Source organism: Bacillus sp. OTU2372 (assembly GCF_038440275.1).
In the GTDB taxonomy this organism is placed as follows: domain Bacteria; phylum Bacillota; class Bacilli; order Bacillales; family Cytobacillaceae; genus Neobacillus; species Neobacillus bataviensis_B.
Genome location: NZ_JASATK010000015.1, coordinates 1 through 57,671, shown reverse-complemented (window position 1 = coordinate 57,671; position 57,671 = coordinate 1). Strand labels below are relative to the sequence as shown.

Genomic DNA, 57,671 nt, shown 5'->3' with positions numbered 1-57,671 from the left:
ATCAATTAAAAGCTTCGGACGCTAAATCAGGGGACTATTCTCTGCACTTTTATTCAGGTACGGCTGTCGACTTTAAAGTGGAACAAACGATTACCGGCTTAAAGCCTGGATATTATAATTTATCCATGTTTTTGCAGGGCGGAGATGCCCGAAATCCAGAGATGTATCTCTATGCTATATCTGGCGGGCAGGAAAATAAAGCAGTTACCTCTGTAAATGGCTGGGTGAATTGGAACAATCCACAAATAAATAACATTCTCGTAACAGAGGATGGAACGATTACGATTGGAGCACGTATAAAGGCTGATAGCGGTGCCTGGGGAAGTTTAGATGACTTTAATTTATACCAGGTAAGCAATAATTAAGAGGATATGAGAGGTGCATGGAGAAAATATTCATGCGCCTCTTTTTGATAATAAAAATTTTAGTAATTTTTTTAGTAAAAATATTGATAAAATTTACTGTAGTAAGTAAAATGATAATAAAGATAAATGAAAAGGATTACATTAGTGGAGGCGGAAAAATGAACGGTACAGCACTTAACTCGAAATTTAATGAAATTTTTGAAACGGCCCCTGAGAAGTCTTTCTTTGCTCCAGGGCGAATTAATTTAATTGGTGAACATACAGACTATAATGGCGGCCATGTTTTTCCATGTGCGATTACGTACGGGACATATGCAGCTGCTAAGAAGCGTGAAGACAGGAAAGTCCGCTTGTATTCAGCTAACTTCCCGGATAAAGGGATTATTGAGTTTACATTAGACCAGCTTGATTACAATAAAGATCACAATTGGGCTAACTATCCAAAAGGGATGATTCGCTACATTTTAGAGGCAGGATACCCAATCCCAACCGGTTTTGAGTGTGTCATCGAAGGAAATATTCCAAATGGTGCAGGTCTTTCCTCTTCAGCATCAATTGAATTATTAACCGGGGTTTTAGTTACAGGGTTGTATGGCTTAGAAATTCCACGACTTGATCTAATTAAAATTGGTAAGCAGGTTGAAAATCAGTTCATTGGCGTTAACAGTGGAATAATGGACCAATTCGCAATTGGTATGGGCAAGAAAGATGCAGGAATTTTACTTGATTGCCAGACGCTGAAATACGAGTATGCACCGATTCAACTTGAAAATCACAAAATTATTATTATGAATACAAACAAGCGCCGCGAGTTAGCGGATTCCAAATACAATGAGCGCAGAGGCGAATGTGAAAAAGCGTTATCACAGCTACAGCAGAAGCTTCCAATCGAAGCGCTTGGGCAGCTTTCCGAAGCAGAGTTCGATGAAAATCAATATTTGATTACGAATGAAACGGTGCGTAAACGGGCGAAGCATGCGGTATATGAAAATATTAGAACATTGCGTGCACTCGAAGAGCTTAAAGCTGGAAATCTAGAGGCATTCGGGCAATTGATCAACCAATCACACATCTCACTAAGAGACGATTATGAGGTGACCGGGATTGAGCTTGATAGTTTAGTAGAAGCAGCCTGGAAACAGCCAGGGGTGCTTGGGGCACGAATGACTGGCGCAGGCTTTGGCGGCTGTGCGATTGCAATAGTGGAAAATGATGAGGTGGAAAGCTTTATTAACAACGTAGGAGTAGCCTATGCTGACAAGATTGGTTATGAGGCGGATTTTTACGTAGCCAGCATTGGTGACGGAGCGAAACAATTATAAGGAGATGTTGGTATCATGAGTATTCTTGTATTAGGCGGAGCGGGCTATATCGGCTCACATGCCGTATACCAATTAATTGATCAGGGGTATGAAGTGGTTGTTATTGACAATTTGCAAACAGGCCACCGTGATGCACTTCATCCAAAGGCACACTTTTACGAAGGAGATATCCGTAATCGAGAGTTCATGCGGTCTGTTTTTCAAAAAGAAAAGATTAAAGGAATCATCCATTTTGCCGCCAATTCTCTCGTCGGGGAATCGATGGTGGAGCCGTTAAAATACTATGATAACAATGTATTTGGTACACAGGTTGTTCTCGAAATAATGAAGGAATTTGGTGTAAAGCACATCGTCTTTTCTTCAACCGCCGCTGTATATGGTGAACAGAGGGTGATTCCAATTACCGAATCAGCGGAAACAAAGCCGACGAACACATATGGTGAAACGAAACTTGCAATGGAAAAAATGATGGCTTGGTGCGAAAAAAGATTCGGGATTCATTTTGTGGCATTGCGTTACTTTAATGTGGCCGGAGCGCGAGGTGAAGGGGTGATTGGGGATGACCACAACCCTGAGACGCATTTGATTCCGGTTGTTCTCGAAGCTGCACTTGGGAAAAGACCTGCCATTATTGTGTTTGGAGAAGATTATGATACAGCGGATGGTACGTGCGTCCGTGATTATATCCATGTCGAGGACTTGATTGAAGCCCACATTTTAGCGCTTAAGTATTTACAAAATGGCGGGAAAAGTAATTATTTCAATCTTGGCTCAAGCCAAGGGTTTTCAGTAAAAGAGATTATCGAGACGGCTAAAGCTGTAACACAGTTAGATATTCCGGTCCAAATGGGAGAACGTCGCGCAGGCGACCCTAGTACACTGATTGCTTCATCGGATAAAGCAAAGCAAGTACTCGGCTGGAACCCCTCAAGAGCATCAATTGAACAAATTATAACAGATGCTTGGAATTGGCATAAGCATCATCCAAATGGTTATCAAAATAGGTGGCGATCAATATGATTTTTCAACTAGTCCAACAATTAGTTCAACAGGCGCTTGCCACTCAGTTAATTGAGCGGGAAGATGAAATATACGCTAGAAATCAAGTGCTTGCACTGCTGCAATTGGAGGAGTATAAGGAAATAGAGATTGGGGGAAGTATCCCGGAAATTCCTGATCTCCTTGATAGAATCGGTGAGTATGCAGTGGAGAAAGGTATCATCGAAGATATTTTTGATGTAAAGGATATATTTTTCAGTAAAATTATGAATTGCTTTATCGCACGGCCTTCGAGTGTGAACCAGCAGTTTTATGGAAAATATCAACAAAGTCCAGAGCTGGCGACCGAATATTTTTATCAGTTAAGTAAAAACAGCAATTACATCCAGATGAAGCGGATTCGTCAAAATATCGAGTACAAGGCCGCGACCGAATACGGGGAGTTAGATATTACTATTAATCTATCGAAACCGGAAAAAGATCCAAAGAGTATCGAACTAGAGAAGCTCGCAAAGAAATCCAGCTATCCGAAATGTTTACTTTGTATCGAAAATGAAGGATATGCTGGAAGAATCGGCCACCCGGCTCGCTCAAATCACCGGATGATCAGAGTGAATTTAACAGATGAAAATTGGCATTTACAATATTCTCCTTATGTTTATTATAATGAGCATTGCATTGTATTGTCGGAAACACATACGGATATGAAAATCAGTCCAGTCACGTTTGAAAGACTGTTGTCATTCGTGGAGCAATTCCCACATTACTTCTTAGGGTCTAATGCTGATATTCCAATAGTCGGCGGCTCGATTTTATCACATGAGCATTATCAAGGCGGGAATTATCAATTTGCGATGGCAAAGGCCGGGGCTGATTGGAACTTTACCATTGATGGTTTTCCGAATGTGGAATGCTCTGTAGTTAAATGGCCGATGTCGGTGATTCGTTTACGATCATCTGAAACAGGGAATCTGGTGGAAGCAGGAGCCCATATTTTTGAAAGATGGAAAGCTTACAGTGATGAAGCCCTTGGTATATTGGCTCGGACGAGTGAGACACCGCATAACACGGTTACCCCGATCGCCCGAAAAAATGGTGACTTGTTTGAACTAGATTTGGTTCTCCGTAATAACCGGATAAGTGAGGAACATCCACTAGGAATTTTTCATCCACATGCCGATGTCCATCATATTAAGAAAGAAAATATCGGTCTAATTGAGGTAATGGGATTGGCAGTGCTGCCTGCCCGCCTTAAAGGAGAGTTGGAAGAGGTAGAAAACTTCCTGCTCGGTAAAACGGATGCAGTTGCAGATTATCATGCAGACTGGGCCAATGAGTTAAAGAACAACTATGGAACGATTGCGAATGAATCCAATGTGGAAACACTGGTTAGAGAAGAAGTAGGCAGAAAGTTTTTGAGAGTATTAGAAGACGCTGGTGTGTTTAAGCGGAATGAAGAGGGAGAAGCAGGATTCCGCCGCTTTATCGGCGCATTATAAACGTCCCCTAATTGAAAAAGGAAGTGGAAGAGCAATGAAAATGGAAAAACAACTTTTTGGCCGGTATAATGGAGCAGATGTGATCGAATATTCATTTAGCAATGATTCAGGCATGACTGTATCTTGTATAAATTTCGGCTGTGTGATTACGAAAATCATTGTCCCAGACCGTAATGGAAAGCTAGAAAATGTGGTCCTTGGTTTTGAAAGCTTTGAAGACTATCCGAAATATTCGCCGTATTTTGGGGCTGTTTGCGGCCGAGTGGCGGGACGAATTAAGGGTGCAAGTTTTGAACTGGATGGAAAAGAACATGTACTCGCTCAAAATGAGGCACCGAACCATCTGCATGGTGGTGTAAAAGGTTTTGATTCCGTGATTTGGGCAACAGAAAAGGTCGAGGAAGAAAATGCTATTGGATTGAAGTTCCATTATCGTAGTCCAGACGGGGAGGAAGGCTACCCTGGAAATCTGGATACCATAGTAACGTATCTATTAACAAATGATAATGAGTTGAAAGTAACTTATGAAGCTAGAACAGACAAAAAAACAGTAGTGAATTTAACCAATCACTCCTATTTTAATTTAAGCGGAAATATCAAACGCGATTGTTCGGGACACGTCCTTCAATTAGATAGTGACCGCTTTTTAGAATTGGCTCCTGACCTTATGCCAACAGGTAAAATGCTGGAGACGGCCAATACTCCATTTGATTTTACTGCGGGAAGAAAATTGAAAGATGGCATGGAAACTTCCTATCCCCAGAATGTTTTGGTAGGAAAAGGCTACGACCACCCGCTTATTTTTTCAAAAGAAGGAAATAATCGGATTGTGCTAAGTGAGGAAGAGAGCGGACGTGTCCTTCTGATGACGACCGACCAGCCTTGCGTTGTTCTCTATACTTCGAATATGTTAGATGGAGAGTTTGAAATTTCGGGTGTAAAGGCTAGAAATTATCTTGGTGTTTGTTTAGAGACCCAAGGGCTGCCGGATGCCATCCATTATCCAAGCTTTCCATCGGTCACATTAAATCCAGAGGATGTATATCGTGCTAATACCACGTATCGTTTCTTAACCAATACGTTAGGTGATTAATTTATGGCAACAATAAAAGATATTGCTCAGTTAGCAGGGGTTTCGATTGCGACGGTTTCGCGCGTACTGAATTATGATACGACGCTTTCTGTCAGCGATGAAACAAAAAAGAAGATTTTTGAGGCAGCAGAGGAGCTTTCATACAAGAAGAAACCAGCTAAAAAGCAGGACTCCGGCAGGATTGCGGTCCTCCAGTGGTATACCGAAAAGGAAGAACTTGAAGATTTATACTATATGTCGATACGGCTAGGTGTTGAAAACCGTTGTCGTCATCAGGGTCTCCAACTTGTAAAGTATTTTCAGGATAACTATGAAGAATTAAGAGAAGATGATGGGCTTCAAGGACTGATCGCAATTGGTAAGTTTAGCCGCAAACAAGTGAAGGAGCTGCGGTCGGTTACCAAGAACATTGTGTTTGTTGATACCTCTCCAGATGAAGAGCAGTTTGATTCGATTGTGATTGACTTTGAGAAGGCGACGAAAAAGGTGCTTGATCATTTTATTGAAAAGGGTCATAAGCAAATTGGCTATATCGGCGGTAAAGAGGAATTTAAAGATAAGACCTCCGCTATTGAAGATGCAAGAGAAGAAACCTTTAAGCGTTATCTAACTGAAAAGTGCATTTTTGATAAAAGCTATTTGTATAATGGCAAATTTTCGGCGGATGATGGTCATGCCCTGATGAAACAGGCTATCGGGCAACATGGTGATAACTTACCGACAGCTTTCTTTGCGGGAAATGACTCCATTGCTGTCGGGGCCTTAAGAGCATTACTAGAAGAAGGAATCGCAGTGCCTGACCGGGTTAACATTATAGGGGTCAATGATATCAGCATTTCAAAATATGTTTTTCCAACTTTGAGTACAGTCAAAGTTTATACGGAGTTGATGGGTGAGACTGCGGTAGATACACTGCTAGAGCGTATTGAAGGCAGAAAGACAGCCAAAAAGATTCTCATCGCTACTAAACTTATTATTCGAAATAGCAGCTTTTAGAACATAAAAAAAGCCGCTTTGTCCACACTATTTGTGGACAAAGCGGCTTTTTGTTTTTAGTCTGGAAATCCTAACTTAAAGGGGATAGTAAAATATGCTATCAAAATTATTAGCTATAACATTTTCATCTTCATTACTTCTTTCAGGATTCACTTTTGACATGGCATCCGCCAAGACTCAAAATTTACCCAGAGTACACAAAAACCAAACTTCTATCGGACAGACAGAAGTACCTTACCTGTCAGATTCAGCCTCTATTGATAGAGTTATTCGAGCCATGACCTTAGAGGAAAAAGCAAAATTTGTTGTGGGGGTAGGAATGCCTGGTATCACAAGAGCGCCATTTGAAATTACAGGAGCAGTAGGTGGTACATATGGGATTCCACGACTTGGTATTCCTGAATTGCGGATGGCAGATGGCCCAGCAGGACTAAGGATCCGTCCTACAAGACCTGGGCAGACTCAAACCTATTACGCAACCGCCTTCCCAATCGCCACATCATTAGCCTCTACTTGGGATACAGCTGTGGCAAAGGCGGTGGGCAAGGCTCAGGGAAATGAAGTAAAAGAATATGGAATTGATCTGTTTTTGGCACCAGCTCTAAATATTCATAGGAATCCGTTAAACGGAAGAAACTTTGAGTATTATTCAGAGGATCCCTTAATCTCTGGAAAAATAGCAGCTTCCGTTGTGAATGGGATTCAATCCAATGGTGTAGGGGCAACAATTAAACATTTTTCTGCAAACAACCAGGAAACGAACCGGATGATTATCGATACAATTGTATCCCAACGCGCGTTAAGGGAAATCTATTTAAAAGGTTTTGAAATGGCGGTAAAAGAGTCCCGCCCATGGGCTGTAATGAGCTCCTATAATAAAATCAATGGGACATATACGTCGGAAAGCACTGATTTATTAACGACAGTATTAAGAAAAGATTGGGGTTATAAAGGCTTTGTTATGACTGACTGGTTTGCTGGTAAGGACCCAGTGGAACAAATGAAGGCTGGTAATGATTTAATTATGCCTGGGTCGTCAAAAAAATCTTATCTTATTAAGTTAGCTGTAGAAGGCGGAAGATTAGAAGAAAAAATCCTTGATCGTAATATTAAGAACATTCTACAAATCGTCGTTCAAACTCCTGAGTTTAAGAAATATCAAAATTCTGACCAGCCCGATTTAAAGGCACATGCAATGGTGGCAAGAAAAGCTGCTGCAGACGGAATGATCCTATTAAAAAATAAAGAACGAGCTCTGCCTATTAATAAAAATAAAAAGATTGCATTATTCGGAAATACACAGATTGAGACCATTAAGGGCGGGACTGGCAGCGGTGACGTAAACGCAGCCTATACGGTATCGATTGCAGAAGGTTTAAAGAAAGCTGGCTACCAAATTAATCAAGAGTTATTAAGTAAATATAAAACCTATATTGATTCGTTGCGCCGGCAAGAACCATATAAAATTAAACCGAACCCATGGGGTGAAGATTTTGGAAAATTGGTCCCAGTGATCCCAGAGAAACCTTTAGAGGAGAATGAAATTACTTCTGTTACAAAAGAAACGGATTTTGGGATTATCGTTATCGGACGAAATTCTGGGGAAGCTGAAGACCGAAAAGTGGTAAAAGGGGATTACCTTTTAAGTGATGCTGAACAGGATATGATTTCAAGAGTAACAACCGAGTACCATAACCAAGGGAAAAAGGTGGCAGTGATTTTGAACATTGGAGGACCAATAGAAGTAGCAAGCTGGAGGAATCAGGTGGATTCCATTCTCTTAGCATGGCTGCCAGGTCAGGAAGCGGGTAATGCTGTAGCCGATGTAGTTTCCGGTAAAGTGAATCCGTCTGGGAAATTGACCACTACTTTTCCTGTAAAGTACAGTGATGTCCCCTCAGCAGCTAACTTCCCAGGAACACCGGCTGCAAACCCAGCTAAAGTAATTTATCAGGAAGATATTTATGTCGGCTATCGGTATTTTACAACCTTTGGAGTAAAACCTGCTTATGAATTTGGCTATGGTTTATCCTACACAGACTTTGACATTAGAGATGTGGAAGTCAACAAAGGCAAGAAATTTAAGGGCAAACTCACTATTAGTGCGATTGTTGAAAATACTGGGAGCATTCCAGGAAGAGAAGTAGTCCAGGTCTATGTTTCTTCTCCAGATGGAAAGCTTGAAAAGCCTGCAGTAGAATTAAGGGCTTTTGCCAAAACAAAGGTGTTAAAACCTAATCAGCGTCAACTGCTTCATTTCAATCTCAATGCTAAAGATCTAGCTTCATTTGACGAAGAAAAATCCGCTTGGGTTCTTGAAAAAGGTACCTATACAGTAAAAGTAGGCGCATCCTCCGAAAATATAAAAGGGTCTGCAACTTTCACAGTCGACCATGATATGATTGTACAAAAAGTCAGTGATGTCCTAAAATCTAAAGTTGGCTTTAAGCGGCTTACTAAACAATAAATCGAAAAAACCAGCTTGCATTAAAAGAAAATGCAGGCTGGTTTTTTCTAGGTTTCAACCGAGAAGCTCAATTAAAATCAAGAAACAGGCTCCCATAAAAGAAGATTGTCGATATTTGGAATCTTACGTATAATAGATTTATCTATGCTGAGGGATTGGAGTTGTTATATGAGCAGATTATCCATCATAGTGTATGCAGTTGGAGGTTTGTTTTTTTTAATCAGTTGCTCATTTTCAATATTTTATGGTTACAAGGTGATTACACATGATTTACCCAAAGAACAAAAAACAGTAGAAAAGTATAACTACCATTTTGTTCTTGTTCCAGAAGAGTTGGACAACGAATATTGGAAACTCGTAGAAAAAGGCGCAAAGGATGCGGCCAAAAAATATGGTGTTCTGCTTGAATATGCAGGGCCAAAGCAGGCAAACGTAGATGAGCATGTAAGGACGATCGAAATGTCAGCAGCCTCCAAAGTAGACGGCATCATGACCCAAGGGTTGAATGACGAGCAATTCACTCCGCTGATTGACCGGGTCGTTGCCAGCGGCATTCCAGTTGTCACTGTTGATACGGATGCCGCTAATAGCAGGAGACTAGCCTATATTGGAACCGATAATTATTATGCGGGGTATTTAGCGGGCAAAGCTTTGATAGCGGATACATTTGGAAGAGTAAATGTGGCGATTATTACCGGCAGTTTCTATGCTAACCATATGCAGCAGCGGGTCAAGGGGTTTGAAGATGCCGTTAAGCCGGAGAAAAGAATCAATATAATCGACGTGGAAGAATCCGAGATTAGCAGGGTAAAAGCGGCAGAAAAGGCAAATCAAATTCTGCAGGAACACCCAGAGGTAACAGCCTTTTTTGGGACAAGTGCCTTAGATGGAATTGAAATAGCGCATGTCGTAAAAAAATATCATAAACAAAGGCAGATTTATATAATTGGCTTTGATACGCTTCCGGAAACACTTGATTTTATTCGAGAGGGTACGATCAATGCAACCGTCGTTCAGGAACCCTATCAAATGGGATATGGGGCCGTTAAAACGATGATTGAGCTTATCCAAGGAAACAAAGTCTCACCAATTGTTCATACCGATACTCGAATCTTAAGAAAATCAGACTTACCTTTGAGTAATCAGCACCGAAAGGCGGCTGATAACTGATGTTATTCCGGATAAGATCGAAACTGTTATTATATTTTATTGTTCTTGTCGTTTTACTTACCTCAGTCGGGATGTTTTTTTATGACCGAAGTGAAAAACTCGTTTCTGAATACGATGAAAGTTTTGAACGATTTCTTTTGCTTAATGATATTTCACAAAGAAGTAATTTTCTGACGGAAAAGCTTCATGGGTATATTTTAGATAAGGAAAAATCGTATCTTCAAGACTACCGAAGCGAAAAATTGAAATTAATTAAGGACCAAAAGAGACTAGTGAAAGTGATGAACACCAATGATGTGACACTCACGAATTATAAAAATATGATTGATAGCTTTTTAGATGAGGGAGATGCCACGATTGGCGCATTCCAGCAGGATCAGATCAACCTATACTCCAATCACTTTAATGAGGTTTTGAAAGTTAACTCCTTTATCCAGGAAAGTACACTTGCCCTGTTAAATAATAAATTAACAGACTATCAAAAATTCTATGACCAAATGGAGCAGCAAAATCATTACTATAAACTCTTGTCTATATCTCTGTTTGCGGCTGCCTTTTTCCTAAGCACTTTGCTTGCGTTATGGATATCGGGCGGGATTACCAAACCCATCAGTTTGTTATCGAGAGCGGCTAAAGAGATTTCGAAAGGAAACCTTTCCGGTGAGGATATTAAAATAACCACTAAGGATGAGCTCAAACTGCTAACAGAAACATTTAATCAAATGCGCAGCAACCTTAAAGTACTTGTCACCGAAATTAAACAGCAGGGAGAACTCGATAAGCTGTTAAAAGAATTAGAGTTAAGAAGTCTGCAAAACCAAATGAATCCGCACTTTTTATTTAACACTTTAAATACAGTTTCAAAGATGGCCTACTTAGAAGAAGCGGAAGAGACATCGAGACTGATTGAAGCAGTTGCGGCACTATTACGCTACAATCTAAGTGATTTCGATAAAGTTTCAACCTTAAGAGACGAAGTCAGTATTGTGAAAGAATATTTCTTTATTCAAAAAACAAGATTCGGCGATCGTATTCAATTTATCACGGAAATTCAGGAAGAATATCTAGACATTGAGATTCCTAGTCTTATTTTACAGCCTTTAATTGAAAACGCATTCACTCATGGCGTTGAAGAATATGAAGAAAATGGTATTATCGAACTTCATATTTATCGGCTGAATGACCATATTCATGTTGAAGTAATTGATAACGGTGCGGGAATGGACGAACGGACGAAGAGAAAGCTCCTTCATTATGTAGATGGATTGGACAATGAAGAAAATGTGGAACTGGAGAAAACGAAAGAACAATCCAATGGTATTGCAGTGAAAAACGTGATTAAAAGGCTGCAGCTTTTTTACCAACAAAAGAATGTGGTGGAAATTGAATCAGAATTAAACAAAGGAACGATTTTCCGACTGAAGATACCTGTCACGGTTAGAGGGGGAAACAAACTTGTTGAAAATTCTAATAGCAGATGATGAAATACTTGAACGAAAAGCGGTTGCCAAAATCATAAAAGGCTCGAAAGTGGACGTAACGGTTATTGGGGAAGCGCAAAACGGGAGAATCGCCATTGAAATGGCCCAGGAACACCGCCCAGATATAATTTTTATGGATATCAAAATGCCGGGAACCGACGGTGTCCAAGCAGTAAAAGAGATTAAAAAGTTCGAACCAGACATTCGTTTTATCATGGTTTCTGCTTTTAATACGTTTGAGTATGCCAAAGAAGTAATGCAGCAAGGGGTCAAGGAATACATCCTCAAGCCGAGCAGTAAAAAGGATCTTCTTGATAGCTTGCAGAGGGTTGCAGACGAAATCCTTGCAGAACGAAGGGCAAAGGAAGAACAGCAAAGCCTAAGAGAAAACCTCGACCGAGCCGTATCGATTGCTCAGAAAGAGTGGGTATCATCCTTGTTGATGAATCAGGTACAAGATATGACCTTTGACGAGTGGAGCCAACTGCTAGGCGTGGAGATTACATCGGGCTATGCGATGTTATTTACATTAAAGCAAACCTCTAAGACGGAACTAACTTCGTTAGAAAAAGAGAAATGGTATGGCTGGCTTAAAGATACGCTAAAATCTATTGTGGTCAAGCATGAAATTATGGTGGGGGCGATGATGGAGTGCCAAGTTCCAGTCCTATTTCTTTGTAAAAAGTCAGCGGAGAAGACCCATTTTAGAACAAACGCAGAAAGCATAATCGAGAACCTCTATCGTCTCTTTAAACAAGTAAACTTTAGTGCAGAATTAAGGATTGGGATTGGCCACCCTTATAACCATGCCCATGAGCTGAATAAATCCTATCATGAAGCAATACTGGCACTTGAGGAGCTTTTAAAAACGTCTAACCGCAAATATTTATTTTATAACAAGCAGGGGCCTGCCTTCGAATTACCTTCTGATTCTGAGATCATTGAGGTGGAGAAAAGGCTGCTTGATAGTGTCAGACAGGGTGATGTCAATCAGGTGATGCTAATCTTTGATTCCTTTGTGTCAAAGCTAGGGTCAAATAATATAAAAGCCTCCTTTGTAAAAAAATCGTTCGAGGAGCTGTTTATACTCCTTTCGCGTATGCTTCATGATCTTGGGATTACATATGATCGGATTCCTAACATTGATGAGTCAGAGGATATTCGGATGGTTCTAGAAGCGGGAAAAGCTCACTTACTTGCGGTTGTTCAGCATGTTCAGGTATGGCGGAATAATCATGCAAAGGGAATGCTGCAAAAAGCCAAGGATTATATTGAAACGCATTATGCTGATTCGATCACATTGGAATCTGCAGCTGAATACGTAGAACTAAGTCCGTTTTATTTTAGCAAGCTATTTAAAGATCGATTTGGAATGACCTTTATAGATTACTTGACGGAGATTAGAATCAAGAAAGCCAAAGCGGAAATGCTCGACCCGGGAAAGAGCATGAAGGAAATCTGTTATTCTGTCGGCTACCGGGATCCAAACTATTTCAGCAGGGTGTTTAAGAAACTGACAGGATTGTCGCCAAGTGAGTTTCGTAAGGCAACGGTAAATTAGGATTATCTTGTTGGGGCCAATTTCGCGAGAAATTGGCCCCCTTTTTTTTTCAAATAGTTTTATTACATTGATGTTTCAAAGATTGCAAAATAATCTAGATAATCGCAAATATGTGCTATAGGTCGCCCCTACTGTAACCGTTGTCACCATGCTACTATATTTGCAAGGGCTTACATTAGGGCTGAATTAAGCTCCAAGAAAACAGCTTAATAGGGTCTTTATAAAACAGTAAAGGGAGATTGATGAGTGTGAAGAAAAAAGGTTTGATTCTATCTTTAACAGTTGCATCTAGTATTCTATTAGCGGCAGGCTGCAGCAGTTCCACGAGCGGTTCTGGAGATTCTGCAAGCAGCAAAGACAGCAAGCTGCCAGCTGTTGGAGCAACCATCTATAAGTTTGATGATAACTTCATGTCTTACGTACGCCGTGCAATGGAAACTTCAGCAAAAGGAAATATTAACTTAATGCTGAACGACTCACAAAATGACCAAGCCAAACAAATCGAGCAAGTAGATACGTTAATCGCTAAAGGTGCAAAGTCGCTGGCAATCAACCTAGTTGATCCAAAAGCAGCTCAAACCATTGTGGATAAAGCAAAAGCTAAAGATATTCCTGTCATCTTCTTCAACAAAGAGCCAGATGAAAGTGTATTACAAGGCTACGATAAAGCCTACTATGTCGGAACTACTTCATCAGAATCAGGCGTTCTGCAAGGTGAATTAATCGCTAAGGCTTGGGAAGCGAACAAAGATAAGTGGGACAAAAACCATGACGGCAAGCTTCAATATGTTCTATTAAAAGGTGAGCCAGGACATCCAGATGCGGAGGCTCGTACAAAATATGTAGTTGACACTGTGAAATCTAAAGGTATTCAAGTGGAACAATTGGCAATGGATACGGCGATGTGGGATGCAACCAAAGCAACTGAAAAAATGGATGCTTGGGTTTCTAAGTACAGCGATAAGATCGAATTTGTAATTGCTAACAACGATGGTATGGCATTAGGTGCAATTTCCTCACTTGAAAAAGCAGGCTACTTCTCTGGAGATAAGTTCGTCCCAGTTGTAGGTGTGGATGCGATTCCAGAAGCACTTGAAATGATTGAAAAAGGCAAAATGGTTGGTACAGTCTTGAATGACGCGAAGAACCAAGGTAAAGCAACGATTGACCTAGCTACAAATGCTGCAAAAGGCAAGGATGTTCTAGACGGAACAGAGTGGAAGCTTGATGACAAGAAAGCGGTTCGTGTTCCTTACGTTGAAATCACAAAAGACAACATCCAAGTTGGTAAGGATGCCTATAAATAGAAAAGCGGAAGCGCCTTGCCCAGGGGCGACCGGCATAAGACGAGCCGGCGAGAAGGCTGCCCTTTAGCCTTCTTGACGGATTGGCTTATGACCCGAGCCCCTAGGCGCTGGAGCTAGACAATAAGAAAAGCGGAAGCGCCTTCCGGGGGTGGGAGAGCCATCCCCCTTGGCGCTCTTCGAACGAAGGAAAAGATTATGCTTTTCCTTCGTTCGGAGAACTAAGCTTTCATGAGTAAAGCTAGAAACCGTGCAATTTTAAATTCAGATAGTTTTTTATTAAATAGATATGAGCCGGAATAGGAAGGGCCACTCATATTTTTTAAATTGTTAAGTTAGGAGGTTCACTTATGACAGGATCTAGTACTGCCAATCTACTTGAAATGCAAAATATTACAAAACGATTCCCCGGGGTACTTGCTTTAGACAATGTTACCTTGAAAGTGAAACCGGGTTCGGTCCATGCCTTAATGGGTGAAAACGGTGCAGGGAAATCGACCTTAATGAAATGCTTATTTGGAATTTATTCGATGGACGAAGGCAAAATCACCTTTAATGGAAATGAGATCTCATTTGCCAACTCCAAACAAGCCTTAGAAAACGGCGTTTCCATGGTGCACCAGGAGTTGAACCAGGTCCGCCAGCAAAATGTCATGGATAATATATGGCTTGGGCGTTATCCGAAGAAAGGTATTTTCGTAGATGAAAAGAAAATGTACGAGGATACCGCTGCTATTTTTAAAAGTTTAGACATTAATATCGACCCGCGCAGCAAGGTTAGTTCGTTATCTGTTTCAGAGATGCAAATGGTCGAAATCGCAAAAGCTGTGTCCTATCATTCAAAAATTATCGTAATGGATGAGCCGACATCTTCCTTAACAGAGACGGAAGTCAATCATTTATTTAGAATCATTAAAAGGCTTCAAAGTGAAAATGTCGCGATCATCTATATCTCGCACAAAATGGAAGAAATCTTAAAGATTTCTGACGAAGTCACGATTATGCGTGATGGTCAGTACATTGCGACTAGAAGTGCAAAGGACTTAACTACAGACGAGATTATTAAGCTAATGGTAGGCCGCGACTTATCACAGCGCTTTCCTGCTAAGGAAAACAAGCCCGGAGATGTGATCTTAAAGGTTTCGGATTTAACAGCAGAAACTCAGCCTTCTTTTTCAAATGTAAGCTTTGAACTGAAAAAAGGTGAAATTCTTGGAATTGCCGGTTTAGTTGGTTCTAAGCGGACAGAAGTAGTCGAAGCGCTCTTTGGAATCAGGGCATTGAAATCCGGAAAAATTGAGCTGAACGGCAAGGAGGTTAAAAACCATTCTCCACAGCATGCCATCAAAAACGGATTTGCACTTGTAACCGAGGAGAGACGGTCAACAGGAATCTTCTCAGATTTAAGCATCAGCTTTAACTCGATTATTTCTAACATGAGGCAGTACAAAACAAAGAGCGGGTTTCTATCCAATAAGAAAGTAGCGGATGATACTCAATGGGTCATTGATTCGATGAAGGTAAAAACGCCATCGCAAAAAACATCGATTGGCAGTCTATCCGGCGGTAACCAGCAAAAGGTTATTATCGGGCGATGGCTCTTAACAAAGCCTGATATTTTATTGCTAGATGAACCAACTCGAGGTATTGATGTTGGGGCAAAGTTCGAGATTTACCAATTAATCAACCAATTAGCCGCAGAAGGAAAAGGAATTATCATGATCTCTTCCGAAATGCCGGAGCTATTGGGTACTACAGACCGAATTCTCGTGATGAGTAATGGAAAAGCAGCTGGGATCGTTGATACGAAGACGACTTCCCAAGAAGAAATCATGCGATTAGCCGCATTGTATTAGGAGGCGACAAAAATGAGTACAGAAGCTTTAAAAAAATCGGGATCTAAGGATATACAAAAATCGAAATCAGGTTTCTCAAAATGGATTGTTGATAATGTTATATATTTGGTATTACTTCTACTAGTGGTTGGGATTGTGGTAGCATCCCCGGATTTCTTATCGATGACGAACTTAATTAATATTCTAAGTCAGGCATCTTCACGTGTTATTATCGCCCTTGGGGTAGCTGGTATCCTTATTCTAGCCGGTACTGACCTTTCAGCAGGCCGGATGGTCGGATTAGCAGCGGTTGTTTCAGCTTCCATGCTTCAAGCAAGTGATTATGCTTATAAAATGTACCCGCATTTACAAGAATTACCGCTATTTGTTCCAATTATAATTGCAATGTTAGCAACTGGTTTGATTTCCGCTATCAGTGGTGTGATTGTGGCTAAGTTTCATGTTCCGCCATTCATTGCCACTCTAGGTATGATGATTGTGGTGTACGGTACTTCTTCTATCTACTTTGACCGCCCTCCATATGGTGCACAGCCGATTGGCGGTTTAAGCGAAAAGTTTACAACGTTTGCACAACGAGGAATTAAGCTTGGGCAATATGAATTCCCATACCTGATCTTCTATGCCATTATTGTTTCACTCATTATTTGGGTAATTTGGAATAAAACGCAGCTTGGTAAGAATATGTATGCAATTGGTGGAAATCCTGAAGCAGCAAAGGTTTCAGGGGTTAACGTAGCAAAAAATATCATCATCATCTATATGATCGCAGGTCTTCTTTACGGCTTCACAGGTGTTCTTGAAGCAGGCCGTGTAGGTAGTGCCACAAACAATACGGGTAATATGTATGAGATGGACGCAATCGCAGCCTGTGTAGTCGGCGGTGTGTCCTTAACAGGTGGAATTGGAACAGTGCCGGGAATCGTAACCGGGGTTCTTATTTTCCAGGTTATCAACTATGGATTAGCTTTCCTAGGGGTAAGCCCGTACATCCAATTTATCGTAAAAGGTTTAATCATCATCGTCGCAGTAGCCTTCGATATGCGCAAACACGCAAAGAAAAAATAACAAAACCAAAGGCAGCCTCCAACTTGGAGAGCTGTCTTTTACTATATGATTGATGAAAACGCAACTATGGTTGTTATCTGCAAAATGGATCGTTCGATATTATAGAATATCTTTAAAGATTGGTGGAAGAAGTGAAGTATTGTGATAATTACTAAATAACATGAGTTATGTAGGTTAAATGAGTTCGAAAAATAATATATTTCAGAAATATTTAAATTAATAAATAATATACTAGACGAATGAAATTAATTGTATTACAATACTAAATATCAATTAATTCAACGACTAAACATACCTTTCCTACGAAACTACTAATTAGCGGATGTTTATGTCAGAAAAATCAGAAAATAGATATAAGGGGGATTATCATAATGAAGAAGAATTTTGCAAAGATGTTTATGGCTTCAACATTATTGGCTGGCGTATTAGCCGGATGTTCGGGAGCGAAAGATAGTGCCGGCGGCGGTGGCGATACGATTAAAGTCGGCGTGAACTTAGAGCTTTCAGGAGGAGTTGCCTCTTACGGTGAGTCACTAGCTTCTGGGATCAACCTTGCTGTTGATGAGATTAACAAAAAGGGCGGAGTTGACGGCAAGAAGATTGAGCTTGTTAAAGTGGACAATAAATCAGATGCAGCTGAAGCTACAAATGGTGCCATCAAGTTAACCAGCCAAGATAAAGTAACAGCTATTATCGGTGCTGCTACAAGCGGTGACACTGTTGCCCAAGCTGAAATCGCCGATAGCAATAAAACAGTTTTATTAACTCCATCAGGTACAGCTCCAAACGTAACGGTTACAGATAAAGGGAAATTAAACGACTACGTATTCCGTACTTCTTTTATTGACCCATTCCAAGGAACAGTTGCAGCTAACTTTGCAGCTAACGAATTAAAGGTTAAAAAGGTTGCGATCTTTGCAGACAGTGCAAGTGACTATGCCAAAGGTTTGGCAGCTTCATTTAAAGAAACGTTTGAAAAAGCAGGCGGTAAGGTTGTTTCTGAAGAGGCATATGTTGGAAAGGATACAGACTTCCGTGCAACGTTAACGCGCATTAAGTCCGAAAATCCTGAATTTATTTTTATCCCTGGATACTACGAAGAAGTTGGCTTAATTGTAAAACAAGCCCGTGAATTAGGAATCACTGCTCCACTTATGGGTGCAGATGGCTGGGATTCACCGAAATTAGTAGAATTAGCTGGTGCCGATGCGTTAAACAACACATTTATCACAAACCACTATTCATCTGAAGACCCAGACAAAAAGATTCAAACATTTGTAGCTGCTTATAAAGAAAAGAACAATGGAGAATCACCGAATGCTTTCAACGCCCTTGGCTATGATTCTGTCTATCTATTAGCAGATGCAATCAAGAGTGCAGGCAGCACAGATCCAACTAAGATTAAAGCAGCTTTAGAAAAGACTAAAGATCTTTCTCTTGTTACAGGTGTTGTGACAATCGACAAAAACCACAACCCAATTAAATCGGCAACTGTTTTAGAATATAAAGATGGTAAGCAAGTATTTAATACAAAAGTAGATCCTAAATAAATCGAGGTTTCTCTCAAAATATGATTTTGAAAAAGGACTTTCTCGCTAGTATAGCGAGAAAGTCCTTTTTTTCGTTTAGGAAATTAAAAAATTTTCGCTTGTGGATAACTGTTAATAAAAGGACTGTCTACGTCCAGCTCCAGCGCCTAGCCCCTCGATGGTCTACAGCCAATCCGTCCAAAAGGTTAAAAAGCAACCTTTCGGCCGGCTCGTCTTATGCTTGTCGGGGCTGACCAAGCGCTTGCGCTTTTGTTCTTGGCACGGTTCTTGCATATTAATTTAGCGAAAGATGTTTACTTCGCTTTTAATTTCAGGAGGTGCTTTTGAAGTGAATAAGATTATTTCATTGGAAGAAGTCTCATCCATTTTTAGAAATGGTATGACGATTATGGCTGGGGGTTTTATGGGGGTAGGTACACCACAGGAGCTTGTTGCGGCAATGCTTGAAGCAAATGTAAAGGATATTACCTTGATCGCAAATGACACCGCTTTCGTGGATGCGGGTATAGGGCCTTTAATTGTAAATAAACGCGTGAAAAAAGTGATCGCTTCACATATTGGGACAAATCCAGAAACCGGCCGGCAAATGATATCTGGTGAAATGGAAGTAGAACTAGTACCACAAGGGACTTTGGCCGAACGTGTACGTGCCGGGGGCTCAGGATTAGGCGGAGTGTTAACTCCTACTGGGGTGGGAACGATTGTTGAAGAGGGGAAAGAAAAAATCACAGTCGATGGTCGTGAATATTTGCTTGAAAAACCACTCCGTGCTGAGGTTGCTTTGTTAAAGGCTTATAAAGCTGATAAAGCTGGGAATTTAATTTATCATCGTTCTGCCAGAAACTTTAATCCTTTGATGGCATTGGCTGCAGACACTGTAATTGTGCAAGTAGAGCAGCTTGTTGAGGTGGGAGAAATTGATCCGGATGAGGTAATGACACCTGGAATCCTCGTCGATAAAATTTATGTTCAAGGAGGCTGTCAGTAATGACTACTACACTCGTAAATCCAAAACAAATCATTGCGGCGCGCGTAGCAGAGGAAATGAAAGATGGAGATGTTGTTAATCTTGGCATTGGGCTGCCAACCATGGTGCCCAACTATCTGCCTGAGGGCGTTAACGTGATCCTACAATCGGAAAATGGCTATGTCGGTCTTGGTCCTTTAGAAGGCGACATTGATCCGGATTTGGTTAATGCCGGCGGACAGCCTGCAGGTATTATTCGCGGCGGTGCTTTCTTTGACAGTCTATTTTCTTTTGAACTAATCCGCGGCGGGCATGTCGATGTTACTGTCCTTGGCGGGCTTGAAGCAGATGCGAAGGGAAATCTCGCCAACTGGATGGTTCCTGGAAAAATGGTTCCTGGCATGGGAGGGGCAATGGACCTTGTAACAGGTGCAAGAAAGGTGATTGTTGCGATGGAACATACAGCAAAGAATGGTTCGTCTAAAATCCTCGAGCAGTGCCGTTTGCCCTTGACCGGTAAGGGTGTAGTTGACTTAATTGTAACGGAATTAGCTGTTTTCCGTGTAACAGAGAATGGTTTGGTTCTGGAGGGACTTCAAGAGGGTGTTGATTTAGAAACAGTAAAGGAAAAGACGGAAGCTTCTTTCACTGTTAGTCCAGCAATAAGATAAAATTGTTTGTTGGTGAGAGATTTGAAGCAAATCCTTAAAAAGACTGGAAAATAACGGTAATTCCGAAAAAACGGAATTTTCCGTTTTATCGGAAACGTTTACAGTATTTTTTCCGGAATAACGGAATCAATCCACATGGATTTAAGTTAATCCTTTAATAAATAACTTTGGCATAATTCTTGCAAATGAAAAGATGTAAGCTTATAAATGGAAACGCTTACCTCTCGGGGGGGAACGAGGAAGCTTACAAAAACAATTTAGGGGGATTTACATGGAATTATTTGTTATTTTACTGGCGCTTGGGCTGCTGATGTTTGTAGCCTATCGTGGATTTTCAGTTATATTATTCGCGCCATTATGTGCACTCCTTGCTGTATTACTTATTGATCCAAGCCATGTATTACCATTCTTTTCTGGAGTATTTATGGAAAAAATGGTTGGATTCATTAAAAACTATTTTGCCGTCTTCTTATTAGGGGCGATTTTTGGAAAAGTGGTTGAAATGTCAGGGATTGCCGAATCCATCGCTAAAACGATTGTTCGTTTACTTGGAGCAAAACGTGCGATGCTGACGATTGTTTTATTAGGAGCGATTTTAACCTATAGCGGCGTAAGTTTATTCGTAGCCGTTTTTGCAATTTATCCATTTGCAGCACAAATGTTTAGACAAGCAAATATTCCTAAAAGGCTTATTCCAGGTACGATTGCTCTTGGTGCCTTTACGTTTACAATGGACGCTCTCCCGGGAACACCGCAAATTCAAAACGTCATCCCAATTAACTTCTTTAAAACAGATATCTATGCGGCACCAACACTTGGAATCCTCGGAGCTATTTTTGTTCTAGTTCTAGGACTCTTGTATCTTGAATCAAGAAGAAGAAAAGCAGAAAAAGCTGGTGAAGGCTATTACGGCTTTGGTACGGAAAACGCAGCTGCCGCTGAAAAATTGGAAGAAAAGGAAGCAGCGGCTCCAGATTTAACCTCACAACAATCCGTTCTAAAACAAATTTTAGCGTTTGTTCCCCTCATTCTTGTGGGAGTGACGAATAAATTATTTATTACGTACATTCCAAAATGGTATCCAAACGGATTTGACTTTTCAGCGATTGGTTTGAAAGCCTACACGGTTGACGTAACGGCCATGGCTGCGATTTGGGCCATTATTATGGCATTAGTTGTCGGTATTATTTCATCTCTTCTCTATGATTGGAAACGGGTTACGAAAAACTTTAAAGAAGGCTTAAACACCGCAATTGGCGGATCCTTGCTGGCAACGATGAATACAGGTGCTGAATATGGATTCGGCGGTATCATCGCCGCACTTCCTGGCTTTGCAAAAATTAGTGATGGCATTTCCGGTACATTCACGAATCCGCTTGTAAATGGGGCAGTCACAACAAGTACACTTGCCGGTATGACTGGTTCAGCCTCAGGTGGAATGGGGATTGCGTTAGGAGCTATGGCCGATAAGTATAACCAGGCAATCGCCGCAGCCAATATTCCGCCAGAAGTTATGCACCGCGTGGTTGCCATGGCATCAGGCGGGATGGATACACTTCCGCATAACGGAGCCGTTATTACCCTGCTCGCCGTAACAGGTTTAACACATAAACAATCCTATAAAGATATTTTTGCTATAACGATGATTAAAACAGTAGCTGTATTCTTTGTTATCGCACTTTATACGGTCTTTGGAATCATTTAAGAAAAAGAGTTTATTAGCAATTAGGAGGCATATATAAATGAGCATGTTACTAGAGGGAAAGACAGCATTCATTACCGGATCAGCGAGCGGAATTGGGTTAGAAATAGCAAAAACTTTCGCCCATGAGGGAGCAAAGGTAATCATTTCCGATTTAAATGCTGAAAAGAGTGAACTGATGGCAGAAGAATTAAGGGATCAGGGCTTTGAAGCCTTAGCTGCACCGTGTGATGTAACAAACGAGGAAGCCTTTAAAAATAGTATTCACCAAGCCTATAAAACTTTTGGCCGGCTTGACATTTTAGTCAACAATGCCGGGATGCAATATGTTTCACCGATTGAAGAGTTTCCAACGGAGAAGTTTGAACTCTTAGTGAAAATTATGTTAACGGCACCATTCATTGGCATTAAAAATGTCTTCCCGATTATGAAGAACCAGGGCTTTGGCCGGGTGATTAATATGGCGTCGATCAATGGGGTGATTGGTTTTGCTGGAAAGGCTGCCTATAATAGTGCAAAGCATGGCGTCATCGGATTAACTAAAGTCGCGGCATTAGAAGGTGCGACCAGTGGGATTACCGTTAATGCGCTCTGCCCGGGATATGTCGATACACCGCTCGTTAGAAGTCAGTTAGCTGACCTAGCCACAACAAGAAATGTCAGTTTAGACAGTGTGATTGATGAAGTGCTTTTACCGCTTGTTCCACAAAAAAGACTATTATCTGTTTCGGAAATTGCCGATTATGCTGTCTTTTTAGCAAGTGATAAAGGAAGAGGAATCACCGGCCAGGCCGTTATTTTGGATGGCGGTTACACAGCACAATAATTTTTTAGAATCCTATTCGTTATCGGATAGGATTTTCTTGTCGTTTTGGAAATTATAAAATTTTCGCTTGTGGATAACTGTTATAAAGGACTGTCGACGTCCAGCTCCAGCGCCTAGCCCCTCGAGGTCATAAGCCAATCCGTCCAAAAGGTTAAAAAGCAACCTTTCAGCCGGCTCGTCTTATGCTTGTCGGGGCTGACCAAGGCGCTTGCGCTTTTGTACTTGTGATGAAAAGTCTCCTAATCTATTTATTCCCAATCATCCTTTGTTATAATAAATATATCCAATACAGCAAGGATGTGAATCTATGACTAGAGGAATGGAAGCGATTCCAGCTAACTGGCATGAACAGATTATCAATCTATTAGCGGAAAGAATCGTCGTGACCGACCGTGAAGGAATAATTATCTATATAAATGAAGCCTATTGTGAGTTTTTAGGAACAACTGTTGAAGAGGCGATCAACCGCCCTGTTCAGGATGTGATTGAAAATTCAAGGATGCATATTGTCGCTAAAACAGGCAAAAAAGAGCTGGCCGCCCTGCATCCCATTAATGGCAGTGAAATGATCGCAAACCGGTACCCTCTTTTCGTCGAAGGGAAACTTGTAGGGGCCCTTGGGACCGTTATGTTTCGCAGTCCAGAAGAATGGCGGATGTATAAAACAAAGATTCAGCATTTAGTGGAAGAATTAAAATATTATAAAACTAAAGTAGAAAAAGAGTTAAAGAGTAAATACTATTTTCAGGATTTAATTGGCAGCAGTCAGCCATTTCTCGCGGCAAAAAATTTGGCGGAGCGAATTTCTGTCAGCAACTCCTCAGTCCTATTAATAGGGGAATCCGGTACAGGAAAGGAATTGTTTGCCCATGCCATTCACAACCACAGCCTCCGTTCCTCCTTGCCGTTTGTGGCGATTAACTGTGCTTCCATTCCTGAACATCTTCTAGAATCAGAACTATTTGGTTATGATGATGGTGCTTTTACAGGAGCGAAAAAGGGAGGGAAAAAAGGGCAGTTTGAGATGGCGAATAATGGTACGCTTTTTCTAGATGAAATCGGCGATATGCCGCTTTCGATGCAAAGTAAACTGCTTAGAGTTTTGCAGGAAAAAGAAATCCAGCGGGTCGGTGGGCAAAAATCAATTCCTGTTGATGTCCGTATCATCGCCGCTACACATCGCGATCTAGAAAAGATGGTGGACGAAGGGAAGTTCCGTCGGGATCTATATTATCGCTTAAATGTGATAAAAATTGAAATTCCCTCTTTGAATAAAAGGAAAGAGGATATTAAGTTAATATCGATGGGTCTATTAAAAAAGCTGGAACGGAAATTTTTTCGTACAGGAATTGAAATTTCCAAAGAAGTGGAACAAAGATTAATGGAGCATTCTTGGCCTGGAAACATTCGTGAACTTGAAAATGTGTTGGAGCGGGCCATAAATGTGCTTGATGGACAAACCATTGAAGTATTCCATCTTCCATTATATTTACGCGAACTAGAATTGCAGAGTTCTAGCCAAGTTGATAGTCCCGTTGCTGAAACAAAACCTGTTGGAAAATTGTTTTCACCAATTCCCTCGTTAAAGGAAACACTGGCTCAAGTCGAAAAAGAAGCAATTATAAATGCGCTGACCGTGACAAACGGAAATAAGCAGGAAGCAGCAAGATTGTTGGAAATAGGCAAAACAAGATTTTACGAGAAATGTAAGTTATATGATATAAAATAGATTTTCTATCTTATACAAAAATTAGGATGATCGTCCTGCAATAAATTGCATCGTCCATATAGAAATAGTACTAACTCTGGTTTAAGATAAGAGAGATAGTTTAAATTTGACAAAGTTTGGGTGGGAGTCCGTTGGTTCTTTTAGACTACATTATTAATCTCTCCATTTTTTCTCTATTGGTCAGTACCCCGTTAGTCATTGGCTCATTTATTAATCATAAGCCTATGAGACATTGGCGTTATTGGGTTGGGGTTTATGCCGGATTCGTATCCGTTGTCTTGATCAAGCTATCCTTTCAGCAGCAAGGCTATTCTTATGATATTCGCTATGCACCAGTCATTTTGACATTTGTCTACTTCGGCTCGTTGCCAGGAACCATTACAGGTATTTTTGCATTAGTCACGAGATTACTTGAAAGTGGTCAATGGACAACGGCCATTGTCGGCTGGACGGCTATTATTATTACTTTATCTATTATTCACTTTGTAACAAAACGACTTTCCTGTGTGAAAAGAAGCATTTTATTTTACGCTGCATATGTCGCAATTTATATCATCATTGTACCGGTCATATTTCATGCATTTAGGGATAAACCCTTATTTCATATCCAGTATTTATTATTTGTGATGCTGGGTGTGATTATTGGCGTATTACTGATAGAATCCCACGAGAAGCTGGTCCGGTTAAATCGCGGTTTGTCACACATGTACAAACTAGTGGAAGCAAGTGAAGCAAAATACCGATTAATTGCCGAAAACACGTCAGACCTTATTATGTTGATGAATAAAGAACACGCTATTAGTTACCTTTCTCCTTCTCATGAACATGTATTAGGCTATCCATGCTCTGAATTAGAGAAACATAGATGTTTCATGTTACTTCATCCTGATGATAAACCGATGTTTCTAGATGTGATTAAAGGAATGTTTGAATATAGTGAGTCCCAATCGGTGGAAATTCGATTAAAACATAAAGATGGACACTGGATTGAATTTGAGTCTAAGTGTATGCCTGTTAAGGGTGAAGAAGATACTGTTGAAAATATTGTCATTATCAGCCGGGATATATCAGAGCGGAAAAAATCCGAGGAAGTTCTCTTACAGTCGGAAAAGCTATCGATTGTCGGGGAGCTGGCCGCAGGTGTTGCTCATGAGATACGGAATCCATTGACAACAATCAAAGGCTTTGTTCAGTTATATAAAGCAGAAAATAGTTCGATTGTATATAATGATTTGCTTTTAAGCGAACTAGAGCGGATTGAATCGATCACAAGTGAACTTCTCTCTCTTGGAAAACCGCAAGCCGTTAAGTTAGATCAAGTAAATCTAGGGGACTTACTTATAAATACAGTCGAGTTACTTTCTCCGCAAGCAAATATGAACAATATTCAGTTTGACTTAAAGCTTGATGGGGGGCCCTTTATTATTAAAGGGGAAAAGAATCAACTAAAACAGGTTTTCCTAAACGTAATAAAGAATGCGATTGAAGCGATGCCCGTTGGCGGTGATATTCAAATTCGAATGGGCAAAGACGGAGCAAATAATTGCATGATTTGGGTCCAAGACCACGGCTTCGGTATCCCTGAGGAACTGCTCCCTCGTTTAGGCGAGCCGTTCTACAGCCTAAAAGAAAAAGGTACAGGTCTTGGCGTCATGATCTGCCACAAGATCCTGAAACAACACAATGGAAGTATTACCTACAAAAGCAAACTAAACGAAGGAACCAAAGTAGAAATCAAACTCCCACTAGTAAGTTGAAAATAGTTAAAAGGGTGACAGGCACCGCCCGTGGACAATGTCCACAGGCGGTGCCTGTTACCTTTTCTTATGTTTGCAAGTTAAGGTTGTGGTATATATTGACCAACTTGGCATATTTATTAACTATCAAACGTTTGATATGGTAACAGCAGTAGGTTTTGATGAATGTAATTCCGAGTTGACTGATAAGGAAACAGGGGAGGAATACGATGAATACCGTTCTGATCATTGTAAATATCGCTGTTTTACTTTTGCTTATGTTTGGTTTATTTATGATGCAAAAAAAGCATGTGTCATTTTCTAAACGAGTCTTCACGGCTTTGGGTTTAGGTATTATTTTTGGTTATCTTATTCATTTGATTTACGGAACCACACATGAAGTGACCACCACATCCATTGATTGGTTTAACATTGTGGGGACCGGATATATAAAACTACTCCAAATGGTTGTGATGCCGCTCGTCTTTATTTCCATCGTTGGGGCGTTCACAAAGCTCAAATTGACTAAGAATATTGGGAAGATCAGTTTCCTTGTCATTGGTATCTTGCTTGGAACAACAGCTATCTCTGCAGCGATTGGGATTGGCTCGGCATTAGGCTTTGGTCTCGATGGCATCCAGCTTAGTCAGGGGGATGCCGAAAAGGCACGAAATGATCAATTAGCAGAAAGGGCTGCAGGAATTGAAAATATGACTCTGCCCCAGCAAATCATCGAATTAGTTCCAAGTAATCCATTTCAGGATTTAACAGGTGCGAGGGCAACTTCTACGATTGCGGTTGTCATCTTTGCTGCTTTTATTGGGATTGCCTACCTTGGGGTTAAACAAAAGGACCCAGGACCTGCCGAGTTTTTCGCTAAGATCATTGACACCCTCTACTCGATTATCATGAGGGTTGTCACTATCATTCTGCGCCTGACACCTTATGGAATTCTTGCGATTATCACAAAAGTGACAGCAACAAGTGATTATGAGGCTATAGTAAAACTAGGAAAGTTTGTGGTAGCCTCCTATGTGGCACTGATCATCATGTTCCTTGTGCATCTGCTCTTCTTATCATTGGTAAAATTGAATCCGTTCAGATATGTGACGAAGGGACTCCCGACCTTAACATTTGCGTTCACTTCACGTACAAGTGCAGGAACATTGCCAATGACCATTAAAACCCAAACTAAGGATCTAGGGGTTTCAGAAGGAATCGCCAATTTTGCTGGGTCATTTGGTTTAACAATCGGCCAGAATGGCTGTGCTGGCATTTATCCAGCGATGTTAGCGGTGATGGTGGCTCCAAGTGCCGGGATTGACCCGACAAGCCTATCCTTTATTGTGACACTTATTCTAGTTGTAGCTATTAGCTCATTTGGCGTTGCCGGAGTTGGCGGCGGGGCCACGTTTGCCGCCTTAATTGTCTTATCGGTCATGAACCTTCCAATTGCAATCGTCGGCCTGCTCATTTCAGTTGAGCCTCTGATAGATATGGGACGTACCGCTTTAAATGTCAGTGGGGCAATGACTGCAGGTGTTCTTACAAGCAAAGCAACAGGAGAATTCGACGAAGAGACTTATTCACAGCCCAATATCGTAGAGGCCTAAAAACAGGTGACAGGTACCGCGTTGTCCTACGCGGTGCCTGTCACCATTTTTAATATTTGCACTTATTTAAGCGTATATTTGTTGGTCACGTTCTTGAATAACATCCGTGTAATGGCAGATGAGGTTATGCAATATACGATCCCAACTCTGGGTTAGGGCATAGTGTCTCCCTGAGGTCCCCATTTTTAGCCGTAATGGCTCATTTGTTAATAGTTGCAGAATGGCTTCGGAAAATTCCTCCACATTACCGGGACTACACAAGAGCCCGGATACCCCAGGCCTAATAATATTCTGCACACCACCCGATTTTGCGCCTATCACTGGTGTACCACTAGCAAGTGATTCTAGCACAACATTTCCAAAGGTTTCCGAGGCTGAAGGGAAAACAAATAAGTCAGATGCCGCATAGACTTCTGCCAAACACTCCCCATCTAAATACCCGGTAAACGTTATATTTTCGGGTGATTGGTCTTCAAGCTCTTCCCGCAACGGACCGTCACCAATGATCAGCCAATGGATTTTTTGATTAATGTCTGATGGAAGAGACTTCGCCACAGCTAAGAGGGTAGATAGATCCTTCTCGGGCGCTAATCGGCCAACATACGTCAGTAAATAGGAATCTTGCCGGATGTAACGGCTTTTAACGGATTTCTTATCATAATAAGGATGAAACATCTGGCAATCCACACCTCTTGGCCAAAGCTCAAGGTTGGTAAAGCCATGTTGTTTTAATAGTTGGAATGTAGCTGGAGAGGGGACGAAGATCTTTTTACATGTTTGATAGAACCACTGCATATAGTTCCAATGTAGTTTCGATAGAAATGGAAGGTTATAACACTGCAAATAATAATCGAAATTAGTATGATACGACCCCACAAGTGGGATATTTAGCTTTTTTGAAAAATAAACTCCACAAAGGCCGATGTTAAAAGGGGTAGCTACATGAATTAAATCCGGTGAGAAGTTTTGTAATTCTGATTTCATTTGAGAAAGGTTTGGAAAAGCTAACCTGCATTCAGGATACATGAAAAAAGAAAGGCTCTTAGAGCGGTGAATATGCCTGGAAGCAAGCTCCTCTGAAGGAGAGGTTGGTGCAAATAGTTTAAAGGTAATGTTTTGATTTTCTAAGAAGTTAGTCAACCTTTTCAGCGTTCGGGCAACACCGTTTATGTCAGGATAAAAAGTATCGGTGAAAATGGCAATTCTCATATCATCCCTCCTAACATTTATATCTTACAAACATAACAAACAAAAACAAATAACCCCGGTAATGGTGCCAAGCACGCCGCCAGCAAGGATATCAGAAGGATAGTGAAGACCTAAATAAATTCTAGATATCCCCACACACGTTCCTAAAGGAATTAGCACAAATGCAAGTTGCGGTATGGATAAAATATAGGGGGTTACAACGGAAAAAATGGCCGTTGTATGCCCTGATGGGAAGGAATGATCCTGTAAAGGATTAGTCGGAAACTTGGTACTTTCTATCATCAAATACGGTCTTTTTCGTGGGAAAAGCTGCTTCATGATATGGACTGGGATATGGCTTGCCGATAATGCAAGAGCGCTGCTAATGGCGGTTAACCTAGGTTCACCTGTAGAGATTATGATAAGAAGAAAGGAAGCTGCGATGGTAATATCTGCCCCTCCAAACTGTGTAATAATTCGGAAGAATAGATTTAACAGCTTTTTATCGTAATGTCGATTTACTCGTTGTAATAAGCGGCATTCAAATCCATAAACCGCATGGATTATCTTCATCATGGTCACTTCCCCCTCCATAAGGTTACATTGTAATGTTAGGTCTTCCCACAGATCGATACGTAATCGGATACTGTTGAACAGCCTGAAGTGAATAACAATTACGGCCATCAATAACTATTGGTTTTTTCATAATGACTATTTGTTTTCATTTTGTTGCTATTAAGAACATGAGGACCAATCCGTCTGTCCAGCCCTAATGCATTTGCTACTTCCTCTATGTTAGCCCCAGCATTTTCACAAATGCTGGCGATTTCATTAATAAAATTAATTTTTGTTGCTAAAAAAGCATTGGAAGCATATTTAATTATTTCGGCACTTCGAATGTCCGTTTTGAAAATTGGGATCTGCAACGGCTGGTAAAAATGTTCCATAAAGGCTGCCACTTTGGGGTCACTGGTGCCGATCACGATACGGTCTTCATGAAAAAAATCAATAATGGCAGTACCCTCACGAAGAAATCCGGGATTAGCAACTACTTCTGCTTGAAGGTTAGGAGGTTTTCTGCTGTCAATGATTTGTTGAATGAGCTCGTTCGTACCGACTGGAACAGTACTTTTTGTGCACACAATGACATCCTGCTCAATATAGTGAGCGATCGTATGGGCAACCACATGAATGTATTTTAGGTCTGCTGAACCGTCATGTTGTTCTGGGGTACCAACTGCAATGAAAATCAGCTCAGCTTTTGAGTATGCATCATATGGATTCATGGTGAAATTCAGCTGTTTGTTATGTAAATTTTTCTCTAAAAGGGACTCTAACCCAGGCTCATAGATGGGGGAACGTCCGTATTGCAGCATATCAATTTTCTCTTTTTGAATGTCTATGCATGTCACCTCGTGTCCCAGCTCCGCTAAACAAGCACTAGTGACCAATCCTACATACCCTGCTCCAGCAACCGTAACCTTCATCCAATCCCTCCAATGATTTGTTTACTCTATTGTATTAGCGGATGATGGATTTTTTCTAAACCTAGTGTAAAGAGAGTGTTAAGACTGTGTTATTTTAGATAATAGGTAAAAATATACTTAAATTATAATACTTGAATTCAAGATAAATGCAAGGTACACTTAAGATGATCAAAATGAATAATTAATGAAATTGAATTAAACCCTATAATGATAATCATTGTATTGTTAATGAAAGAAAAAAGGATGGGATGAACATGGATCAGTTTCATCAAGGGCCAAATATTTATGTTGGTGAGGTTAATATAAAAGTAAAAAATCTAGATTATTCTGTTACGTTTTATCAAAATATTATCGGTCTTCAACTATTGGAGCAAAGTGAACGGAAAGCGGTTCTAACCGCTGACGGACAAACTCCGCTGTTAACGCTGGAAGAACCAGTGGATGTCATTCCAAAGCAAGAGCACATGTCAGGTTTGTACCATTTTGCGATATTACTTCCAACGCGTACCGACTTAGGGGACTTTTTACGCCATTTAATCTTGACAGGGTACCCGCTAGGAGCAGCCGATCATTATGTAAGTGAGGCATTGTATCTGAATGACCCTGATGGTAATGGGATCGAAGTTTATCGAGACCGTCCGTCTCTTGAGTGGACCTGGAAAAACGATTTGGTGGAAATGGCCACTGAAGAGTTGGATGCAGAAGGAATTCTAGCGGAGAGTGGTGCTGAGTGGAAGGGCCTTCCATCCGGAACAATTATGGGGCATATTCATCTCCATGTAGGCGATTTAGAAAAAGCAAAAGAATTTTATACAAAAGGTATTGGCTTTGAGGTTGTGAGTTACTATCCGCAAGCGGTATTTCTTTCGTCAGGCAGGTATCACCATCATGTTGCTATCAATACTTGGCAGGGATCAGGAGCCCCGACACCTCCTGAAAATAGCGTTGGTTTAAATTGGTATTCCCTCGTCTTCCCTAATAATGAGGAAAGAGAGAAAGTGATGAAACAACTAGAGCAAATTGGTGCTCCTCTAAAGAGGGAAGGAACCTTTTACGTAACAAATGATCCTGCAGGAAACCAAATTCGCTTAGTAATATAAAGAAAGAAAATATCCCCGCTCTTATAAAAAAGGCCGGGGACATTTCGATTAAATTTACAATACTTCCTTATGAAAAAAATCCCAACGCATATTTAATGCCTTCTTCTATTTCATTGGTTTCATAGCCTTGTAAATCTTCATGAGTAATATCCAATTTTGTTCTCGCTAAAGAGTAGCCGCTGTCTAAATTTACATCCAGCAGGACCTCGTACCCATTCTCGGTTTGAGTAATTTGGATAATGTCGTAATCACGAATCGCAGTACCCGTTTCGTATTCAATCGGCTCTAACTCAGACATAAAACACCCTCCTATTCATCCTTCAAACAAGATTATTTTCCACTAAACCCAAAAAATAATTCGGTGCTTTTACCATTCAAGCGGTGCCTGTCACCATTATTACGTCATAGAGCGTAATAACGGTGCCAGGCACTATTATTCCGTCATAGGACTTGTAAAAGGTTTTTGTTGAGAATGTGACGAATTATGAAATGGGAAGGCTATTTAGTATTAGTATTTCTTATAAGGGTTGTGATCTTTGTGTGTTTAATTCTGTTTGCCTATCGTGTTCATAAGGAGTATCAACTAATTGTCGCGGCCAACCGTGATGAATTTTATCGGCGGCCAACCGCTCCCGCGTACTTTTGGGAGGATCATCCTGAAATCCTTGCAGGACGGGACCTAGAAAAAATGGGCACCTGGATGGGAGTGACAACGAGCGGGCGCTTTGCGGCATTGACTAATTACCGCGATCCCAAGGAAGCAACGGAGGGAAAACGTTCACGAGGAGAATTAGTGGCTGATGCCTTGAAATATAAAGGGAATATGGAAGAGTATATGCAAAATCTTGAAGCACATAATCACTTGTATCCCGGCTATAACTTATTAGCAGGGGATGGGCACGATTTATATTATTACTCTAATGTCGGCGGAAAACTGGAAAAACTAGCTCCAGGTATATATGGAGTGAGTAACCATTTATTAAATAGCAGCTGGCCGAAGGTGGAAAAAGGGAGGGAAGGTTTGGCACGAATAATAAGTGAGAAAAACGATGGGATGGCAGAAGCGTTGTTTACCCTATTGCAAAATGCGGATCCCGCCCCGGATGAGGCTCTTCCAAGTACAGGAGTTACATTGGAATGGGAACGGCTGCTTTCGCCCTTGTTTATAGAGAGTGAGCATTATGGAACGAGAAGTTCAACGGTGATGTTAATGACAGGGACGAAGCTTCAATATATAGAAAGAGTCTTTTCGAAGAACGGCGAAAATAATCAACAATATACGATTGAACTGTAACTTGAAAACTAATCAAACATTTAATTAGAAGACCTAGAGTTTATTTTTTAAGACTAAAGTTACCGTCGGAAATTTAAGTTCAGTGAAGAGAGAATGCCGTTTCTTGTTGGACGAAAATGCTTGTTTTCGTTTTAAATAAATAAAATCAAGTAGAAAATCATTAAATAATTATTATAAAATAGAAAATAGACAAAAATGAAAGGGAAAGTAGAGGAACGTCAATGAGCGAATTGAACGTAAATACAAATCCAGGTTTTTTCACTAGAATAAATGCCGCCATGTCAAGGCTTCGGGATTCGGAGAAAAAAATTATCGAGTTTATCGAACAAAACCAGGACGAGATTATACATCTTTCCATTACGGAAGTAGCTGAAAGAAGTGAAACAAGTGAATCGTCTGTTGTCCGATTATGTAAAAGGCTTGGTTATAAAGGATTCCAAGATTTGAAGATAAATTTGGCAAAGGAAGTCATCGCCCCGGAAAAGCAGATTCATGAAGTTATTGAAAAAGGTGACGACGTCGTCAAGATTAAAAAGAAGGTATTTCAGTCAAACATTCAAGCGCTATACGATTCTATTGAGGTTTGTAATGATGAAGAACTTAGGAAGGCTGTGGATGCCATTTCAAATGCCCGTTTCATTGAGTTTTATGGAACAGGCGGATCAGGAACGGTAGCATTTGATGCTCACCACAAGCTATTAAAATTAGGGATTAAATCATTTGCTTATAACGATACAATTTTGCAAGCTATGTCAGCCAGTGTGCTCACAAATCAAGATGTTGTGATTGGAATTTCCCATACAGGCTCCAACACAGATGTTTTAGCAGCTCTGAAGTTAGCGAAAGAAGCGGGGGCAACGATAATTTGTATTACAAATTCATCAAAATCACCGATCACGAAAATATCGGATATCGTCTTGCAAACAGCTTCAAATGAGACATTGTTTCGAACCGATGCGATTTCTTCGAGAATTGCTCAATTAACTATCATTGATATTTTAGTTGCTGCGGTTGCCAACCAGCAATATGAATTGTATTACAGCAACCTTCAGAAAACACGTAAATCCACCATAGACAAAAAAATGTAAGGGATTTCGGAAAAAAGTTTCACTTTTTTAAAAATAAATGTTGAAGGAAATTACCATCACGTGATATGATAATTTTGTAAATAAGTTTTTAGAAAATTCAATCTCCACTCTTTAAGATTTATAAAGCAGCATAGTCAAGTTCCCTAAAAAGGTGAATTCGGTTCAAAAATTCACTAAGATCTTCTTCTAGTATGGATAAACTGGTTAAAATAAAAGAATAGAGGAAATTATCTTCTATTTTTTTATAAAAATAATGAAGGAAATTTCCTTCACAAGAAAACCACACTAACCTTAAAAGGAGCAAAGGAGTTATGAGAGCAGCTGTATTTCATGGACCAAATGAACTGAAGCTTGAAGAGGTAAAAAAGCCGGAAATAAATGAACATGAGGTACTTGTTAGAGTTAATGCAAGTGCTGTATGTGGCACAGATGTCCGTATTTTTGAAGGAAAAAAGACTAAGGGTGTGAGGACTCCTTCAGTTATTGGTCATGAGCTTGTTGGCACAATTGAAGAAGTTGGCAGTCAAGTGAAAGGCTTTTTTGCAGGAGAACGAGTGGGAGTAATGCCTGTTATTCCGTGCAGGAAGTGTTACTACTGTTTAAATGGCAGAGAAAATGTCTGCGCAAACCGTACAGCGATTGGATATGAGTATGATGGTGGTTTTGCGGAATATGTAAGGATTCCTAGCGCAGCTCTCGAAGCAGGGAATTTAGTGAAAATCCCGAATCATCTTACCTTTGAACAGGCCGTTATTACAGAACCGCTTGCTTGCTGCATCAATGGTCAAAGAAAAGCAAATGTCAAAATGGGCGACGTTGTAGTGGTTATTGGAGGCGGACCCATCGGACTGATGCATGTTCAATTAGCGAAAATTGCAGGAGCAAGTACGGTTATTTTGAGTGAGCCAATTGGTCATCGCCGTGAAAAAGCACTCCTTGCAGGAGCTGACTTTGCTGTAAACCCTGATATTGAATCATTAGAAGATATCGTGTTAAGTGAAACAGAAGGGCTGGGAGCCGATGTTGTCATCATGGCAATAGGTGTTCCGTTCTTAGTTAACTCTTGTTCGAACCTATTAAAAAAAGGCGGTATATTAAACCTTTTCGCAGGATTTACGAAAAATGTTATGTCAGAAATCGATCCAAACGTCATTCATTACAATGAAATTACGATCAACGGAACATCTGCTCTAACAAGAGCAGACTATCATAAGTCACTATCTCTGATTGCTTCCGGTCAGATTAATACTGAGGTAATTACCACAACTGGTTACACTCTTGATGATATTGAGAGGGCGATCATGGATGTGAAAAATGGAAATGGTATGAAGACTGTTATTACTCAATAAAAAAACTATGAATATGAGAATAGGAGTGTTATATTATGGCATTTTTAGGTAAAGAAATTCGTATGAATCGTCTATTAAACCAAAAGTCTGGGAAACTACTAGCAGTTGCAGTTGACCAAGCAATGGCACGGGGGATTTTTGAAGAACTTATGCCAATTCAGCGTAAGTTGGATGAAATTGTTGCAGGCGGACCTGATGCAATTACCATGCATAAAGGAATTGCCGATATGTGTTACCGTCCGCATGCAGGAAAAACAGGCTTTATTTTGAAATGCTCTACATTCTCACCTTGGCAGCCAAACTATGATGCATGGGTTACTGAAGTAGATGAGGCAGTTCGTTTGGGAGCCGATGCAGTTTCCATGGGGTGTATTGTTGGTGGAGAGGACCAGCCAGAACAGCTCAGAAATCTTGGAATAATTGCCGGTCAAGCGGCTGCACATGGTTTGCCAATGATTGCCCACATTTATCCAAGAGGAAATCAAATCCCAGAAGATGACAAGAATAATTGGAAGCATGTAGCTTACGCTGTTCGTGCAGGCGCAGAGCTTGGAGTAGATATCGTCAAAACAAAGTATACTGGCAATCCAGAAACCTTCGCAAAGGTCGTCGCTTCTACTCCAGGAAAGGTCGTTGTGGCAGGTGGTGATAACGGAAATAATATTGAAGACTATTTCCAAATGGTATACGATGTTATTGATGCTGGCGGTGTGGGAATCACCTTTGGAAGAATCGTATGGAACAATCCTAATCCAACAGCTGTTGTTACAGCATTTAAAAACATTATCCATAATAAAGGAACAGTAAAAGAAACCCTGGAGCTTTATAACGAATTAATGAATTCACCAGTAACTGTATAGAGGGTGATGAGTCATGTCTCACATTATTGGAATAGATATTGGGACAAGCGGAATTAAGGTTGGAGCAATGAATAGAGATGGAGAATTAGGGTTTCTTGAATATCAGCCCTATTCTCTTCTTTACCCTAAAATGGGCTGGGTAGAAATTGATCTAGAGGACATTTGGAATAAAGTTAAAACATTACTTTTAAATGTATGGCAGCAGGTAGAGGTTGAGGGCAAGGTAGAGGCAATCTCTCTTTCTACTTTTTGTAATAGTTCGGTCTTTTTAGATGCAAAGGGCGAGCCACTTTATCCAGGGATTCTGTATTTAGACCAAAGAAGTAAAGAGGAAGCGGACTGGATCAAAAATCAAGTCAGCGAAGACCTATTGTTCAAGGTGACGAAAAACCGATTAGAGCCTGGAATGTATACGGTAACAACTCATTTGTGGTTTAAAAATCAACACCCAGAGCTGTATGCCCAAACCTATAAATGGGGGAACCTTTCTACTTTCATATTACATAAGTTGACAGGAAACTTTGTGATGGATTGGACGCAAAGCTCCTTCACGGGCATATATGATGTAGAAAACTATCAATGGTCGAGAGATATTTATGAGAAAGTTGGCATCGATCGTGATAAGCTTCCTGGTGTTGTAGATCCTTGTTCCGTTGTTGGGGAATATATGCATCCGATCCTACCATCCATTCGTATTCCCGTAATTGCCGGCGCAGCGGACACTGCATGTTCTGCAGCAGCACTCGGTATTGGGATCAATGAAATGTTTGAATCAGTAGGGACCTCTAATGTCTTTACGGTTTGTACAGATCAACCTGAGCTTTTGGATAAGCGTTTCTTAAATAGATGCCATGTTATAAAAAATCGCTGGTTATCTCATGGAGCGATGTCGTTTCCTGGTGCAGCCATTCAATGGTTCTATGAGCAATTTTTGAAGCCGGAAGGACATTCGAAGGCAGTTTTGGAAGATTTATGCAAACAGTCAATTCCTGGTGCGGGCGGTGTCTTTTTTCTGCCATATATGCAAGGGGAACGTGCGCCTATTTGGGATCCAAATGCTAGAGGGGTATTTGCCGGAATTCATTTAAACACAACGAAAGCAGATATGTTTCGTGCTGTTTTAGAAGGATGCTCTTTTGGACTAAAGCAAATTAATGAAATTATTGAAACAAAGTATCAGCTTCAAGTGGAAAGCTACCAATCTATTGGCGGAGGGGCGAAAAATCGAGAATGGGCCCAAATCAAAGCCAATGTATTGAACAAAAGCGTTCATATTAAAGATGTTTCCGAGACCGGTGTATTAGGAACTTGTTTACTTGCTGGCACGGTTATTGGTTATTTTTCTTCTTTGGAGTATGCCGCAAAAGAAATTTGTAATAACACAATTTACACACTACAGCCAGAGCAGAGCCATCTAAGAATCTATGACGAATTATATAAAGTGTTTAATGAGTTATATCCTTCTTTAAAATCATTTTTTGCCTTGAGTGCCAGGCGAAACTCTGAGACTGGCGAAAAAATTGAGGAGGATCAAGTGGTTATTATTTAACAAAAAAATGAAAACCCTTACAGTAAGAGAAGAAATTTTTTCTGAAGTGATATTAAAAAAATTTTTTAATCGAACGGGGGATATGGGATGTCTTTACCTGAATCTAAGATCAGTGCAGGTCTTGCACTAAAGAAAAAGACAGGCTATCGTTGGTTAGTTCTTTCGCTTATTTTTTTGGTATACATTGTTTGTTATGCAGACCGTACGAATATCGGTGTAGTACTCCCATTTATTAAAGAGGATTTTGCTCTTAACAATTTCCAGGCAGGGGCGATCTCAAGTTTCTTCTTCTTAGGATATGCCTGTTCGCAGATTCCAGCAGGGTTTTTACTTGGCAAAAAAGGAACTCGTGGAGTAGTAGCTCTTGCCGTTATTGCTTTTTCGGTTGTTACCTTCTTACTCGGAACAGTTTCAGGTGCTGCACTTTTGATTTTACTTCGTTTACTATTAGGTTTGGCAGAGGGTCCTGTACCGGTAAGTATGTCAACTACGATTAACCATTGGTTCCCGGCAAAAGAAAAAGCGACTGCAACAGGTATTTATATTGCTTCTACACAGCTTGCTCCAATCTTTGTACCGATTATCGCGGCTGCGATTGCCATGTCATTCGGTTGGCGTTATGTGTTTTACTGGTTTGCCATCCCTGGTTTAGTTATTGCTCTCGTCTGGTACTTAGTAGTTCGAACAAAGCCTGAAGACAGCTCAAAGGTATCAAAAGCTGAGTTAGAATATATTCGCCAAGAAGAAGTTAGGGTTGAAGCAGCTGGGGAACAAAGGTCACTTGGCTGGCTTGATAAGGCGATAAGATATCAGAAAATTGAAATAATTAGTACTCCCAAAAAGGTTTTTACTTCTTGGAACATTTGGGGTAATACGCTTACTTATTTCTTAATGAACAGTGTATTATACGGCATGTTGACATGGGTCCCTATGTATCTTGTTAATGCAAAAGGCTATTCTTTTATGAAAATGGGATTTGTTGCATCGACCCCTGCAATTGGAGGATTAATTGGCGCGCTTTTAGGGGGGGTTATCTCTGACAAAGTATTTTTAAAAAGGCGTAAACCAACGATGTTAATTACTGCTATCGCTACAGCCATTATGATGCTTGTCGTTATTAATATCCCAGACAACGCAACACTTGTATCTCTTAGCCTAGGGTTGGCAGGTTTCTTCCTTAACATTGGCTGGCCTGCATTTACCGCTTATCCAATGGGATTAACTAACCGAAATACTTTCCCAGTTGCTATTGCAACTGTCAACAGCGGTGGTAACCTGGGTGGATTCTTTTCTCCGATGATCGTTGGTGCAATTCTTGATGCAACAGGTAATTACAATATTGCCTTTGGATTCTTTGCAGTATTGTTAGTACTTGGTTTCATAATTATCACGACCTTAAAAGAACCTGCACAAGATTAATAGCTGCGGATTTTTTAAAAGCTTAATTATTAAACATAAACGATCTCAATTTAACACGTCAATCACATAGGGCATGGGAATTATCCAGTGCCCTTTTTTTATTTTTTTATTTACTACTTATGTAAAGTACATATTTCTAATAAAAAGGTGGAGATTTAGTTGAAAAGTTCCGTGTATATTACAAGAAAGCTGCCCGAGGAAATAATTGATAAACTTTCTCAGTATTTTCATGTGAGAATGTGGGGAGAAGAAAATATCCCTGTTCCAAGGGAAATTTTAATGAAAGAAATAGAAAATATCGACGGTCTTATTTGCTTATTGACAGAAAAGATAGATGAAGAAGTCATAGCTAAAGCCAAGCTTTTAAAGATAATTAGTAACGTAGCAGTAGGATATAACAATATCGACCTTCATGCAGCAGTAAGAAAGGGGATTATTGTAACCAACACACCTGGCGTCCTAACGGAAACCACGGCCGATTTAACGTTTGCGCTTTTAATGGCAGCTGCCCGAAGAGTCGTAAATGCCTCCGATGTCTTGCGCAGCGGAAAGTGGGGAGCATGGTCTTTGATGGAGTTTACTGGACAAGATATATATGGTGCGACCTTAGGAATTATTGGGTTAGGAAGAATTGGAGAGGCCCTTGTCAAGCGGACAAAGGGATTTGATATGAATGTTCTTTATTATAATCGTACGCGAAAGCAAGATAAAGAACGTGAGCTAGGTATTCATTACGTAGAATTAAAGGATTTATTGCAGCAATCCGATTACGTTTGCCTCATGCTTCCATATAGTGCGGAAGTACATCATCTTATTAGTAAAGAGGAATTATCTCTGATGAAACCGAATGCCATCCTCATCAACACTGCAAGAGGTGGGATCGTAGATGAGGAAGCATTATATGAAGCGTTGAGGAATGGTGATATTTGGGGTGCCGGGTTAGATGTCTTTGAACAAGAACCAGTAACAATGGATCATCCATTGTTATCCTTATCCAATGTTGTTACCTTGCCTCACATTGGAAGTGCAAGTGTTAAAACAAGAATGAGGATGGCTAATCTTGCAGTTGATAATATGGTGAAAGTATTAAATGGTGAAGAACCAATTACCCCGGTCCAGCAGTAAAAAGAAACCTCTAAATCCAGTGTAAAAACGGTTAATGAATAAGTGAATAAAAAACCCGAATAAGGATCACTTCTTTAATTAGTGCACCTTATTCGGGTTTTTTTAATGTAGGTTAGAGAAAATCACACACCAATTACATTCAATGACTGTCGCAGTCCTTCTAGAGCAAATCCTGTTATATATCTAAAAACGAATATAGCGACAATCGGTGAAATATCAATAGGCCCAAGTGGAGGGATGAACCGCCTAAAGAAGCCTAAATATGGTTCGACGAGCTTTGAGATCCAGATCCCAATCTTTGTTGATTGAAATTGTGGAAACCAGGAGCCAAAAATTGATATTAAGATAAGCCAATAATAAATTTCAAAAGCATACTGTCCAATTTGTAAAATGTATAATCCCAATTTATATCTCCCCGTCTATTATAGTTTTTATTGTAGGTACAAAATTCGTAAAGATACATATATATACGGCTAAGCCCACTAAAGGTTTCATAATTCTGATTGACATAAAATGCTATTTTTATTCGGAAATCTCATAAATAATAATTAATCAAACGATTAATTAGTTGGGGAAAAGCCTTTAGTGACAAAGGTATTTCAATGGTTTTATTATGCCATAAGGAGGTTAACAAATTCTTAAATTCAAATGGATTGGTGAATGAAAAAAATTAATCAAACGTTTAATCAATTCGGCAGCAAAACTAATCAAACGTTTAATTAAATGGATTTATAGGTAAGTTTTTAAATGGCTTAAATAGGGAACTTATTTACCATGTGATATATACTATAAGTGAGAAAGGACGTGATTAGATTGAAAAAAGGTTGGTTAGGATTAGGAATTGTGGTTGCTGTCATTGTTATCTTTGGCCTCATGTTTATGTCCAGCTATAACAGCTTTGTCAATCTAGAAGAAGACGTAAATCAGTCGCATGCTCAAATCGAAAATCAACTCCAACGAAGGCTAGATTTAATACCAAACTTAGTCAATACCGTAAAAGGCTATGCAGCACATGAAAAAGAAGTCATTGCCTCCATCTCAGATGCACGTGCAAGGCTTGCCGGAGCAAAAACCCCCGAAGAAGAAGCAACCGCTAACGATCAATTATCCGGTGCACTAAGCCGCTTGCTCGTTGTCGTTGAAAACTACCCTAACCTTAAGGCAGACCAGCAATTTTCCCAGCTAATGGATGAACTGGCCGGGACCGAAAACAGAATTGCTGTCGCACGAAAGGATTACAATGAACAAGTAGCGGAATTCAATAAAAAAGTAAAAAGATTCCCGGGCTCGATTATTGCAGGAATCGGCGGGTTTGATGAAAAAGAATATTTCAAAGCAGACCCACAAGCCCAAGAAGCTCCCAAAGTTGACTTTGGAGGCAACGGGTAATGAAAGCGAAACGGATCTTCAGCCTTCTATTGGTTTTTACCACATTATTTCTGTGTGCAGCCCGTGCACTTGCTGAGGATGTCCAAATACCTGCTCCCGTCGGAGATATCTATGTACAAGATTTTGCTCATGTTCTAAACGAAACAGAAAGAGCAGAACTAATCAACTTAGGCAGAAACATTGAAGATCAGACAACCGCACAGGTTGCTGTGTTGACCGTTGATAGTATTGGTGACAGAACCATTGAAGAATATGCGAATGAGGCATTTCGCCAATACGGAATTGGCAGCGAAAAAGAGGACAATGGCATCCTCCTTGTTTTATCGATGAAGGAACACAAAATCCGGATTGAGGTCGGGTATGGCCTCGAAGGAAGAATTCCCGATGCGAAAGCAGGAAGAATCTTAGATCAATATGCTATCCCTTTTTTAAAAAATAACAAGCCCAACCAAGCCGTAACGGAAACTTACAAAGCACTCGCCAAAGAAGTCATGGCCGAATATAACGGTGAAAGTGGACAAAAAACGGCGCCAAAGAATGAAGGAACCGGAATCCCATCCTGGTTGATTATTATCATCGTATTGGTTGTCGTCTTCCTTGACTTTAAATTTTTCGGAGGCACCCTTACTTATTTACTCCTCTCCATTCTATCCCGTGGTGGTGGACGAGGCGGAGGCAGTGGAGGGTCTCGAGGCGGCGGAGGCGGTTCCTCTGGCGGCGGAGGTGCAAGCCGAGGCTGGTAATAACAGAAAAAAGATGCTCTCGGTTCGAGAGCATCTTTTTCATGAGATAAGTATAAAGTTTTTACTTTGAGAATTGTCTAGCTTCAGCGCCTAGCCCCTCGATGGTCTACAGCCAATCCGTCCAAAAGGTTAAAAAGCAACCTTTCGGCCGGCTCGTCTTATGCTTGGCTACAGAAAGCTATCGCTTTCTGTACGCATTAAGGGCGACTAGTCTTTGACCCTGCTTTCGCCGGCCAGTCGACAAGTCGCCCTATATCGGGGCTGACCAAGGCGCTTGCGCTTTTCTTAATCATAGGAAGCATTTTTCAATACTTTTCTTTTCCTTTTATAGGTGTACAAAATAAACAGACCTATTAGGAACAAGGCAATAATATAGATACTATACCTAGAAAAGTATGTTCCAACATATACCCAGTTTCCACCAAGCAATCTGCCTAAAGTGATAAAGGTAAAGCACCAAATTAGTGCTCCTAAATAGGCGAACAGGGCAAACTTTTTATAAGAATAATTGTTAATTCCTGCGAGATAGGCGGTAATATGCCGGACGCCTGGAATAAAAAAACCAATAACGAGAAGGAACGGGCCAAATCTATTGAATAATTTCTTCGTTCGATCAATCTTTGCCTCACTGATATGCAGCTTCGGGCCAAACTTATGTAAAAACGGAGCTCCTAACACAATGCCTAAAATAAAACTAAGTGTAATCCCGCTGCTTGCCCCGAAATAGGCACATAGGAGTGATGGCAGGTACGCCAATTTTCCTGCGAAAACATTATAACCCACATAAGTAAGAAGAACTTCATCAGGAATTGGCAGGCCAATGATACCGCCAATTAAAGCAAAAATAATCCCCAGATAGCCAAAGTGTTCAAGAAGATGATTTAAATAATCCATCGCTGCACTTCCTAAATTCAATTCTAAAAATTTAGCTATTAGATATTATCATCAAAAATTTTCACTTTTATGTATGACCTGACACCATTTTCCACTTAAACCGCGAATATAGTGAAGTAAATGTCATTTTAGGAGTGGATGTCATGCCGATTGAATGGAATGAAGAACAGAAGCTATTTCATTTATATAATGGCAGAATCAGTTACATGATGCAGCTTGTCCATGGAAAGTATTTAGCGCATTTATATTGGGGGAGTAGGGTCCAATTGCTCCAGCCATTAGCGATTCTTCCATTTAAAGGAAGAACCTTTTCGCCGATGAATGAACCTGCTGACCCCCGGTTTTCGCTTGATACCCTGCCGCAGGAATATCCTGCCTTTGGAAATGGAGACTTCCGAACGCCGGCTTATCAGCTTCAGAGTTCTGATGGGTCAACAGTAACTGAATTTGTATATGATTCCTATGCGATTTTTAAAGGAAAGCCCCGTTTGAATGGGCTGCCGATGGTCTATGTAGAGGATGATGATGAGGCGGACACGCTGGTCATAACATTGGTGGATTCCATTCTTGGCGTCGGTCTTAACCTTCATTATACGATTTACCGAGATTTTGATGTGATCACGAGGTCGGTCTCGTTTGAAAACCTAGGCAGCCGTGAGGTGAAGATAGAAAAAAGCATGAGCATGTCGGTTGACTTCCATAACTCGAAATGGGACTGGCTTCACCTTCAAGGAACATGGGCACGGGAACGTCAAATTGAACGGAGACCGCTGATCCACGGTGTTCAATCGATTTCTTCCGCAAGGGGTGCAAGCAGTCATCAGCATAATCCCTTTCTAGCCTTACTATCAAAGGATGCAACCGAGGAGTATGGGGATGTTTACGGGATTGGTCTAGTTTACAGCGGAAATTTCAAGGCAACCATTGAGGTGGACCCTTTTGAGATAACCCGGATCAATATGGGAATTAATCCATTTAATTTTTCATGGCTGTTGAAGCCAGGTGAAATTTTTCAAACACCGGAGGCACTGATGGTCTATTCCTCAGAAGGATTGGGCGGAATGTCGAGGATTTTTCATAAAATCATTCGAAGCCGGGTTTGCCGCGGAGTTTATCGTGACAGAACAAGGCCAATCCTCATTAATAATTGGGAGGCAACCTATTTTCATTTTACTGAAAAAAAGTTAAGAGATCTTGCTGATGCCGCTAAGGAACTGGGCATTGAGCTGTTTGTTTTGGATGATGGCTGGTTTGGCCGTCGTGATAATGCGAAGAGTTCGCTTGGAGATTGGGTTGTTAATAGGAAAAAACTTCCTAATGGATTGAACGGATTAGCTAGTTATATCAATGGTAAAGAGATGCAATTCGGCTTGTGGGTGGAGCCGGAAATGGTCTCTCCCGATAGCGATTTGTACCGCAGGCATCCAGATTGGTGTCTGCATGTACCAGGGAGGAACCGGACACTTTCGAGAAATCAGCTTATTCTGGATTTAAGCAGGGATGATGTGTGTGATTGGCTGATAGAAACGTTTACGGATCTATTTCAGAGTGCCCCAATTCGCTATGTAAAATGGGATATGAATCGGAATATGACGGAGGTGGGATCTGCATTATTGCCTTCAGAAAGACAGAAGGAGACGGCCCATCGTTATATGATGGGGTTGTATCGGGTTTTAGAAGTTTTAACGGAGCGCTTTCCTGAAATTTTGTTTGAAAGCTGCTCGGGCGGGGGCGGCCGCTTTGATTTAGGGATGCTGTATTATATGCCGCAGACCTGGACGAGTGATGATACGGATGCGGTCGAAAGGCTGAAAATTCAATATGGAACGAGTATAGTTTATCCGGCTATTACGATGGGAGCTCATGTTTCAGATATCCCGAATCATCAGACTGGCAGAATGACACCATTAGAGATGAGATGTCATGTTGCCATGGCCGCCAATCTTGGGTTTGAATTAAACATCGATAAACTTAGCAAGGAAGACAAAGAGCTAGTCGGGCGGGAAATTCAGCTATATCATCAAATAAAAGAAATCGTCCTTTTTGGTGACCTGTATCGGCTGTGGAGCCCCTTTGAGGGGATGGATACCGCTTGGATGTATGTAGGACGCGGTCAAAGGCAAGCAGTGGTAATTTACTATAAGACGCTAGCGACGCCGAATCCACCTTTCCTACGAATGAAATTACGCGGGCTGAATCCGCAGCTTCGATACAAAATTAACGACGATGGCCAAGTATTTTATGGAGATGAGTTAATGAAAATGGGGCTTAACCTGCCGTTAATCAAAACAGACTTTTTCTCTGAAATCTATCATTTAAAAGCTGTTGATTTTAAAGAAATAAGTGAAAATTTTTAATATTAACTATAAATTAACTTCCCCGATGTTTAAAATATTTATTAAGAAGTGTACTAGTTTCAGTGTTATGGAGGGGACTCAGGTGAATCTTAATGATAAATTGTTAGCGATTGTCGGGGATAGTGAGCGTGTTTCGATCAATAAAACTATTTTAGAACAGCACAGTAAAGGGGAAGCATATCATACACCATCCTGCCCGGATGCAGTTGTGTTTCCTAAGTCAAAAGAGGAAATAAGCAGGATTGTGCAATTTGCTAGTGAGCATTCCATTCCACTCGTGCCCTACGGGGCGGGGACGAGCTTAGAAGGACATATTATTCCGGTATTCGGTGGCATCAGTCTTAACTTTAGTTTGATGAATCAAATCTTATCCATCCGGCCAGATGACTTTCAAGTGACGGTACAACCTGGGGTCACAAGAAATCAGCTCAATCAGGCTCTGAAGGAACATGGGTTGTTTTTTCCGACGGACCCAGGCGCAGATGCTTCAATCGGCGGTATGGCGGCCACGAATGCCAGCGGTACTAACAGTGTGAAATACGGAGTAATGCGTGATCAGGTCCTCGGCTTAGAGGTGGTTTTAGCAGACGGATCCATCGTTCGAACCGGAGGGCATTCATTTAAATCTTCAGCAGGATACAATTTAACGGGCTTGTTAATAGGATCAGAAGGGACATTGGGCATTTTTACGGAGATTACCTTAAAACTGAGGGGCATTCCAGAGGCTGTGTCTGCTGTAAAAGCTGTGTTTCCCTCGATTGAAGCAGCTGGAAATGCCGCTGCTATTCTCTTAAAATCAGGACTTGCAATCGGGGAAATCGAGCTAGTTGATGAAAAAACGATTCAGGCAGTTAATAGGTTTAAGACTACAGATTACCGTGAGGAGCCAACTCTTTTCTTGGAGTTTAGCGGAAATGAACCGGAAGTTACATATAGTGTGGAAGTAATGGAAGAAATTCTAAAGGATGAGCAATGTGTTTCTTTTGAATTTGAGAATGACTTGTTAAGAAGGGCACAATTATGGGAGGCAAGGCACCATGCAGCATTTGCTATTCAAGCCGCCAATCCTGGAAAAGTCTTAATGTTTACTGATGTCTGCGTCCCGTTATCACAACTTGCTGGGGCCTTAAAGCAGACCAGGGAAGTGATCGAGAGATATGGTTTAGAGGGGGCTGTTTTGGGCCATGTTGGCGATGGTAATTATCATGCTTGCTTACCGATTGATCCGAACAGTGAAGAAGAGTTGGAAGTAGTAGAAGCAGTTCATCATCAGATTGTTTCCTATGCCTTATCCAAAGGGGGAACCTGCACAGGGGAACATGGAATCGGACTCGGCAAAAAAGCGTTCCTGCTAGAAGAACACGGAGATATAATCCCAATCATGAAAATCATCAAAAACAACCTCGACCCCAAAAACATCCTAAACCCAGGGAAAATATTCTAAAGGGTGACAGGCACCGATAAATTGTTAAACAAGGTGGAAGGGGCGCAAACGGTGACAGGCACCAAAAAGTAGATTAACACAATGAAAGGGTTGGTAATGGTGAAAAAGCATCATCATTACCAACCCTTTTGTGTTGTTTAGAAGTCGAAGTTGTCGGGGTCTGGGCCGACGCGATGGTTTTGGTTCAGATCATCAATTTGTTCCATTTCGGCTTTGGTTAGTTCAAAGTCAAATATATCGGCGTTTTCGATGATGCGATGTTCTTTTGTTGATTTTGGAATGGTGACGACCCCATTTTGGAGATCCCACCGCAAAATAACTTGTGCTGTAGACTTGTTATACTTATTAGCAATTTCTTTGATTACCGGCTGGTCTAATAGCTGCCCCTGCATCAATGGTGACCATGCTTCCATTTGGATTCCCTGTTCCCGGCAAAAAGTTTGGATTTCTTTTTGTGTTAAACGGGGATGGAATTCCACTTGATTAATCATTGGCTTGATTTCGGCCTCTTTCATTAAATCCTCCAGATGATGAACATGGAAGTTACTTACGCCAATTGCTTTTACTCTGCCTTCTTTATAGAGAGTTTCCAAAGCTCGCCACGCCTCTTTATATTTTCCTTCTACAGGCCAATGAATTAAATATAAATCTAAATAGTCTAACCCTAATTTCTTTAAGCTTGTTTCATATGCTTCTAGAGTTGCTTCATAGCCTAAGTCACTATTCCAGACCTTTGATGTAACAAAAAGGTCTTCTCTGGAAATACCCGCTTCTTTGTTTCCTTCTCGAATCGCTTGTCCTACTCCTTCTTCGTTTTGATAGATGGCAGCTGTATCAATACTGCGATATCCATGTTTTATGGCAAACTTTACTGCATTGACTAGTTCTGGCCCTTCTTCTACTTTAAATACTCCAAGTCCAAACCAAGGCATTTTTACTCCATTGCTAAGTGTAGTTGTGTCTTGTAAGTTGTTAACCATTATAATCATCCTCCAGATTAATTCTTTTATAAAAAGGCAGGGGGCTATTACACTATCCCCCCGCGCCTACTATGAAAACAAAGGGGTGAAATTAAATTACTTTTTCAATCTTAATACCGGCTTCTTTACGGTCTTTCCTTTCAAGTCTCCAGCTCCAGCCCGTAAGAACGACCGCTCCTAGGACCATTAATGCTCCAATCCAAGAGGTGTGAATTAATCCAATCGAGTTGGTAATCACGCCGCCAAAGTAGGATCCCATCGCAATACCGGCATTAAACGCAGCAATATTAATCGAAGACGCTACATCAACTGCAGCAGGGACAAACCTTTCTGCTAACATAACGACGTAAACTTGTAATCCAGGTACATTCATAAATGCCAGCAGGCCCATGAAAAAGATAGTGATTAAGCCTGCTATTTTATGTGGTGCGGTAAAAACAAAAGAAAATAAGACGACAGCTTGGAAGATAAACATATAAAATAATGCCTTAATAGGATTTTGGTTAGATAATTTGCCGCCCACCATATTTCCGATGGCAATCGCGATACCATAAACAAGTAATATCACGGCAACGGTGCTTTCCTTAAATCCCGTAATATCCTGCAAAATAGGGGATAGGTACGTAAACACTACGAATGTTCCTCCATAACCAAGCGCAGTAATAATAAATAGAAGCAATAAGCGACCATTGGTTACCAATTTAAACTGGTCGTGGAACGTTGTCTGAACCCCTTTTCGTAAATCAGACGGAACAAGGATACTGTTAGCAAAGAAAGCAATCACGCCGACTGCGACAATGATAACGAACGCCATCCTCCAGCCGAATTGCTGGCCGATGAAGGTACCAAAAGGAACACCAGTAACAGTTGCCACTGTAAGTCCTGAAAACATAATCGATATTGCACTAGCCCTTCGGTTTTCAGGGACTAAATCTGCAGCAATCGTTGATCCAATCGACATAAAGACACCATGTGAAAAGGCAGAAATCACACGGGCAGTTAATAAAACACCAATGCTAGATGCGCTTGCCGCCAACCCATTGCCGATGATAAAAATAATCATGATCCATAGTAACAAGGATTTACGTGACATCCTAGATGTGAGGGACGTCAGAATAGGAGCCCCGAAAGTTACTCCTAAGGCATATAAAGAAACAGTTAAGCCGGCAGTTGTAACAGATATTTGTAAATCCTTTGCTATGAGCGGCAGCAGCCCTACACTGATAAATTCCGTTGTTCCGATGGCAAAAGCACTTACGGCTAATGCTAATAGAGCGAAGGTACTTCTTTTTTTATCTATAGTCATTTGTTTCTCTCCTCCTAAAATGGTTCTATTGCATGAATGATTTGCTAAAAGCAAAACTATAAAAGAATTATGAAAGGATATTTCAACCGGCAAATATTATTATGGGATATACAGATGTGGATGAAAAGTACGCACTTCAAAGTGATATAGATACTTCAAAGTGCGGTAGGTACTTTTTAGTACCTATTAAAATGGAGGAGTTAGAGATGAAGAAAAAGAAATATAATATATCGGTTGAAGCGACATTAGAGGTTATCGGTGAAAAGTGGAAATTACTTGTCAGAGAGAATAACTGGCAATAGGAGAAGAAATAATAAAAGAAAAAGGAGAGATGAACGTGGATAAAGACAATCATTATGTAGCTGCAGATTTAGCGTCTAATTTGGTAAGTGAGATTAAAACGTTTGAAGATGAATTAAGTGAACGTACTAATAAAAAAGTAGTAGTCATAGCATATGAGAAAGATGAAAATGATTTGAACCCTTAGATTTTATTTAAAAGAAAAGATTACAGTAAACGAACAAAAATAATCCCCATTCCCTTTTGGATTTGGGGATTATTTATTTATATTGAACATTTTTGTATAACTAATTTCTTAAAAATACTTAATTGTAAAGTTTATCTTTTTTCTTAGTGCATTAGCAAAATTTTAGGTTCTGGACAAGCGTTTAGTTTGTTTTACTATTTTTTCATATTTTAATAGTAATTAACACCTTTATTTATAATCAACGTATAAAGGAGAATGGTTGGTGGAAAAAGAATCTATTAAAACTGAAAAAGAAACTGATCATAAATGAAATTAATAAATTTCAGGTGATCAAGCATGCCAACAAAGCGAGTGTACTTCTTTTTTTATCTAATTTCATGTGTTTCTCTCCTCCTAAAAATGGTTTTATTGCATGAATGATTGGCTAAAAGCAAAACTATAAAAAGAATTATAATGGGATATTTTAACCGGCAAATGTTATTATGAAATATACAGTAGTGAATGAAAAGTATGCACTTCAAAGTGCTATAGATAGTTCGAAGTGTGGTAGGTGCTTTTTAGTACCTATTAAAATGGAGGAGTTAGAGATGAAGAAAAAGAAATACAATATATCGGTTGAAGCGACATTAGAGGTCATCGGTGGAAAGTGGAAATGCGTGATTCTTTGTCATTTAACACACGGGAAGAAACGAACAAGTGAATTGAAACGTCTGATGCCGGATATCACACAAAAAATGTTAACTCAACAATTACGAGAATTAGAGGAGGATGGCGTTATTAACCGGATTGTTTATAATCAAGTCCCGCCAAAAGTGGAGTATGAGCTTAGTGAATATGGATTGAGCCTAGAAAGCATTTTAAACGCGCTGTGTTTATGGGGAGAAAATCACATTACTAAAGTGTACGGAGACAAATTTTCTGTTTTAGAAGAGAATGTACTTAACGAGCACCTAAAATAGGGAAGTTTAGTCCTAACTGACAGGATGCCAGCGCGCTCTATGTTTTACCTTAATTTTCTGTTTGACGTTCTCTAGTCAGTTCTTTATTATATAGAGATGAGAATACCCGTACTTGAACGGGAGAGGTTCATAGCTGACACCCTCTATAAAAAACTATGGATACATGACTTTCTGCCATGTCCATATAGGATGTGGCTTTTTGTTTTTTATCCTTTAGTTTGTATAGAAAAAGAACATTCAGCTGAAACTCTCTTAAAAAGTGTGGGGACACATTTTTATAGGGGGTTTTTTTATGTCTGGCCGCAGCCACGAAGAAGGTTTGAAGGATTTAACACTATTAGGTAATCAAGGAACTACCTATTCATTTGAATATGCACCAGAAGTTTTGGAGGCAGTTGATAATCTCCATCCTGAGCGGGATTATTTCGTAAAATTTAATTGTCCGGAATTTACGAGTTTATGTCCGCTGACACGCCAGCCGGATTTTGCAACTATGTATATTTCATATGTTCCAGATAAAAAGATTGTTGAAAGTAAGTCTTTGAAGTTATACCTTTTCAGTTTTAGGAACCATGGGGATTTCCATGAGGACTGTGTCAACATCATTATGAACGACCTGATTAAACTGCTAGACCCACGCTATATTGAAGTTTGGGGCAAATTTACGCCGCGCGGCGGCATCTCCATTGACCCATGGTGCAACTACGGCAAACCAGGCACCAAATACGAAGAAATGGCAAACTACCGCCTAATGAACCATGACCTCTATCCAGAAAAAGTAGATAACCGATAAAGAAATGGTGACAGGCACCTAATAGAAAAAAGCAGCCATGGCTGCTTTTTTCTATTAGTCCCGTTTTTTATTTTAGAGTGCTGCCCTTATGACTTTTTTATAATAAAGCACGGATAGGATTCCAAAGATGGAGTATAGGGCGGTATAGAGGACCATAACTAGAATCATCGGGGTCCATACTTCGGCTCCAAAAAGAAACCAGCCAGATTGGACGGCAAAATAACTGTGGAGCAGCCCAACCACTAACGGAATTCCAAAGTTAAACAGCTGCTTAGCTTGAATTCCCTTCAATAAATCCCCTTCCGTTAAACCAAGCTTGCGTAAGATCGTATAATTCGGCTTCTCCTCTTCACTCTCACCCATTTGTTTAAAATACAGAATACAGCCCGACGTGATCAGAAATGTTAGACCTAAAAAGCCAACAATAAACATAATCAATCCCATCATTTTTTTCTGAGTATTACTGATCTCTAAACGAGACGAATAAAGGTCATTCTCATTAAAGGACAAATCTTGATAAACCTGGTTGGCCTTTTCGAGCTGACCTTCATCCTTCAATGTAAAGCCAACAAAAAGAGAGGTCTTCTTTTGAATAGAAGGATTTACATCCTTCTTCAAGCGTTCAAACACAGAATCGTCTACAATCGCAATCGGCTGACCGCCGTTCGTAAAATATCCTGAAATCACAAAATCCTTTTTTAATCCTAAGTAATGAAGCGGAATTGATTCCGTTTGCCCCTTTAATTCGACTCTACCGCTCTCTTTTAAATTCATAAACTTCTGAAGTAAATCATTATAACCTGTAAAAATCGTCTCATCTGCGGCCACATCGGTATTTTTCAAAACTCGTTCACTAATCGTCGGAAGAGGCAGAGCACTGGGGTCCACCATCACACCTTCAAGTTTTGTATCCAAAAGGTTCTTAAGGTTAGCGGACACCTGGAGTACCTCAATCCTCTTTTCGTCGAAATCAATATTCTTCGAGGCCAACGCATCCTTAAATTTATCGGCGTCTTCTGCATTGGTAATGGCGAAATCGCCCGCAGTCTGGTTTTCAGCCATCTTTTCAGCAGAATAATAGGAGATATAGCTCAACGATAATAGCCCAATCGCAAGAGCGGATAATGTTGTAATAACCGTTAGTAACAGCGCATTTGATTTCATTCGAAACATAATTGACGACAAGGATAATACCTGATTGATTGTTAAATAGCCATCCTTCTTTTTCCGAACGATATTAAAAATAAAACTTACCGATCCTTTATAAAACAAGTAGGTGCCGATAATAACAGATCCCAAAATATAAATCATCGCCAAAAACAGTTCTGTCATCGTGGAAAAATCGCCAGTAAATAACTTCGATGAAATATAGTAGCCGGAAATAATCGCAAGCAATCCCAAAATCCCCATAAGTATTTCCCATATAGACATTTTTTTCACTGTTTCCTCCGTCGAGGAAACAACTCTAAAGAGAGATAGAATGCTCTGCCTCTTTATAAAAAGATAATTCATCAGCATAATTAGGATATAGATGACACTAAAAACAATTAAAGTCTGGACCAAAGCCTGCGATGAAAAATGCAAGCGGGCAATTGCATCCACCTTGGTAATTTTAAATAAAATCATAATAATTAACCGGGAGACGGAAAAACCGATAAAGATCCCCACCACCAATGAACCAAAGTAGAGAATAAAATTCTCGGCGCTTAGGAGGTTGAAAATCCGAGTTTTTGTCATTCCAATTAATTGAAATAAACCAATTTCCTTGCTCCGCCGCTTAATAAAGAAATTATTGGCATACAGTAAAAAGATCGAGACAATGGCCACAAGGAGAACACTTGCTGTACGAATGGCTGCTGCTCCTTTAAGGGTATCCTTCGTTTCATCCATCGCCGGGTCATACTGCAGAGTAACAAATGAAAAATAAAGGGCAACACTAAAGATAAGGGCAAATACATAAAGATAATAGTTTTTTAGATTTTTTTTCAAGTTTCGAAAAATAAGCTGATTAACGCTCATATGGCACACCGCCTAGCACGCCTTGAGTTTTCATGATATCCTTAAAAAACGCCTGCCGGGATTGATCCCCTTTATTTAACTGGGTATAAATCTGCCCGTCTTTTATAAAAATCACTCTGCTGCTAAAACTAGCTGCCACAGGATCGTGTGTCACCATCACAATCGTGGCCGTCCGGTTTTGATTTAATTCACTAAGTTTGTTTAACAGATCGGATGCAGATTTCGAGTCGAGCGCCCCTGTTGGTTCATCCGCAAAAATTATACTTGGTTCATGAATGAACGCTCTCGCTGCCGAGGTTCGCTGTTTTTGCCCGCCGGAGATCTCATTTGGGTACTTATGTTTAATCTGTTCTATCCCTAGCTCCGTTGCAACCCGGTTGAACCTCTCATCTGCCTCTCTTTTAGAAACCTTCGTAATCGATAATGGTAATAGAATATTTTCTTTAACGGTTAACGTATCCAAAAGATTATAATCTTGAAAAATAAACCCAAGATGCTGCTTACGAAACTCAGCGAGCTGCTTTTCTTTCATAGCCGTCATTTCTTTGCCTTCAATTGTAATAGTCCCGCCGCTGACCTTATCAATTGAGGACAGCACGTTGAGAAGCGTCGTTTTTCCGGAACCGGAGGCCCCCATGATACTCACGAATTCCCCTTTTTCAACGGTAATATCAATCCCTTTTAAAACCTCTTGTTTATTCAGCTTATTACCATAGCTCTTATGAATTTTTTGGGCTGCTAAAATCCTCATACGAACACGCTCCTTTATTTGATAATCCAATTATAAAATTTGCCGGTTGACTTCTCCTTCGATTAACCGAACAAAACAGCAAAGCATGTGACATTTTTGTCACATGCCTGAAATCGCGCCGAATTCATTTTTTCGTGGAAAGGTTAACGTGAATGTGGTCCCAAGGCCGGGGTCTGATAGGACATCGATATGAATCAATAAAGACTCTGAAATTTTTTTGGTTAAATATAAACCCATGCCTGTAGAGGCATTGTCATGGTGAACGGTTGTTGAGGTAAAGCCCTTATCGAAAATGCGCGGCAGGTCTTTTGGGTCAATGCCGCGCCCAAAATCCTGAACCATCAGCTTGGTTCGGTCATCCTCCATTAAACTTCGTATAACAATATCCGATGCCGAGCTGTATTTCACTGCGTTTGTTAACAGCTGGCGAATAATAAAAGCCAGCCACTTAGCATCCGTTAAGACAGAGGCTGCTTCTAATTCGACTTCAAAGCCGATCCCTTTTTGCATACACCAGGATTGCAGCGTTTTAATCTCTTTAAAAAGTAAGGCTTTTAAGTCAGTCTCTTCTATATATAAATCATTCTCCATAAAGGGCAGGCGCTTTTGATGAAGTTGGGAATCCAGCAGCAGGTGGATACGAAGCCATTCTACAGATAACTGTGCTTTTAATGGACTTTCTTCTAAACGGTCGATCATTAGATGCATAGCTGTCAAAGGTGTTTTGACTTCATGAATCCAAGATAAAAGCTCATCTTTTTCCTGTTCCACAGACACCAAATTATTCGAAATTGTTTGTTTTAGCAGCACTGTTTGATCCACAATACTTTCCTCAATTATTTTTTCAAACGGACTTTCCGCCTTGGCCATATTAGTTAAATCGAGATTGTTTTCCCATTCCGATAAAGAAGCATAAAATTTCGTTTCCTTATGGAAGCGAAAGCACAAAAAGATTACAAAAATAAGCGTCGATAAAAAAACAATATAGAGAAGAGGTGTAAATTTTATGGCGGAATCAATATAGCCTGTGAAAAGGACTAGTAACTGTAAACAGAAAAAAAGAACAATCCAGCTCCGTCTTTCCTTTAAAAAGGTTTTAATCATCATGTTTGCGCCTCTTCACATGCCATGTATCCTTGGCCAACCTTTGTTTCAATAAATTGTCCGAGATTAAGCTCGTCCAGCTTTTTTCGCAGCCGGTTAAGATTGACTGTTAACGTGTTATCACTAACAAACCGCTCATCATCCCACAGGCTTTTGATTAATTCTTCTCGGCTGACAATTTTATTTTTTTGCTCAATCAGCTTTTTTAAAATAAACATCTCGTTTTTTGTGAGCTCTACCGTCCCGGTCGCGCTGCTGACCGTGCTTTTTTCAACATCGATCGTTGCAGCCTGCCAGGTTTTCAGGGTTATTTGTTCATGATTGTAATTATAAACACGGCGAAGGGTCGCTTGAATTTTGGCAATCAGTACATCAAAATGGAACGGTTTTTGGATGAAATCATCCGCACCAAGCTGCAAGGACATAACCATGTCTGTCGGATGGTCGCGTGAAGAGAGAAATAAAATCGGAACATTCGAATGGGAGCGAATCATCCTGCACCAATGAAAACCATCAAATTTTGGCAGCTGAATATCAATAATTACTAAATCGGGTTTAACACTCGTAAACTCTTGCATCACCTTACTGAAATCACTAATCCCATACACATCATAAGACCAGCCCATAAGCCGGTCTTTTATTTCATTAAAAAGCGTTTGATCATCTTCAATTAATAATAACTTAAACAATAATATCACCGCCGCACTCTACATATCTTACGCTAATTGTATAATATATCCTTTTTTCATGCTATAAGCTGGTGCCTGACACCATTAGCGACATTTAACACTATCCTAAACCATTTATTGGTGTCAGGCACTTTTTGACTTTTTTAATTTTTATTAAGGATAAGTTAAGGGACGCACATGATAATAGGCTCATGAAATAAAAAAAATGCTTGGAGCGGGTCCGGACTGTTCCATGATAAAAGGAGTTTAGATAAATGAAGAAGTGGATTTGGATATTGATAAGTGTACTGGTTGTTGGGTATGTTGGCTATCAATGGTTTCACTCCAAAAGCAGTGCTAGTACAAGCACTACTACGCAGGTTCGAACGGCTACAGTGCAAAAAGGAAAGTTAGAAGTAACAATTAGTGGTTCAGGAACAGTTGAACCAGTAACCACCGAGGATCTTAAAGCAACAGAGGATAATAACGAAATTGATGAGGTTTTAGTATCTGCTGGCGACACAGTGAGCGCCGGAGACGAATTAGTAACCTTTACGGATGATAGCGATCCAATTACTGCTCCAACAAGTGGAACCATTACTACAGTGTCGGTTGCTTCAGGCGATCGAATTAACAAGGGTATAGTCGTTGCTCATCTTACCAATTACAACGATTTACAGACAGTCGTTTCGGTAGATGAATTAGATATTTCAAAAGTAAAAGTAGGACAGACGGTAACTTTAACAGTAAGTGCTTACCCAGATGCGACATACACAGGGAAAGTTACAGCAGTTGCAGAGGAAGGATCATCATCAAGTGGTTCATCCACCTTTAATGTAACCATTCATATTGATAAACCAACCAACCTAAAAGTAGGGATGAGTACATCAGCTACTATCTTAACTGCTAGCAAGACAGATGCATTATATGTTCCTGTAGATGCGATTTATACAAATGACAATAAAGAAAAATATGTGATTATTGCTTCAGCCAATGGCAGCACAGACAGTTCTTCTGGAACTACCGGTGAGCAAAAAACGGTTAAAACAGGTATTGAAACAGACGAATATGTAGAAATCACAGAAGGAGTTACAGAAGGCCAGACTGTTCAGTTACCTGAGCTGACTTCAAGCAGTTCGTCTTCTAGTCAAGGCGGTATGATGCAAGGTCAAGGTATGGGTCGGAACTTTGATGGTCAGGACATGGCGCCGCCAAGTGGTGGACAAGGTACAACAGGTGGAAAGACGGGCAACTAAACAATAATTATAAAAAGGAGAATATTATTATGAAAAAAACACGACAAGCTCATTTATGGATTGGGTTAATTTGTTCTATATTTATTCTAA

Annotated in this window: 49 protein-coding genes, 1 pseudogene and 1 riboswitch (1 of these 51 running past the window's edge); of the genes and pseudogenes, 38 read left to right on the top strand and 12 right to left on the bottom strand. The window is 40.4% G+C overall.

Annotated features, from left to right (window positions below; genetic code table 11):
* The 21 genes from AAHB15_RS30255 to AAHB15_RS20320 form a co-directional block, all read left to right on the top strand.
* Positions 1-365, top strand: the 3' portion of a protein-coding gene (locus tag AAHB15_RS30255) for an Ig-like domain-containing protein (protein WP_446715888.1). Its footprint begins 316 nt before the window's first position; 365 of the gene's 681 nt are visible here — the last part of the coding sequence; its start codon lies off the left edge, out of view; the stop codon is at positions 363-365.
* A gap of 158 nt (positions 366-523) precedes the next feature.
* Positions 524-1,687 carry a galactokinase gene (locus AAHB15_RS20415; protein ID WP_335573177.1) on the top strand — a complete coding sequence of 388 codons (1,164 nt, stop codon included), beginning with the start codon at positions 524-526 and terminating at the stop codon, positions 1,685-1,687.
* Positions 1,688-1,702: 15 nt separating this feature from the next.
* Positions 1,703-2,707: a UDP-glucose 4-epimerase GalE gene (gene galE, locus AAHB15_RS20410; protein ID WP_342043194.1), complete on the top strand. Its 1,005-nt coding sequence runs from the start codon at positions 1,703-1,705 to the stop codon at positions 2,705-2,707.
* Positions 2,704-4,185: a UDP-glucose--hexose-1-phosphate uridylyltransferase gene (galT, locus tag AAHB15_RS20405; RefSeq protein WP_342043193.1), complete on the top strand. Its 1,482-nt coding sequence runs from the start codon at positions 2,704-2,706 to the stop codon at positions 4,183-4,185. The genes galE and galT overlap by 4 nt, the downstream gene beginning before the upstream one ends.
* A 34-nt stretch (positions 4,186-4,219) precedes the next feature.
* Complete coding sequence (locus AAHB15_RS20400; protein WP_342043192.1) at positions 4,220-5,278, top strand: aldose epimerase family protein; 1,059 nt, start codon at positions 4,220-4,222, stop codon at positions 5,276-5,278.
* Positions 5,279-5,281: 3 nt separating this feature from the next.
* Entirely contained in the window at positions 5,282-6,274 is a 993-nt protein-coding gene (locus AAHB15_RS20395) for a LacI family DNA-binding transcriptional regulator (RefSeq protein ID WP_342043191.1), read from the top strand.
* 94 nt (positions 6,275-6,368) lie between these two features.
* Positions 6,369-8,741 carry a beta-glucosidase gene (locus AAHB15_RS20390; protein ID WP_342043190.1) on the top strand — a complete coding sequence of 791 codons (2,373 nt, stop codon included), beginning with the start codon at positions 6,369-6,371 and terminating at the stop codon, positions 8,739-8,741.
* 168 nt (positions 8,742-8,909) lie between these two features.
* Entirely contained in the window at positions 8,910-9,911 is a 1,002-nt protein-coding gene (locus tag AAHB15_RS20385; protein WP_144567186.1) for a sugar-binding protein, read from the top strand.
* Positions 9,911-11,392, top strand: a complete 1,482-nt coding sequence (locus AAHB15_RS20380) for a sensor histidine kinase (RefSeq protein ID WP_342043189.1) — start codon at positions 9,911-9,913, stop codon at positions 11,390-11,392. Before AAHB15_RS20385 ends, AAHB15_RS20380 begins: the two co-directional genes overlap by 1 nt.
* On the top strand, positions 11,367-12,953 hold the full coding sequence (locus AAHB15_RS20375; protein WP_342043188.1) for a response regulator transcription factor: 1,587 nt from the start codon (positions 11,367-11,369) through the stop codon (positions 12,951-12,953). The genes AAHB15_RS20380 and AAHB15_RS20375 overlap by 26 nt, the downstream gene beginning before the upstream one ends.
* Before the next feature lie 242 nt (positions 12,954-13,195).
* Complete coding sequence (gene mglB / locus AAHB15_RS20370) at positions 13,196-14,260, top strand: galactose/glucose ABC transporter substrate-binding protein MglB (protein ID WP_342043187.1); 1,065 nt, start codon at positions 13,196-13,198, stop codon at positions 14,258-14,260.
* 347 nt (positions 14,261-14,607) lie between these two features.
* Positions 14,608-16,113 carry a galactose/methyl galactoside ABC transporter ATP-binding protein MglA gene (gene mglA, locus AAHB15_RS20365; protein WP_335573168.1) on the top strand — a complete coding sequence of 502 codons (1,506 nt, stop codon included), beginning with the start codon at positions 14,608-14,610 and terminating at the stop codon, positions 16,111-16,113.
* Positions 16,114-16,125: 12 nt separating this feature from the next.
* Entirely contained in the window at positions 16,126-17,178 is a 1,053-nt protein-coding gene (gene mglC, locus AAHB15_RS20360; RefSeq protein WP_261380745.1) for a galactose/methyl galactoside ABC transporter permease MglC, read from the top strand.
* 371 nt (positions 17,179-17,549) lie between these two features.
* Positions 17,550-18,728, top strand: coding sequence for an ABC transporter substrate-binding protein (locus tag AAHB15_RS20355; RefSeq protein WP_335573167.1), 1,179 nt, complete (start codon positions 17,550-17,552; stop codon positions 18,726-18,728).
* 289 nt (positions 18,729-19,017) lie between these two features.
* Positions 19,018-19,716 (top strand): acetate CoA-transferase subunit alpha, encoded by a 699-nt coding sequence (gene atoD / locus AAHB15_RS20350; protein WP_335573689.1) that lies wholly within the window; start codon positions 19,018-19,020, stop codon positions 19,714-19,716.
* Positions 19,716-20,366: a 3-oxoacid CoA-transferase subunit B gene (locus AAHB15_RS20345; protein WP_342043186.1), complete on the top strand. Its 651-nt coding sequence runs from the start codon at positions 19,716-19,718 to the stop codon at positions 20,364-20,366. The genes atoD and AAHB15_RS20345 overlap by 1 nt, the downstream gene beginning before the upstream one ends.
* Positions 20,367-20,637: 271 nt before the next feature.
* Positions 20,638-22,071: a GntP family permease gene (locus tag AAHB15_RS20340; protein ID WP_335573691.1), complete on the top strand. Its 1,434-nt coding sequence runs from the start codon at positions 20,638-20,640 to the stop codon at positions 22,069-22,071.
* 37 nt (positions 22,072-22,108) lie between these two features.
* A complete protein-coding gene (locus AAHB15_RS20335) occupies positions 22,109-22,894 on the top strand; it encodes a 3-hydroxybutyrate dehydrogenase (protein ID WP_342043185.1) in 786 nt (261 codons plus the stop codon).
* A 307-nt stretch (positions 22,895-23,201) separates the two neighbouring features.
* Positions 23,202-24,623 (top strand): sigma-54 interaction domain-containing protein, encoded by a 1,422-nt coding sequence (locus tag AAHB15_RS20330; protein ID WP_342043184.1) that lies wholly within the window; start codon positions 23,202-23,204, stop codon positions 24,621-24,623.
* Between the two features lie 131 nt (positions 24,624-24,754).
* Positions 24,755-26,380, top strand: coding sequence for an ATP-binding protein (locus AAHB15_RS20325; RefSeq protein WP_342043183.1), 1,626 nt, complete (start codon positions 24,755-24,757; stop codon positions 26,378-26,380).
* A gap of 209 nt (positions 26,381-26,589) precedes the next feature.
* Complete coding sequence (locus AAHB15_RS20320) at positions 26,590-27,972, top strand: L-cystine transporter (protein WP_335573695.1); 1,383 nt, start codon at positions 26,590-26,592, stop codon at positions 27,970-27,972.
* Between the two features lie 66 nt (positions 27,973-28,038).
* Here the strand turns inward: AAHB15_RS20320 and AAHB15_RS20315 are convergent, their stop codons facing one another.
* The 3 genes from AAHB15_RS20315 to AAHB15_RS20305 form a co-directional block, all read right to left on the bottom strand.
* Positions 28,039-29,181, bottom strand: a complete 1,143-nt coding sequence (locus AAHB15_RS20315) for a glycosyltransferase family 4 protein (RefSeq protein ID WP_342043182.1) — start codon at positions 29,179-29,181, stop codon at positions 28,039-28,041.
* 24 nt (positions 29,182-29,205) lie between these two features.
* Positions 29,206-29,736, bottom strand: a complete 531-nt coding sequence (locus AAHB15_RS20310) for a phosphatase PAP2 family protein (protein ID WP_420491178.1) — start codon at positions 29,734-29,736, stop codon at positions 29,206-29,208.
* A gap of 107 nt (positions 29,737-29,843) precedes the next feature.
* A complete protein-coding gene (locus AAHB15_RS20305; protein ID WP_335573697.1) occupies positions 29,844-30,647 on the bottom strand; it encodes a UDP-glucose dehydrogenase family protein in 804 nt (267 codons plus the stop codon).
* A gap of 254 nt (positions 30,648-30,901) precedes the next feature.
* On the opposite strand from AAHB15_RS20305, the gene AAHB15_RS20300 reads away from it, so the two are divergent.
* Complete coding sequence (locus tag AAHB15_RS20300) at positions 30,902-31,747, top strand: VOC family protein (RefSeq protein WP_420491179.1); 846 nt, start codon at positions 30,902-30,904, stop codon at positions 31,745-31,747.
* 67 nt (positions 31,748-31,814) lie between these two features.
* On the opposite strand, the gene AAHB15_RS20295 is transcribed toward AAHB15_RS20300, so the two are convergent.
* Entirely contained in the window at positions 31,815-32,045 is a 231-nt protein-coding gene (locus tag AAHB15_RS20295; RefSeq protein ID WP_098531084.1) for a hypothetical protein, read from the bottom strand.
* Between the two features lie 186 nt (positions 32,046-32,231).
* On the opposite strand from AAHB15_RS20295, the gene AAHB15_RS20290 reads away from it, so the two are divergent.
* The 7 genes from AAHB15_RS20290 to AAHB15_RS20260 all read left to right on the top strand — a co-directional run bounded on the left by AAHB15_RS20290 (position 32,232) and on the right by AAHB15_RS20260 (position 40,431).
* A complete protein-coding gene (locus AAHB15_RS20290) occupies positions 32,232-33,041 on the top strand; it encodes an NRDE family protein (protein ID WP_342043181.1) in 810 nt (269 codons plus the stop codon).
* A 221-nt stretch (positions 33,042-33,262) separates the two neighbouring features.
* Positions 33,263-34,129 (top strand): MurR/RpiR family transcriptional regulator, encoded by an 867-nt coding sequence (locus AAHB15_RS20285; RefSeq protein ID WP_342043180.1) that lies wholly within the window; start codon positions 33,263-33,265, stop codon positions 34,127-34,129.
* 311 nt (positions 34,130-34,440) lie between these two features.
* The gene (locus tag AAHB15_RS20280) at positions 34,441-35,478 is read left to right on the top strand and encodes an alcohol dehydrogenase catalytic domain-containing protein (RefSeq protein ID WP_342043179.1); all 1,038 of its coding nucleotides are present in this window, start codon (positions 34,441-34,443) and stop codon (positions 35,476-35,478) included.
* A 35-nt stretch (positions 35,479-35,513) separates the two neighbouring features.
* Complete coding sequence (locus AAHB15_RS20275; protein WP_251566874.1) at positions 35,514-36,338, top strand: class I fructose-bisphosphate aldolase; 825 nt, start codon at positions 35,514-35,516, stop codon at positions 36,336-36,338.
* 13 nt (positions 36,339-36,351) lie between these two features.
* Positions 36,352-37,887, top strand: coding sequence for a xylulokinase (locus tag AAHB15_RS20270; protein ID WP_335573702.1), 1,536 nt, complete (start codon positions 36,352-36,354; stop codon positions 37,885-37,887).
* Between the two features lie 87 nt (positions 37,888-37,974).
* Positions 37,975-39,306, top strand: coding sequence for an MFS transporter (locus tag AAHB15_RS20265; RefSeq protein ID WP_098531079.1), 1,332 nt, complete (start codon positions 37,975-37,977; stop codon positions 39,304-39,306).
* Between the two features lie 159 nt (positions 39,307-39,465).
* Entirely contained in the window at positions 39,466-40,431 is a 966-nt protein-coding gene (locus AAHB15_RS20260; protein WP_342043178.1) for a 2-hydroxyacid dehydrogenase, read from the top strand.
* A gap of 122 nt (positions 40,432-40,553) precedes the next feature.
* On the opposite strand, the gene AAHB15_RS20255 is transcribed toward AAHB15_RS20260, so the two are convergent.
* Positions 40,554-40,835: a YggT family protein gene (locus AAHB15_RS20255; protein WP_335573704.1), complete on the bottom strand. Its 282-nt coding sequence runs from the start codon at positions 40,833-40,835 to the stop codon at positions 40,554-40,556.
* Positions 40,836-41,244: 409 nt separating this feature from the next.
* Between AAHB15_RS20255 and AAHB15_RS20250 the strand changes: the two genes are divergently transcribed.
* Entirely contained in the window at positions 41,245-41,820 is a 576-nt protein-coding gene (locus AAHB15_RS20250; RefSeq protein WP_335573705.1) for a LemA family protein, read from the top strand.
* Positions 41,820-42,563: a TPM domain-containing protein gene (locus AAHB15_RS20245; protein WP_335573706.1), complete on the top strand. Its 744-nt coding sequence runs from the start codon at positions 41,820-41,822 to the stop codon at positions 42,561-42,563. The genes AAHB15_RS20250 and AAHB15_RS20245 overlap by 1 nt, the downstream gene beginning before the upstream one ends.
* 285 nt (positions 42,564-42,848) lie before the next feature.
* Here AAHB15_RS20245 and AAHB15_RS20240 read toward each other — a convergent pair whose 3' ends face one another.
* Positions 42,849-43,457, bottom strand: a complete 609-nt coding sequence (locus AAHB15_RS20240; protein ID WP_335573707.1) for a DedA family protein — start codon at positions 43,455-43,457, stop codon at positions 42,849-42,851.
* Between the two features lie 143 nt (positions 43,458-43,600).
* On the opposite strand from AAHB15_RS20240, the gene AAHB15_RS20235 reads away from it, so the two are divergent.
* Both AAHB15_RS20235 and AAHB15_RS20230 read left to right on the top strand, forming a co-directional pair.
* The gene (locus tag AAHB15_RS20235) at positions 43,601-45,814 is read left to right on the top strand and encodes an alpha-galactosidase (protein ID WP_342043177.1); all 2,214 of its coding nucleotides are present in this window, start codon (positions 43,601-43,603) and stop codon (positions 45,812-45,814) included.
* 82 nt (positions 45,815-45,896) lie between these two features.
* Positions 45,897-47,258, top strand: a complete 1,362-nt coding sequence (locus AAHB15_RS20230) for an FAD-binding oxidoreductase (protein ID WP_342043176.1) — start codon at positions 45,897-45,899, stop codon at positions 47,256-47,258.
* A gap of 137 nt (positions 47,259-47,395) precedes the next feature.
* Here AAHB15_RS20230 and AAHB15_RS20225 read toward each other — a convergent pair whose 3' ends face one another.
* On the bottom strand, positions 47,396-48,238 hold the full coding sequence (locus AAHB15_RS20225; RefSeq protein ID WP_342043175.1) for an aldo/keto reductase: 843 nt from the start codon (positions 48,236-48,238) through the stop codon (positions 47,396-47,398).
* Positions 48,239-48,329: 91 nt separating this feature from the next.
* Entirely contained in the window at positions 48,330-49,544 is a 1,215-nt protein-coding gene (locus AAHB15_RS20220) for an MFS transporter (RefSeq protein ID WP_342043174.1), read from the bottom strand.
* Positions 49,545-49,750: 206 nt separating this feature from the next.
* On the opposite strand from AAHB15_RS20220, the pseudogene AAHB15_RS20215 reads away from it, so the two are divergent.
* The 4 genes and pseudogenes from AAHB15_RS20215 to queF all read left to right on the top strand — a co-directional run.
* Positions 49,751-49,825, top strand: a pseudogene (locus tag AAHB15_RS20215) (winged helix-turn-helix transcriptional regulator); the annotation flags it as partial.
* Between the two features lie 56 nt (positions 49,826-49,881).
* On the top strand, positions 49,882-50,031 hold the full coding sequence (locus AAHB15_RS20210) for a hypothetical protein (RefSeq protein ID WP_186446587.1): 150 nt from the start codon (positions 49,882-49,884) through the stop codon (positions 50,029-50,031).
* A gap of 587 nt (positions 50,032-50,618) precedes the next feature.
* Positions 50,619-50,990, top strand: coding sequence for a winged helix-turn-helix transcriptional regulator (locus tag AAHB15_RS20205; protein ID WP_335573712.1), 372 nt, complete (start codon positions 50,619-50,621; stop codon positions 50,988-50,990).
* 116 nt (positions 50,991-51,106) lie between these two features.
* A riboswitch (PreQ1 riboswitch) is annotated at positions 51,107-51,153 on the top strand.
* A 129-nt stretch (positions 51,154-51,282) separates the two neighbouring features.
* Entirely contained in the window at positions 51,283-51,783 is a 501-nt protein-coding gene (gene queF / locus AAHB15_RS20200) for a preQ(1) synthase (RefSeq protein WP_098532388.1), read from the top strand.
* 72 nt (positions 51,784-51,855) lie between these two features.
* Here queF and AAHB15_RS20195 read toward each other — a convergent pair whose 3' ends face one another.
* The 4 genes from AAHB15_RS20195 to AAHB15_RS20180 form a co-directional block, all read right to left on the bottom strand.
* Positions 51,856-53,802 (bottom strand): ABC transporter permease, encoded by a 1,947-nt coding sequence (locus AAHB15_RS20195; RefSeq protein WP_342043173.1) that lies wholly within the window; start codon positions 53,800-53,802, stop codon positions 51,856-51,858.
* A complete protein-coding gene (locus tag AAHB15_RS20190) occupies positions 53,792-54,553 on the bottom strand; it encodes an ABC transporter ATP-binding protein (protein WP_335573714.1) in 762 nt (253 codons plus the stop codon). Before AAHB15_RS20190 ends, AAHB15_RS20195 begins: the two co-directional genes overlap by 11 nt.
* A 99-nt stretch (positions 54,554-54,652) precedes the next feature.
* Positions 54,653-55,657 (bottom strand): sensor histidine kinase, encoded by a 1,005-nt coding sequence (locus AAHB15_RS20185; protein ID WP_335573720.1) that lies wholly within the window; start codon positions 55,655-55,657, stop codon positions 54,653-54,655.
* Positions 55,657-56,346: a response regulator transcription factor gene (locus AAHB15_RS20180; RefSeq protein WP_335573715.1), complete on the bottom strand. Its 690-nt coding sequence runs from the start codon at positions 56,344-56,346 to the stop codon at positions 55,657-55,659. Before AAHB15_RS20180 ends, AAHB15_RS20185 begins: the two co-directional genes overlap by 1 nt.
* Before the next feature lie 254 nt (positions 56,347-56,600).
* Here AAHB15_RS20180 and AAHB15_RS20175 point away from each other — a divergent pair, with 254 nt between their 5' ends.
* On the top strand, positions 56,601-57,581 hold the full coding sequence (locus AAHB15_RS20175; RefSeq protein WP_335573716.1) for an efflux RND transporter periplasmic adaptor subunit: 981 nt from the start codon (positions 56,601-56,603) through the stop codon (positions 57,579-57,581).
* Positions 57,582-57,671 lie beyond the last annotated feature (90 nt).

Coding starts and splice junctions, on each gene's coding strand:
- AAHB15_RS20415 (WP_335573177.1), top strand. CDS start 524: ATGAACGGTACAGCACTTAACTCGAAATTTAATGAAATTTTTGAAACG.
- galE (WP_342043194.1), top strand. CDS start 1,703: ATGAGTATTCTTGTATTAGGCGGAGCGGGCTATATCGGCTCACATGCC.
- galT (WP_342043193.1), top strand. CDS start 2,704: ATGATTTTTCAACTAGTCCAACAATTAGTTCAACAGGCGCTTGCCACT.
- AAHB15_RS20400 (WP_342043192.1), top strand. CDS start 4,220: ATGAAAATGGAAAAACAACTTTTTGGCCGGTATAATGGAGCAGATGTG.
- AAHB15_RS20395 (WP_342043191.1), top strand. CDS start 5,282: ATGGCAACAATAAAAGATATTGCTCAGTTAGCAGGGGTTTCGATTGCG.
- AAHB15_RS20390 (WP_342043190.1), top strand. CDS start 6,369: ATGCTATCAAAATTATTAGCTATAACATTTTCATCTTCATTACTTCTT.
- AAHB15_RS20385 (WP_144567186.1), top strand. CDS start 8,910: ATGAGCAGATTATCCATCATAGTGTATGCAGTTGGAGGTTTGTTTTTT.
- AAHB15_RS20380 (WP_342043189.1), top strand. CDS start 9,911: ATGTTATTCCGGATAAGATCGAAACTGTTATTATATTTTATTGTTCTT.
- mglB (WP_342043187.1), top strand. CDS start 13,196: ATGAGTGTGAAGAAAAAAGGTTTGATTCTATCTTTAACAGTTGCATCT.
- mglA (WP_335573168.1), top strand. CDS start 14,608: ATGACAGGATCTAGTACTGCCAATCTACTTGAAATGCAAAATATTACA.
- mglC (WP_261380745.1), top strand. CDS start 16,126: ATGAGTACAGAAGCTTTAAAAAAATCGGGATCTAAGGATATACAAAAA.
- AAHB15_RS20355 (WP_335573167.1), top strand. CDS start 17,550: ATGAAGAAGAATTTTGCAAAGATGTTTATGGCTTCAACATTATTGGCT.
- atoD (WP_335573689.1), top strand. CDS start 19,018: ATGTTTACTTCGCTTTTAATTTCAGGAGGTGCTTTTGAAGTGAATAAG.
- AAHB15_RS20345 (WP_342043186.1), top strand. CDS start 19,716: ATGACTACTACACTCGTAAATCCAAAACAAATCATTGCGGCGCGCGTA.
- AAHB15_RS20340 (WP_335573691.1), top strand. CDS start 20,638: ATGGAATTATTTGTTATTTTACTGGCGCTTGGGCTGCTGATGTTTGTA.
- AAHB15_RS20335 (WP_342043185.1), top strand. CDS start 22,109: ATGAGCATGTTACTAGAGGGAAAGACAGCATTCATTACCGGATCAGCG.
- AAHB15_RS20330 (WP_342043184.1), top strand. CDS start 23,202: ATGACTAGAGGAATGGAAGCGATTCCAGCTAACTGGCATGAACAGATT.
- AAHB15_RS20320 (WP_335573695.1), top strand. CDS start 26,590: ATGAATACCGTTCTGATCATTGTAAATATCGCTGTTTTACTTTTGCTT.
- AAHB15_RS20315 (WP_342043182.1), bottom strand. CDS start 29,181: ATGAGAATTGCCATTTTCACCGATACTTTTTATCCTGACATAAACGGT.
- AAHB15_RS20310 (WP_420491178.1), bottom strand. CDS start 29,736: ATGATGAAGATAATCCATGCGGTTTATGGATTTGAATGCCGCTTATTA.
- AAHB15_RS20305 (WP_335573697.1), bottom strand. CDS start 30,647: ATGAAGGTTACGGTTGCTGGAGCAGGGTATGTAGGATTGGTCACTAGT.
- AAHB15_RS20300 (WP_420491179.1), top strand. CDS start 30,902: ATGGATCAGTTTCATCAAGGGCCAAATATTTATGTTGGTGAGGTTAAT.
- AAHB15_RS20295 (WP_098531084.1), bottom strand. CDS start 32,045: ATGTCTGAGTTAGAGCCGATTGAATACGAAACGGGTACTGCGATTCGT.
- AAHB15_RS20290 (WP_342043181.1), top strand. CDS start 32,232: ATGAAATGGGAAGGCTATTTAGTATTAGTATTTCTTATAAGGGTTGTG.
- AAHB15_RS20285 (WP_342043180.1), top strand. CDS start 33,263: ATGAGCGAATTGAACGTAAATACAAATCCAGGTTTTTTCACTAGAATA.
- AAHB15_RS20280 (WP_342043179.1), top strand. CDS start 34,441: ATGAGAGCAGCTGTATTTCATGGACCAAATGAACTGAAGCTTGAAGAG.
- AAHB15_RS20275 (WP_251566874.1), top strand. CDS start 35,514: ATGGCATTTTTAGGTAAAGAAATTCGTATGAATCGTCTATTAAACCAA.
- AAHB15_RS20270 (WP_335573702.1), top strand. CDS start 36,352: ATGTCTCACATTATTGGAATAGATATTGGGACAAGCGGAATTAAGGTT.
- AAHB15_RS20265 (WP_098531079.1), top strand. CDS start 37,975: ATGTCTTTACCTGAATCTAAGATCAGTGCAGGTCTTGCACTAAAGAAA.
- AAHB15_RS20245 (WP_335573706.1), top strand. CDS start 41,820: ATGAAAGCGAAACGGATCTTCAGCCTTCTATTGGTTTTTACCACATTA.
- AAHB15_RS20240 (WP_335573707.1), bottom strand. CDS start 43,457: ATGGATTATTTAAATCATCTTCTTGAACACTTTGGCTATCTGGGGATT.
- AAHB15_RS20235 (WP_342043177.1), top strand. CDS start 43,601: ATGCCGATTGAATGGAATGAAGAACAGAAGCTATTTCATTTATATAAT.
- AAHB15_RS20225 (WP_342043175.1), bottom strand. CDS start 48,238: ATGGTTAACAACTTACAAGACACAACTACACTTAGCAATGGAGTAAAA.
- AAHB15_RS20220 (WP_342043174.1), bottom strand. CDS start 49,544: ATGACTATAGATAAAAAAAGAAGTACCTTCGCTCTATTAGCATTAGCC.
- AAHB15_RS20205 (WP_335573712.1), top strand. CDS start 50,619: ATGAAGAAAAAGAAATACAATATATCGGTTGAAGCGACATTAGAGGTC.
- queF (WP_098532388.1), top strand. CDS start 51,283: ATGTCTGGCCGCAGCCACGAAGAAGGTTTGAAGGATTTAACACTATTA.
- AAHB15_RS20195 (WP_342043173.1), bottom strand. CDS start 53,802: ATGAGCGTTAATCAGCTTATTTTTCGAAACTTGAAAAAAAATCTAAAA.
- AAHB15_RS20190 (WP_335573714.1), bottom strand. CDS start 54,553: ATGAGGATTTTAGCAGCCCAAAAAATTCATAAGAGCTATGGTAATAAG.
- AAHB15_RS20185 (WP_335573720.1), bottom strand. CDS start 55,657: ATGATTAAAACCTTTTTAAAGGAAAGACGGAGCTGGATTGTTCTTTTT.
- AAHB15_RS20175 (WP_335573716.1), top strand. CDS start 56,601: ATGAAGAAGTGGATTTGGATATTGATAAGTGTACTGGTTGTTGGGTAT.